Source organism: Methanohalophilus profundi (genome assembly GCF_004137855.1).
GTDB classification, from domain to species: domain Archaea; phylum Halobacteriota; class Methanosarcinia; order Methanosarcinales; family Methanosarcinaceae; genus Methanohalophilus; species Methanohalophilus profundi.
The window spans coordinates 548,998-606,376 of sequence record NZ_QBKB01000002.1 but is presented as its reverse complement, the minus strand read 5'-3'; the positions used below and the strand labels follow the sequence as shown (position 1 = coordinate 606,376).

The following is a 57,379-nucleotide window of genomic DNA, read 5'->3' as shown; positions in this document are numbered from 1 at the left end:
AACTGCCTTTTCCGGAGAAAAGGAAGATGACCTGCGTTCAGGTTTACAGAAACATGGTTTTTCACACACCGGTAAAGAAGTCTTTTACGATGGTGTGACCGGTAAAAAGGTCCAGGCCGATATCTTTGTTGGTGTTATTCTTTATCAGAAACTGCACCACATGGTAGCATCCAAGATGCATGCAAGGTCCCGTGGTCCAGTTCAGGTTCTCACACGCCAGCCAACCGAAGGACGTGCCCGTGAAGGTGGTCTGCGATTTGGTGAAATGGAAAGGGATGTACTTATTGGTCATGGTGCAGCGATGACCCTTAAGGAAAGATTGCTTGATGAATCTGATAAGGTTGAAGAGCTTGTCTGTAGTAATTGTGGCATGATCGCGACCTTTGACCGCAGGCGTAATGTGAGGTACTGTTCAAACTGTGGATCAGAAACGGACATCCACCGTGTAGAAATGAGCTATGCATTCAAGCTTTTGCTGGATGAAATCAAATCCCTTGGAGTAGCTCCGAGGCTCAGACTTGATGATGCTGTGTGATGGTGATATCAATGGATAATACTATACCCTCTATTCCCCAGAGAATCGGTGCAATCAGATTCGGTCTCCTGTCTCCACGGGAAATCCGTAAAATGAGTGTTACTTCAATTATTACTGCTGACACATATGACGACGATGGTTATCCTATTGACATGGGTTTAATGGACCTTAGACTGGGTGTTATAGATCCGGGTTTGAGGTGTAAGACCTGTGGAGGCAGGGCCGGTGAATGTCCGGGCCACTTCGGTCATATTGAACTTGTGGCACCGGTACTACACGTAGGATTTAATAAGATAATAAGAAAAGTACTACGTTCGACCTGTCGTAACTGCAGCCATCTTCTTCTTGAGGATAAACAGAAGAAGGCCTATCTTAATCAGTTTGCCAAACTGAATGTAATGAGTCATCTGCCTGATGATTTGATTAATAATGTATTCAAAGAAGCACGAAAGACCAAGATTTGCCCTTATTGTGGTGAAGAGCAACTTGAGATAAAATTCGAAAAACCCTCGGATTACATAGAGAATGATTACAAGTTGACACCTACTGAAATCCGTGATCGTCTTGAACATATCCCGGATGATGACCTAAAGGTCATGGGTATGGATCCTGTTTCTGCAAGACCTGAATGGATGGTTCTTACAGTGCTAGCAGTTCCTCCTGTAACAGTTCGTCCTTCTATCACTCTGGAATCAGGTCAGCGTAGTGAAGATGATCTAACTCACAAACTTGTGGATATTATTCGTATAAATCAGCGTTTTCAGGAAAATCGTGATGCAGGTGCACCACAACTTATTATAGAGGATCTCTGGGAACTGTTGCAGTATCACCTTACTACGTTCTTTGACAACGAAGTTTCAGGCGTTCCTCCGGCAAGGCATAGGTCTGGCCGTCCTCTAAAGACTCTTACACAGCGTCTTAAAGGAAAAGAGGGACGTTTCAGGGGAAGTCTTTCCGGTAAACGTGTGAATTTCTCTGCACGTACGGTTATATCTCCAGATCCCAACCTTAGTATCAATGAGGTGGGTGTACCCTATGCAATTGCCAGGCGAATGACAATTCCTGTAAGGGTTATCTCCAGAAACCTTGAAATGATGCGTGCATATGTTGCAAGAGGGGGAGAAACTCATCCTGGTGCTAATTATGTATTCCGTGAAGATGGGCGCAGACTCAAGATCACTGAAGACAACAAGGAAGAACTTGCTGAAAAACTTGAACCTGGCTGGACAGTTGAAAGGCAGATGCAGGATGGGGACATTGTTCTCTTTAACAGGCAGCCTTCTCTTCATAAAATGAGTATAATGGCACATAAGGTCAAGGTTTTGCCAAATAAGACGTTCAAACTTAATCCATCTGTCTGTCCTCCTTACAATGCGGACTTTGACGGTGATGAAATGAATATGCATGTTCTGCAGACGGAAGAATCCCGTGCAGAAGCAAGCATTTTGATGCAGGTTCAGGAAAACATCCTGTCTCCTCGTTTTGGCGGTCCTATTATAGGTGGTATTCATGACCATATTTCAGGTATGTTCCTGCTGACGCGTAATGAAAAGATGATCAGTAAGAACGATGCTCTGGAACTTTTACGTAAATCAGAAGTACGTGAGCTTCCGGAGCCTGCAGGTTATAATGATGCAGGAGATCCTTTCTGGACGGGTAAACAGATTTTCAGCCAGATTCTTCCAAATGATCTCAATCTTGAATTTAAAGCCAATGTATGTTTCAAGTGTGATGTATGCAAGGGTAGGGATTGTGAGTATGATTCTTATGTGGTGGTTGAAAATGGTGAACTGGTGGCCGGAACTATCGATGAGAAAGCAATCGGTGCTTTTAAGGGCAAGATACTTGACTCCATTGTGAAAAGATATGGTTCAACTGAGGCTGCTCAGTTTGTGGACGATGTGACTAGGCTTGCGATTCGTGGTGTGATGCGTACTGGCCTTAGTTTTGGTATCAGTGATGAGGATATTCCCCGTGAAGCAAGACTGAATATCGATGAGGAACTTGAACGTGCTGAAAACGAAGTTGCAGAACTTATTCAAGCTTATGAGGCAAAAGAACTTGAACCCCTCCCGGGTAGAACTCTCGCTGAAACCATCGAGCTTAAGATCATGCAGTCTCTGGGTAAGGCAAGGGACCATGCCGGTACCATTGCAGGAAACCACCTGGGTCTGGAAAATTCTGCTGTGATTATGGCAAAATCCGGTGCACGTGGTTCTATGCTGAACCTGACACAAATGGCAGGCTGTGTGGGTCAGCAGGCTGTACGTGGTGAACGTATAAGGAGGGGCTATGAAGGCCGTACACTGCCACACTTTGATAGAGGTGACCTTGGTGCTGATGCACATGGTTTCGTAAAGTCCAGCTATAAGAGTGGCTTAAACCCTACGGAATACTTCTTCCATGCAGTGGGAGGTAGGGAAGGTCTTGTTGATACTGCGGTGCGTACATCCCAGTCCGGTTATCTTCAACGTCGTCTTGTAAATGCTCTTCAGGATCTCGAAGTACAATATGATCGATCGGTACGTGAAACACGTGGTGTTATCGTGCAGTTCAAGTACGGAGAGGATGGTATAGATTCCACCAAGAGCGATTATAACAGTGAGGATACGGTACATAACATAGTAAGTTCTGTTACTGGTAAGGAGGTGAAATAAATGGTACTTCAAGAAGCAACAATTGAAGGTATGGTCAAAGACTTACCTCTTCCCAGTGATGTAAAGCAGACTCTTATCAGTGATTCGGTTAAAGCGAGTGTAAATAAGAAACAGATGGAGGAGATTATTGAAAAACTCCTGGAAACTTATGATAAATCCTGCGTGGAACCCTGTGAAGCTGTAGGTGTTATTTCTGCACAATCGATTGGTGAGCCAGGTACACAGATGACAATGCGTACTTTCCACTATGCTGGTGTGGCTGAGATCAATGTTACACTGGGTTTGCCCAGGTTGATTGAGATTGTTGATGCACGTAAACGTCCCAGTACACCAATGATGACCCTCCATCTTGACAAAGAGTATCTCGAAGACAGGGATTTTGCAAATAAGATTGCCTGGATGATTGAAGCTACACATGTTGAGCATCTTGCTGATGTCACTACTGATCTTTCTAACATGCAGCTTGTTATTGATTTGAATGAAAAGGCCATGAATAAAAGGGAAGTAGCTATTGAATCGGTAATGGAGAAACTTGAGCACGGCCTTGGTGTTTCCGTTGTTCAGGCCAGTGAAGTTTCCAACCAGCTTCTCATAAAACTGAAAGAACCTTCCTATCGTGAGTTATTACAGCTTGCAAAGAAGATCAATACCATCACATTGAAGGGCATTGATGGCATCAAGAGAGTAGTTGTCAGAAAAGAGGATGGTGAATACAGGCTCTATACAGAAGGTTCCGAACTCAAGAAAGTCCTTGAAATTGATGGTATAGATCCCACAAGGACAAGCACCAATAACATCGGGGAAATCTATGAGGTATTTGGAATCGAAGCTGCAAGAAATGCAATAATCAAAGAGGCTACAGATACCCTGCGTGAACAGGGTCTTGAAGTTGATGTGAGGCATATTATGCTGGTGGCGGATATAATGTCCTGTGACGGCGAAGTAAAACAGATAGGTCGACATGGAATATCCGGTGAAAAAGCCAGTGTGTTTGCACGTGCGGCTTTCGAAGTAACTGTAAATCATTTGCTTGATGCAGGTTTGCGTGGAGAGGTCGATGAATTGAATGGTGTTACTGAGAATATTATTGTCGGCCAGCCAATCAAACTCGGAACAGGAGATGTTCATCTCGTTTCCAGAAATCCTCTGCAGGGATGAAACTGTAACCAGAAACTAGATATAAGGAATCAGGTATTAAAGTACCAATCTTAAATTCAAAAGGGTTGATCTATATGGATATTAATGTTGATAAGGCATTGCTGAAAGTCATTAGGACAGGAGATGTTGTGGTCGGGGCAAACAGGACCATTGATGTAGCTACAAACGGAGATGCAAAAATGGTAGTAGTTTCTGCAAACTGCCCGGCATACATCAGGGAAAAGATCGAGGAAACAGATTTACCAGTACTTAAATACGCAGGCTCAAGTATGGATCTTGGAACTGTTTGTGGTAAACCGTATACTATCACCACCATGGCAATCGTTGATGCTGGTGAATCTGATATTATAGGATTAGTTTAAAATAGAGGGTGTTTTATTTTTGAGTGATATCAAACTTTCAACAGACGCTATCAGGTATATAGCCCTGTTTGAAAGTATGACCGGGGCACCTATCAAGGATTGTCTTATAGGCGATGATCGAATTATCTGCGTGGTCAACAATGGCGATATGGGTGCTGCAATCGGGAAGCATGGAGATAATATTAACCGCTTCAAAAAAGCAGTCGACAAACACGTGGATTTAATAGAGTATTCCGATGATCCGGTAACCTTCATCAAGAACGCATTTGGCACGATTCCTACAAAATCTGTAGAAATCAGCGATAAAAACGACAAAAAGGTTGCCTATGTTGAGGTTTCCAGTATGAATAAAGGTCTGGCCATCGGGAAAAGCGGTCGAAATATTGATAAGATAAAAAGGATTGTAAACCGTCATCATGATATCGAAGATTTGATATTACAATAATCCGGGTTTCAAATATTTAACTCATCTATTGGAGGATACTATATGACAAATGGAAAATATGCAGCTCATAGACTTAAAGCGGCACGTAAAAATGCAAGGTGGAAAGATACTCGTTACAGCAGGCGAACCCTTGGACTTAATGTAAAGTCTGATCCTTTATCAGGAGCTCCCCAGGGGCGCGGTATTGTGCTGGAAAAGGTAGGTATTGAAGCCAAACAGCCCAACTCTGCAATCAGGAAATGTGTAAGGATTCAATTAATCAAGAACGGTAGACAGGCAACTGCTTTCTGTCCCGGAGACGGTGCCATCAATTTCATTGATGAACATGACGAAATAACAGTGGAAAGAATTGGTGGACGCATGGGTGGTGCAAAGGGTGATATTCCCGGTGTGCGCTTTAAGGTCACAGCTGTTAATAACGTCAGTTTGAATGAGATGGTCATCGGCAAAAAGGAGAAGCCAAGGAGATAATTCTTATGAATAAATTATTCGGTAAATGGGATATGACTGAGGTTGAGGTGCCAGACCCAGGTCTCAGAAGGTATGTGAATGTCGATCCAATTGCAATTCCCAACACAGGGGGCAGGCACGCAAGACAGCAGTTCAATAAGTCCGATCTTTCAATTGTTGAAAGACTTATTACCAGTCTGATGCGCGGAGAGGAGAATACAGGTCAGAAGCAGTGCACAATGACTGCTGTAAAAGATGCTTTTGATATTATCCATTCCAAAACGGACAAAAATCCTGTTCAGGTACTTGTTGAGGCAATTTCCCATACTGGTCCAAGGGAAGAGGTAGTACGTCTTAAATACGGTGGAATCTCTGTACCAAAAGCTGTGGACACCGCACCTCAGAGAAGAGTAGACTCTGCACTGAGGTATATTGCTATGGGTACCAAACAGACATCTTTCAAATCCAAACGTTCATTTGCCAGCTGCCTTGCAACAGAACTTATAGCAGCATCCAATGGGGATGCAAAGTGCTTCTCTGTGAACAGGAAAGATGCAAAAGAAAGGGTTGCAAAGGCTGCACGTTAATCTAATATTATAATTACTGCGTAGGTTGTAGTTATGGGACGAAGGAAAAAAATGGTAGAGCGTGTAAAAGCGCTTATGAGTGATCCCGATATGATAAGAAATATCGGTATTGTAGCACACATCGATCATGGTAAAACCACTTTATCAGATAATCTGCTGGCAGGCGCAGGGATGATTTCCCAGGACCTTGCCGGAAGGCAACTTTTCATGGACTCTGATGAGGAAGAACAGGAAAGAGGTATTACCATTGATTCAGCTAACGTTTCAATGGTGCACGAATATGACGATAATGAATACCTCATTAACCTCATAGACACCCCGGGCCACGTTGATTTCGGTGGCGATGTTACACGTGCCATGCGTGCAGTGGATGGTGCTGTTGTTGTAATAGATGCTGTTGAAGGCACAATGCCACAGACTGAGACTGTTCTGAGACAGGCACTTAAGGAACACGTAAGACCTGTACTTTTCATAAACAAAGTTGACCGCCTGATTAATGAACTTCAGGAAGGCGGACAGGAGATGCAGATGCGTCTCGGGAAGCTTATTGATCTTGTTAACAAACTCATTAAAGGTATGAATGAGGAACGTTATAAGGCCGGCTGGAAAGTCGATGCTGCAGGCGGTACTGTTGCATTTGGTTCTGCTCTTTATAACTGGGCAATCAGTGTTCCAATGATGCAGAAGACTGGTGTAAGTTTCAATGACGTTTATGAATACTGCCGCAATGAAGATATGAAGACACTTGCTGAAAAATGTCCTCTCCATGAAGCAGTTAATGATATGGTAATCAGGCATCTTCCAAGTCCGATCGAGGCACAGGAAGGACGTGTCGGTGCCATCTGGCATGGCGATAAGACCTCTGAAATAGGCAAGTCAATGAAGGATGCCGATGCAAATGGAGATCTTGCTTTCATGGTTACCGATATTGCAATGGATCCACATGCAGGTGAAGTTGCTACAGGAAGGCTCTTCAGTGGCTCTTTATCCAGAGGTATGGAGGTTAATATTTCAGGAATAACCGCTAAAAACAGAATCCAGCAGGTTGGTGTGTTTATGGGTCCTGAAAGGCTGGAAGTGGAAACGATTCCCGCAGGCAACATTGCTGCTGTAACTGGTCTCAAAGATGCTATCGTAGGTTCTACTGTCACAACCCTGGAAGATATGATGCCATTTGAAAGCATCCAGCATGCAAGTGAACCTGTAGTAACAGTGGCTGTTGAAGCCAAACATATGAAGGATCTTCCAAAATTGGTAGAGGTCTTGCGTCAGGTAGCTAAAGAGGATCCAACTCTTCAAATAAAACTTGATGAAGAAACCGGTGAGCATCTTCTTGCAGGAATGGGTGAGTTACACCTTGAAGTCATAGGTCACAGGATTGAACGTGATAAGGGTGTAGAAATCACTACCACCCCTCCAATCGTTGTTTACCGTGAATCTGTAAAATCTCATGCAGGTCCTGTTGAAGGAAAATCCCCTAACAGGCATAACAGGTTCTATATCGAGATTGAGCCACTTGACCCTGAAATAATCAAGCTTATCAAGGACGGCGAAATCAACATGAGGATGCCCGAGCTTGAAAGAAGGGAACTGCTTATGAATGCCGGTATGAGCAAGGAAGAGGCTAAAGGTCTTGTTGACATCTATGAGAGTAATATCTTCCTTGACATGACCAAGGGTATTCAGTACCTCAACGAAACAATGGAATTAATTCTTGAAGGTTTCACAGAGGTTATGAAAGAAGGTCCTCTTGCCAGGGAGCCATGCATGGGTGTAAAAGTCAAACTCATGGATGCCAAACTTCACGAAGATGCTGTTCACCGTGGTCCTGCACAGGTAATTCCTGCATCAAGACAGGCCATCCAGGCAGCAATGCTTCTGGCAGGAGATGTTCTCTTTGAACCGTACCAGAAAGTATTTATCCAGGTGCCACAGGAACAGATGGGCGGCGCAACCAAAGAAATACAGGGTCGTCGTGGAATCATATTGAACATGACATCTGAAGGTGACACTACAGTGATCGAATCCAAGGCTCCGGTATCAGAACTTTTCGGCTTTGCAGGTGATATACGTTCTGCAACCGAAGGACGTGCCATGTGGAGTACTGAATTTGCAGGATTTGAGTCTCTGCCTGCCAATATGGTTGCAGAGATAGTTAATGAGATAAGAGAAAGGAAAGGTCTCAAGGCAGGCGTCCCGCAGCCTGAAGATTTCCTTAGTATGTGAGGGGGGAATTCCCTTCTTACTTTATAATGTCGTTAGAAAGATTTAAACCTATTAACGACTATTACAGACAAAAAACCCTATAATTACATCAAATTAGAAGGAGAATCGATATATGGCAAACAAACCACATATGAATTTAGCAGTTATCGGTCACATCGACCACGGAAAGTCCACCCTTGTCGGTAGGCTTATGTACGAAACCGGTGCTATTCCACCGCACGTTATCGACAAATTCAAGGAAGAAGCAAAAGAGAAAGGAAAAGAATCCTTTGCCTTCGCATGGGTAATGGACTCTCTCAAAGAAGAACGTGAGAGGGGTATCACTATTGATATCGCCTACAAGAGGTTTGACACCGACAAGTACTACTTTACAATCGTGGATTGTCCAGGTCACCGTGACTTCGTTAAGAACATGATCACCGGTGCATCCCAGGCAGATGCCGCAATCCTTGTGGTAGCAGCAACAGACGGTGTAATGGCACAGACAAAGGAACACGTTTTCCTTTCCAGGACCCTCGGTATCAATCAGCTCATTATCGCTGTCAATAAGATGGATGCAACTGACTACAGTGAGGACAAGTACAACCAGGTCAAAAAGGACGTATCCGAACTTTTGGGTATGGTTGGTTTCAAGGCTGCAGATGTCCCATTCATTCCAACCTCTGCCTTTGAAGGTGACAATATATCTAAGAACAGTTCCAACACTCCATGGTACAACGGTCCAACTATCCTTGAGTGCCTGAATAGTCTGAAACTTCCAGAAGCTCCAGACGATTTGCCTCTCCGTGTACCTGTACAGGATGCATACACAATTTCCGGAATCGGTACAGTACCTGTAGGTCGTGTAGAAACCGGTGTAATGAAGAAAGGCCAGATGGTCACTTTCATGCCAAGTGGAGCAAGCGGTGAAGTAAAGTCTATTGAAATGCACCACGAAGAAGCAAACGAAGCCAGACCTGGTGACAATATCGGATGGAGCGTCAGAGGTGTCGGTAAAGCCGATGTCAGGCGTGGGGATGTCTGTGGTGAATCCAAGAATCCACCAACAGTCGCTGATGAATTCACAGGTCAGGTTGTTGTGCTCCAGCACCCGTCCGCAATCACAATCGGGTACACACCTGTATTCCACTGCCACACAACCCAGACTGCCTGTACACTGATGTCCATTGACAAGAAACTGGATCCAAAATCCGGTCAGGTCAAAGAAGAAAACCCAACCTTCATCAAGGCTGGTGACGCAGCAATCATAACAGTCAAGCCAACAAGGCCAATGGTCATTGAACCTGTCAAGGAAATCCCACAGCTCGGAAGGTTCGCTATCCGTGATATGGGTATGACCATCGCTGCCGGTATGTGCATGAGTGTTAAAGAGAAACAGTAAACACTCAATTTACCCTTTTTAGGGGGAAAATGAATAATGGCACAGAAAGCAAGAATAAGACTGTCGGGAATTGATCCGGTAAATCTGGACGGTGTCTGCGATCAGGTAAAATCCATCGCTGACCGCACAGGTGTAAGTATAGCCGGGCCTGTCCCGCTGCCCACCAAAAAAATGGTGGTACCAGCACGCAAAGCCCAAGTGGTGACGGAACCGCTTCCTGGGATCGCTGGGAAATGCGTGTTCACAAACGCCTGATCGACATAGCTGCAGATGAGCGTGCTCTCAGGCAGCTAATGCGCATTCAGGTGCCTAAGGACATCAATATTGAAATCGTTCTTCAGAATTGAGGGGGGTTTCCCTCTCCTTTTTTTGTTTTTAATTAATTGTTAATTCTCGATTCCTGTACATTTTCACACTGTTTATTAAATTTACTTCTTACCCTGGGTGATCTATATGTCAGAAAAAATAGAGGATGAAACTGAAAGTAAGGTCTATAATGCATTAAAAGAAAGCGGCAAACCACTGCGATCAGGTGAAGTTGCCGAAGCTGCAGACATTGATAAGAAAGTAGTCAGCAAGACAATAACCAAACTTAAAAAAAAAGGACTTGTATGTTCCCCTAAAAGGTGTTATTACTCTGTGTCTGAGGAATGATTGCTTTCCCAAGCATAAGTTCAGGCCATGTGCCCTTGTACTGTCCGAACAGAAATCTCACTTATTTATCAGGACAAACTTTATATCCATCTTTACTCAATAAAAGCAAATCTGTTGGACCTGTAGTGTAGAGGATATCACTTTAGCCTCCGGAGCTTAGGACCCGGGTTCGATTCCCGGCAGGTCCTTAAAAAATGATGCTTGTAATTTTTCACAGGCTGTAGAGTTTACAGAGATGATTTTTCATTTTATTGAAAAGGTGTATCCTGTAGACATCCGTATTCTTGATGTCGAATATGACCACTCCCTGGGTATGCCATGATACGTTTTCAATCAGACCCAGATCATCCATTTCATCCACAAAGAATCTGGCCTTGCTGTAATTGAGGTTATTTCTCCAGTCCCCAACCTGCATCTTAGATTCGCCACTTTTTTCAAGTTCGAGTTCTTCCAGACCAAACTTGTATATTTCAAACCATTGAATATCTTCCTTGGTGGCTTTTATCCTTCCCTTCTTGGTATCTTCTTTGAGCATTTTGATAACCAGATCTATATCAGAAGGAGTTATCGTGCAATCATTGATTTTATTCAGATAAAGGTCAATTTCTTCCATATTGTTCCCTCGTTCTTCTTTTTCTTTATATGAGGTTTGTGTTTTATGCAGTATAAGTATTTCTTAACTCAATCAGGGAAAAGCACATAAATCTTACTGTTTTGAAGCCCGATTTGGCTTCTGGGTGACAAACCGCCTTTTTACTTTAGTTGTTCATATTATAAATGCAGAATATATCGTTTTCCAGAGAAAAGTTTCAATAATAGTCATAACAGGGAAGAAACAACTTATGATTTCTTAACCATACGTCCAAATAGAATAGGCCTATTATTAATAAAAAATATATTTTATTCATTTTCATCTAATTCTTCGTCAGCCAAGTAACTTTTAGATCTGAGTATACGGTATGTGCCATAAATCACCTTTGTACAAAGAATGGTGACAATTATTGTTGAAATTATTACTACAATTAAATATATATCCACATTTCATCCCTACTACTTAAACACAATTAAGCTGATTAGTAGCCTGGTTCCTTTTAATTATGTATAGAAGATCAAATGGAAGTCTTTAGGGAAACTCAAAATAAACGTGTCTATATAGGGTATTTAAATATTGATTTTGTGTAAGTTGAACTTTGCTATAGACGAAAGTCTCCTTGAACCCTCATTTTTTATATTTCCGGTTTCAACATTATTACAACGACTTTTTGATTAATGGTATTATTTAAGGGGGAATAATTATCGTTGATATAAACATAAAAATAGGTGGAGAAGCCGGTCAGGGCATACAAACCATAGGATCGGTTCTTTCAAGAACATTGGTAAGGGATGGTTTCTATGTTTATGGAAATCAATTCTATCTTTCCAGAGTACGGGGTGGACATAATTATTTCCAGATAAGGGTGAGTGATCATCCTGTATATGCACTGGATGAAAAGATAGATATATTGGTGGCCCTTGACACCCAGACAATTCCTGAGCATATTGATGAGGTCAAAGAAGGCTTTGTGCTTGCCGATGAATCCATTGTAGGGGACAATGTAGATGAAAAGATCATATCTGTTCCTTTCACAGAAATATCAAAGGATGTAAGTGGTAAAAAATTATTTTCAAATACCGTTGCTGTAGGAGCTGTATTTGGCCTGCTTTGCTATGATCTTGCAACACTTAAAAGGTTCCTTTCCGAGACTTTCAAAAGGAAAGGGGATGAGGTTGTAGAGAAAAACATAAAGGCAGCACAAGCAGGTTATGATTATGTAAAAAATGGTAAATTTGAAGGGATTTGTAACTATAATCTCAGCCCACAACCGACTAACAGGCGGATTTTGATAAATGGCAATGACAGTGTGGGAGTGGGTGCCCTTGCTGCAGGAGTGCAATTCCTTTCGGCATATCCCATGACCCCTTCAACTGGTGTCATGACCCGTGTGGCAGCACATGCAGATGATTTCAATGCTGTTGTGGAGCAGGCCGAGGATGAGATCGCTGCCATAAATATGGCCATCGGAGCATCCTTTGCAGGGGTGCGTGCCATGACCACTACCTCAGGTGGAGGTTTCTGCCTGATGACAGAAGGACTGGGTCTCGCTGGCATCACTGAGACACCGGTTGTCATCTTTCTGGGCCAGCGTCCCGGGCCCGCTACCGGCCTTCCCACAATGACTGAACAGGGGGACCTTAATTTTGTGCTTCATGCTGCACAGGGGGAATTTCCCCGTTGTGTACTTGCCCCTCGTACGGCAAAGGATGCCTTCAACCAGACAATACGGGCATTTGACATAGCTGACAAATACCAGATCCCGGTCCTGATATTGAGTGACCAGCATCTTGCAGATGGTCTTTTTACCTATGAGAGGTTCGATACATCCGACCTGAAGATTAACAGGCATCTTCTGGAAGACCGGTTTGTGGGAAGTGACTACCAGAGATATACAATTACCGAATCAGGTATATCACCGAGGGCTATACCCGGCCAGAACGGTGCACTGGTGGTTGCAGACAGTGATGAACACAACGAAGCAGGTCATATCGATCAGACTACTGGTAACCGCATTCGTATGAATGAAAAACGTCTGCGCAAGGTAGATGGACTTACGGATGAAATGCAGATGCCAGCTATTCATGGTATAGACGGAGCAGATATTTCCCTGATAGGCTGGGGATCTACCTATGGTCCCCTTGCAGAGGCAGTTGACATCCTGAATCGTGATGAAGTATCCATAAATTTGATTCATTTTAGTGATATTTATCCATTTTCTCATGATACTGTCAGTTTACTGGATGGGTTGAACACCACTATATGCGTGGAAAATAATGCAACAGGCCAATTTGCACGCCTGCTGCGGGCTGAATTAGGATTTGAAGTTTCAAAAAAGATGTTAAGATATGATGGCTTGCCCTTTACACCACAATCGGTTATCAGGGAGCTTAAAGGAATGGGGGTGATCTGAAATGGTAACAATGGACGATTATAAAGACGGTGAAACGGAATGGTGTCCCGGGTGTGGTAATTTCAACATACTTGAGGCTGTGAAACGCTCTCTTGTGGGCCTCGGTAAAAAGCCCCACGAAGTTTTGATGGTATCAGGAATCGGCCAGTCGGGTAAATTACCACATTACCTGAAATGCAATACATTCAACAGCCTTCATGGCAGGACCCTGCCTCCGGCTACTGGAGCAAAGGTTGCCAATCCTGAACTCACTGTGATTGCAGTAGGTGGTGACGGGGATTCCTATGGTGAGGGAGGAAACCACTTCATACATGCCATACGCCGCAATCCCGATATTACCCTGATAGCACATGACAACCAGATATACGGTTTGACCAAAGGCCAGGCTTCCCCTACAAGTGAATTGGGCATGAAGACCAAGGTGCAGACGCATGGTGTTCTCCATACCCCTTTCAATCCTCTTGCAGTTGCCATATCCCTGGATTGCCCCTTCGTGGCCAGAGGTTTTGCCGGGGATGTCGAGCACCTTTCATCGCTGATCACACAGGCGATTTCCCACAAGGGATTTTCCCTTGTGGATGTTCTTCAGCCCTGTGTTACCTTCAATAAACTCAATACATACAAGTGGTACCGGGACAGAGTTTATAAAATGGAATACAATGGGCATGATCCTGCAAACAGGATGGCAGCCTTTGAAAAAGCTCTTGAATGGGGTGACCGGATACCCACAGGTGTGTTCTATAAACGGGATTCAGAAACATTCGAGTCCAAACTGGATATACTGAAAAAGGGACCACTTATAAAAGATCAATACGATTCCGCAAAGATGGACAGTGTTTTTGAGAATTTTTCCTGAGGGCATCATGAATTCCAAAACCAACAGGCTTACCCGGCAAAGCAGTCCCTACCTGAGACAGCATTCCACAAATCCTGTTGATTGGTATCCATGGTCAGAAGAAGCTTTTGAAGATGTCCACATTGCCAATCTTTTGGTGGAATGCTGAAGCGTTCTCCACCGGCCTATAGCTATATGTTAACCGGTCTTATGCTTGGAGTAGAGGTGACTCTTGTCGTAACCGTTACAGATTCTGATAAAATCGGGCTTAAGGAAATGATGGGTGTTGTAAGGAAAAATTATCTTCCCAAAACAATATTGTTATTGAAAAATCCCGAATCTGCCAGAGATCTGGCCAGGATTGCTCCTTATACACTTGATATGGATGTAAAAGAAGGGAGAACTACAAGCTTATGTCTGCAAGGGACAAAGCTGCACTCCTCCGGTCAACGACCCCCGGGAATTGGAAAGCCTGTTGTTTTGATTGCTTAAAAGTACAGGGCATCTTTTGGACAGGCTTCTACACACCGGCCACATTTTATGCAGTCGGGATTATTGCCTATATCCCTGACCGTCAGTTCCATAGGGCAAACTTTTTCGCATTTCTTGCAATCTATACAAAGTTCATGTGCCATTTTAAGATGGTAGCGGTCTCCTCCGATTATTCTTTGTGCAGTTCCCATCGGGCATACCGTACACCAGGCCCTGGAATTGTAAAATCCTCCCAGCATGATTGCCAGTGTAGTTGTTACAATACACATTGACACTAGTACGACTCCGATTTTTTCGAACATATTCTGTGTGGCAAATATCACTGATATCCTGTATATCATTACTGTCATCATAAGTACCAAGAGAGGGATTCTCAGCCAGAAACTTTTGAGAATATCCGGTATGTCCTGTTTTCTTGATACTTTACTGAGTACGAAATCATACAGGCTTCCACGCGGACATAGGTTGCCGCAGAACCAGCGTCCTCTTAATACAGATGTAGCCAACAGGGTGATCATTACAACTGCCATCAGATATCCAAGATAAGGATACCACAATCCACCCAATGAGACTACCAGGACGAGCAGCCACAAATAACGTGTTATATTCAACATTTCACCATGCCTCCAGTTCTTTATCGACTTTGTTTACCCACTTATGTACAATTTGCATAATAATTTCCTTTATTTCGTTTTTTTCCTTCAGTTTATAGATATAGGTGTATCCTCCACGATCCAGGTTTGTTTGGGATTTGGTAAGGATTTCTTTTTCATGTAATTTTTTAACGGATCTCTGGACAGTCGATAGGTCAAGCCCGGTATCATTTGCAATATCTTCGGTATTTACCCATTTTTCCGGAGTATCAAAGAATAACTCAATAACCTTCATATCGGCTCTTGTAAGGTCCAGGGCACATTTGATGACATCGTTTAAACGGAATTCTTTGCAGGCAAAGTCTATCATTTCAATACCTCTCATTAGATGCAGTACTGTTTATTAGTCACAGCATATTTATATGCTTTTAACAACTGCCATCCATTGCCAAAAAACAGCAGTACTCATAATATTACGAGATATATTTATCAATAATGTATATTATGAATTAGCAGGCGATTACCATGAGCGGTCGTGAATATATGCTAGGCAACGTTGCCATTGCCCGCGGTATTGTAGAAGGGGCTGTGGACGTTGTGTCCGGTTACCCAGGGACCCCTTCTTCTGAAATAGTGGATACTCTGGCTTCTATGAAAGAAAGGGACTTCTATATTGAGTGGTCCGTAAATGAAAAGGTTGCAATGGAAGTGGCTTCCGGTGCCTCTATGGCAGGAGCTCGTTCCGTGGTTACCATGAAACACGTAGGTCTGAATGTAGCTGCTGACCCTCTGATGACTCTGGCATACATGGGTGTCAAAGGAGGCATGGTTATTATTGTGGCTGATGACCCTTCCTGCCATTCTTCCCAGAATGAGCAGGATACCCGCAGGTATTCCGTGTTCTCACAGATTCCCTGCCTTGAGCCATCAACTCCCCAGCAGGCCAAGGATATGATTCCTTATGCCTTTGAATTATCTGAAAAATATGAAATACCGGTAATCTTTCGCTCCACAACACGTATATCCCATGGCAAGTCGGATATCGAACTTGCTCCTGTCAGGCAAAAGACAGGTGAAATTAAATTTGAAAAAAATCCTGACCGCTGGGTAATGGTTCCTAAAAATGCAAGGGTACGACATCCTCATCTGCTTTCGATACAGCAGGATATTCGCGGCGAGTTTGAAGTTTCCGGCTGGAATGAACTTACCATAGAAGCAGAAAGTACTGTTGGTATCATTGCTTGTGGAACAGCTGCAGTTTATGCAAAAGAAGCGCTTGACAGGCTTGGTATTACCGCTTCTTTTTGGAGATAGGGACGTATCCAATTCCAGAAGACAGTGTTCGTCAATTTCTCGCGAAAACAGAACAGGTAATTGTGATAGAGGAACTTGAACCTGTTATTGAGGACCAGTGCAAGGTAATTGCAAGAGATGTAGGGTTTGAAACTGAAATCTTCGGCAAAGCAGATGGCTTTCTACCCCGTACAGGGGAATTCAATGTTGATATTTGCATTGAGGGTATAGCTAAAGCCTTTGGAATTGATTCATGTGAATGTAAACCTGCAAAGCAGGATATGGAACTGCCTGTAAGGCCGCCTGCTATGTGTCCGGGTTGTTCCCACAGGGGTACTTTCCATATCATGAAAAAAGTATTTGGTGAAGATGCGGTATTTCCCAGTGACATCGGTTGTTATACTCTCGGTATCCAGCACGGGACGGTGGATACCACTCTCTGCATGGGGGCCAGTATCAGTGTTGCTTCGGGAATCTATGATGCCGGTGAGAAAAAACCCATATGCTGTACAATCGGTGATTCTACCTTTTTCCACACCGGGATTAACAGTTTAATGAATGCTATCTACAATAAATCCGATATCACTGTACTTATACTTGATAACAGGACTACGGCAATGACCGGTCATCAACCCAATCCGGGTATGGGTAAGACAGCAACCCGTGAACCAACCGTGGAGGTTGCGTTTGATAAATTGTGCAGTGCAATGGGTGCTGAATTCGTGGAAGTGGTTGACCCCTACGACATGGCCGCCACAGAGGATGTACTTGAGAGAGCAAAAGCACATGAAGGGGTTTCAGTTGTGATAGCCAAACGTGCCTGTGTTATTTCCGCGGCAAGGGAAGGTATAAGGTACACTCCGTTTATGGTTGATACAGATCTCTGTAAAGGTTGCCGGAAATGCTTGAAATTTGGCTGCCCTGCAATTGAATTTGATGAGGTGTCCAAAAAAGCCTCCATAAATTCAATGTGCAGTGGTTGTGGATTGTGTGTTGAAATATGCACTTTCAATGCTATCATGGAGGTGAAAAAATGACTTCCGATTCATCAAATTTTGATCTTGTGATAGTCGGTGTGGGAGGTCAGGGTGCTGTCAAGGTTTCAGATATAATAGGCAAGGCAGCGGTTTCTGAAGGGATGAATGTCCGGGCAGCAGAGACCCACGGGATGGCCCAGCGTGGCGGTTCTGTTGTGAACTATGTAAGACTTGGTTGCGATCTTGGTTCTCTTATACCCTGCGGCAGTGCCCACGGTATGCTGGCACTGGAGCCGGTAGAAGCAATGCGCTACATTCATGATGTTGCAAAGGACAAAATAGTGGTGATGAATACCTCCCCGATTTATCCGGTAACCGTTACATCGGGACAATGCACCTACCCTGACCCGCAGGAAATTGTTGCCAGACTTGAGAAGGATTACAGGGTTGTGGCCTTTGATGCTGTGGCCCTTGCCAGGCAGGCCGGGAATATGAAAACCCTGAATGTCGTGATGCTGGGGGCAATATCCTCTTATCTTCCAATCCCCGAGGAAACACTGGTGGAATGTATAAGGAATATGGTACCTTCAAATACCATTGATACCAACCTGAAGGCATTCAGGCTGGGCAGGGAAACAACAAGACAGTAACAACATTACCATGTACAGTATACCGGTTTCATGTTTTGATCTTGACTACACTCTGGATTGTGGTCAGGTATTTCGCTGGTCAAAAGAAGATGACTGGTGGCACGGTGTGGTACAGGGAGATTATGTACATGCCTTCTATGAACAGGAGCCCGGGACTCTTTACATTGATTCCCGTCTCCCTGTTGAGTTTTTTGTTAAGTACTTCAGGCTGGATGATGACCTGCCCTATATCTTTTCCTCAATCGATCATGACCTTTACGTACATGAAGCAATATCAAAATACAGTGGATTGCGCCTGATTAGGCAGGATCCCTGGGAATGCCTTGTATCTTATATGATAGCAACTGCTTCGAATATTCCCCGTATAATGAAATCCATCGAGAAACTGTCCCGGTTGCTGGGGGAGGAAATTGTTGATGGGATTTACGCTTTTCCTGAAGTATCTGCCCTTGCAGCTTGCTGTGGTGAGGATCTTTGTGACTGCAGTCTGGGTTTCAGGGCACGCCGGCTGGTCAAAGCTGCCAGGATGATAGAATCAGGGGAGTTAGACCTGTACGGGCTGTATGCTATGGATTATTTTCAGGCCAAACAGCAATTGATGAACATAGAAGGAATCGGGGATAAGGTGGCTGATTGTATCCTCCTTTTCTCCTATGGGAAAATGGAAGCTTTTCCTGTAGATACCCATGTTGACAAGGTCATCCGAAATTATTATTCCGATAGTTTTGAAGGACCTTATACCAAACCTAAAATGGCTGAGTGGGCAAGATCCTATTTTGGACCTTACTGTGGTTATGCCCAGCAGTATCTTTTCTATCAGCACAGGCTTGAAGGTAAACTGGGTAGTGGAATGGATTAAAGGAATTCATTGAGGAAAGCTCTGTAGTCGGGATCCTTTATTTGCAGGATATTTTTCCCGGACAGGATTTCATATTCGTTTTTAAGGCTCTTTGAAACCTGTTTTCCCAGGGAACAGTTGTGAATTTCATTTTCAATTAATGAAGAGGCAGTTGTATATTTGCGCGGGACTTCAGCTACATATTTCCCGTCTTCTATGTAGAATGCAAACACATCTGTTCTGTCGGTGTATTTCTCCCTGAACATTTCAGCATGTTGCTTAACCCATACCGGTGGACCTCTGTGTTTTTTGACCGTTGCAATTTGGGCATTTTCAAGTTCAATGATAAGTACGACGTCCTTGCCTACCCATATACCACTTTTTATGGGGTGAAAATCCTGTTTTTCAAGTAATGCTTCCACTGACTTTTGCATTTTGAAAAGCTGGGGATACAATATATCTTCTACAACTTCAGGAGTATGGAACTTCAGCGCAATAATGGAGCTTGTTCTTTTATTCATTCTCTGGATTATTTCACCATCAGATAGCGGGGGTGCAATCTTCTTTGAAAAGTAGGATTCCTTTGGCTCTTCGAGGTATTGGCGGCAGAGATTAATGAAAAGGCAAAACTTGTCAAGTGATAGAGCAGCGGCTACGTTTCTTCCTGCATCTGTGGGGTCAATCACCTGAAGAGGCTCGCTAAATTCCTTTGCAGGCTTCAGGAACTCAATTTTCTGATACGGCTCCCATTCTGCTGCGGCTTCAAGTACGTTTTTGAAAGAGCCGTAATGGATTATGAGCAGTTCAGTGAGATAGCCTGAGAAACCCCGGGTTTTCAGTTCTGAGCCATATGTTCCTCCGGCTTTCATGAACTGTTTGAGTAAAAGCACGTCATCCTCGAGACCTTCGATTCTTTCTTTTATGAAGCGGTTGTGAAAAGGTGTCCTGTCAACAGCTGAGATTATTCTGGAAGCATCGGTTATACGGTAGCAGGGAACAATATCTACATCAAATCCGGCATAGTTTAGTTTGGTGTAGGGGTGTTCTGCATAACCTTCCTCCCAGGATCGGCCTTCTTTTGCAAGTTCGTGGCCTATGAACAAACCATACTCTTCAAGTTTTTCCCGTGGAAGGGATGGGTCAAAACTTATGAATATATCAAGATCATGTGTTCCGGTGATCCATGTATTGCGAGCAGCTGAGCCTACCAGCTGGACCTTCACATCGGTAATACGTTCTTTTTTGGCTATCTGGATTGCTCTTCTCATCAGATAACCGGCAGTTTTTTCCAGTTTTTCTTTTTCTTCCAATGAAGGTTTGATACGTTCCAGTACCTTTTGTTCAAGAGCCAGCATGTAAATCCTTTTGAGTTCTGTGTTTTTTAGTTATGTTATGTATGGCTTTTTCAGCTGTTTTTTACTATATATCCTTTGAAGCTATATACTGTTTCTTTTATCGTTCTTTTATAATATAACTAAAACATAAAACTGTCTAACGATAAAATTTATAGTTATCGATCTTCTCTTCTATGGATAACGGGAGTTTTACAGATGGAGAACAGGTGGGTGCAGTTTTAACTGTCGTTGTCTTTTTTGAGTTGATATTTGGAGGAAAATATGTTAAGTGAAAAGATGACCGATGCGCTGAACGAGCAAATAAACAGGGAAATGTATTCTGCCTATCTTTATATGGCAATGTCAGCTGCAAGTTCCTATAAAGGACTTGACGGCTTTTCGAACTGGTTCATGGTGCAGTATCAGGAAGAAATGACTCATGCCATACGCATATATGATTACTTGAATGGACAGGGAGCACAGATCCAGCTTAAGGCAATAGAGCAGCCACCAAAGGAATTTGGTACTCCTCTTGAGATGTTCAAGGCTACCCTTGAACATGAGCAGTTCATCACAAGATCGATCAATGAACTTGTCACTCTTGCAAATGATGAGAAGGATTATGCAACAAATATCTTCCTCCAGTGGTTTGTCACCGAACAGGTCGAAGAAGAGAGCAATGATAATGAAATAATCAGCAAACTCCAGCTTGCAGGTGAAGAGGGCAATGGCCTGTTCATGATTGACAAGGAACTCGGTGCAAGGGTGTTCACCCCGCCGGCACAGGAAGGACAGTAATCAGTTAAAGGAGGATTTGATATGGATATTGAAGAATTAATCAAAGGAAAAGTATCGGAAGGCAAAGAGAAACATGTACCTGACATTTCAATCGGCAAGTCCCATGGTTCAGATGTGGAAGACCTTGTGACGGTTCATGTGGGAAAGGAAGTTGCCCATCCCAATACGATTGAACATCATATTGTATGGCTTGAGTTGTATGGTGTGAAAAAGGGAGAACATGCCGCAGGTTCCAACTACGGCGGGGATAAATATGGTCAGATCGTGGATCTGGGCCGTGCAGAATTTGGCCCTTCATTCACCGAACCTCTTGCAAGGTTTAAGGTAAATGTTGCAGATTTCAGTGCTTTGTTTGCGATTTCCTACTGCAATATACATGGTCTGTGGCAAAACATCACCGAACTTTAAGGTCTGATGAATCCATGGGTACAAATGCAGATAAGGTGAAGGAAGTAAAAGGTTTCCTGCCGCGTTCCATTAAGTATGCACAGGATATCGATGAAGGGTTTTCCGAGGCCCTTGCATCCTTTTACACTGCTGTGTGGGAGGACAGGGACAACGGTCTCTCCATGAAGGAAAAACACCTTCTTGTATTTTCCATAGCATGTTCCAACAATAACAGTGAAAGTGCTGTAAAGATTCTTGAAAGACTCAAGAAATTTGGAGCGACCCGCACTGAGATTACGGATTGCATGATGATAGCTGCCTGGACGGGTGGTATCCAGAATTTCACTGATTTCAGCAGGCAGGTATTAAAGCAGATGGATAAATTGGAATTTTGAAATAAAGTGAGGGTTAATTATGGAAGAAACAGAACCAATAAGAATGCCTTTGATAGGCGATGAAGCACCGAGTTTTAAAGCAACAACCACACAGGGAGAAATAAACTTCCCAAAGGATTACAAAGGCAAATGGGTAGTCCTGTTCAGCCATCCTGCGGATTTCACACCCGTCTGTACCACCGAGTTCATGACCTTTGCTACAATGGAGGATGAATTCAGGGAATTGAATACCGAACTCATTGGACTTTCCATTGATGGTATTCATGCCCATATTGCCTGGCTGCGGACCATTAAAGAGAAAATCGAGTACAAGGGAATGAAAGATGTAGAGGTCAATTTCCCTGTAATTGCGGATATCAAGATGGAAGTAGCAAAGAAATTCGGTATGGTCCAACTGGGTGCATCGGATACTCAGGCGGTACGTGCCGTGTTTATCATCGACCCCAAGAACAAGGTACGTGCAATCCTCTACTATCCGCTCAGCAACGGTCGTAACATGCAGGAAATCAAACGGATGGTAATTGCCATGCAGAAATCGGATGCCGAACAGATAGCAACTCCTGCAAACTGGCAACCCGGGGATGACGTTATAATACCGCCACCCGGTTCATGCGGTATGGCAAAGGAGCGGGTTGAGGCGAAAGAAGAGGGCAAGTATTGTCTCGACTGGTTCATGTGTTTCAAGAAAGGAGAGAAATAAGCAGGCACAGCCCTGCTTTCTTTTCTAGGTGGCCTATGACTTTCAAAGACATATTGCTCGAGGAAAATGTTGGCGGATTTGATCTGGTTTTCAGGGCCCTTATAGGTTCGATGGCAATGATTGCCCTGGCCATGGATCTGGTGGAAACTTCTCCCTGGAACTGGCTGGTTGCACTCGTGGCTTTGGCTGGATTATTTACGGCAATGACAAGGCACTGTACGCCCTACCATTATCTGGGCATCAATACCGCAAAAAAATAATTATTCCAGGCCGATCTCTTCATCTGTAAGATAACAGGCCGGGTCATCTGCCCAGATATTGCCATAAACAGCTTCTGCACGGACACGGAAATTTCCGTTACAGATGTCCAGCCACTTGCATTGGCCACATCTTTTTGCATGTTCCTTCAAGAGGGGTTTGCGATCTTTCAGGCCTGCAAGTAAATCGTCACTGAGATCTGTCCAGATCTCGCTGAAAGGTCTTTCCCTGATATTCCCGATGGTGTAGTGGCGCCAGAACTGGTCCGGGTGCACTGTTCCGTCCCAGGACACACAACCAATTCCTACACCGGTGGAATTGCCTCCGTTCATTTTCATAAGATCGAGTACCTCAGCCGCACGTTCGGGTTCTTCGTCCTTCAATTTCATGTAGAGGTAGGGGGCATCACAATGATTGTCCACGGTGAGTACCTCCGGTTTAATTCCCTTCTCATAAAGCTGTTTTGTACGATCCAGAATCAAATCTACGGTTTCCCGGCTTTCTTCATGTGTGAGGTCCTGTTTTATGAGGTCGCTGCCTCTGCCTGCATACACAAGATGATAGAAACAAATCCGTGGAATTCCTTCTTCTTCCAGCAGGTCGAATATTGCAGAGATTTCCCGGAAATTACTTTTATTGATTGTAAAACGCAGTCCAACCTTGATTCCTGCTTTCATGCAGTTGTGGACACCTTCAAGTGCTTTTTTGAAAGCCCCCTGTTGTCCTCGGAACCTGTCATTTGTCTCTTCTGTGCCATCAATGGATATTCCAACGTAGGACAGGCCGATTTCCTTTAGTTTTTTTGCCATGTCCATATCTATTAGTGTTCCATTTGTGGAAATTACTGCTCTTAGGCCCTTTGAGACTGCATATTCGGCCAATTCGGGCAGATCTTTCCTGACAAGAGGCTCCCCTCCGGAAAAAGTATGACAGGCGTTTTGAATTCTGCCAGGTCATCGATGAGTCTTTTTCCTTCTTCTGTGGACAGTTCTCCCTCAAAATCCTTATCGTCTGCCTGGGCATAACAGTGAATGCATTTGAGGTTACATTTGCGGGTGACATTCCATACTACAACAGGTTTCTTGTCCTTTGAGAACTGGAGTAGGTGGGAAGGTAATCTGGAGGAATGTCGTCCATATCTCAGGGCATCCGATGGTTCGACAGTTCCGCAATAAAGCTTTGAAATACCGATCATTTCTAAACCTTCTTCAGTCAAGGTATTCTTCTTTAATGGTCTTTAGCATTTCATCGAAGGTGTACTTGCAGGGTTTTATAGTTGTTTCCACACCATATTCCTGAATGGTATTTGCCGTAGGAGTACCAATTGCAGCCACGATAGACTTTTTCATCACTTCCTTTAGATCATCGGTTTTTCCCATCTCTTCTGCCAGGCTGAAGAAATTGCGTACCATCATGGAACTTGTGAAGGCAAAAATTGTAATATCCCCTGCTGCCGCCCTTTTAATAAGTTCTCTCTGTTTGTCTCCTTCGGGCCGCACGAGTGTATATACCTGTGTTTCCAGAACTGATGCACCACACTTTTCAAGCCCTTCTATAAGCAGGATTGAACCATAGGCACTGCGCGCGGTATCCACTATCTTTCCCTTAACATCAGGGCAGAGATATTCAACCAGTCCTTCTGAGCTGTAGACGCCCGGCATTCCAAGGACTCCAATATCAAGTTCTTCAAGCCTCTTTTTTGTATTTGGGCCGATGGCTATTACTTTTGTCCTGTTCAGGGCATTGGTGAATTCATTCCTGTCATCTACCTTGTCCAGGGTATAGTCGATACCATTGGCACTGGTAAATATCACATAGTCGCTTTTTCCAGAAAGGACATGGTCTTTGAATGTATCGAACATGTCATCTTTCATATCCGTCAGCTCGATCATTGGGGCCTCGAACACCTCATATCCCATGGATTGTGCCATCTCACGGGATTTTGCAAGGTAATTGCGAGGTCTCATTATTGCTATGGTATTATTTTTTTTATCCATATTATCCCCATAAGACCTTTTGCATACCCAGGATATCATGTACGGAAACCACATCACCCACAATTGTTATTGCAGGGGCCTTTACACCGGCCTTTTTTTGCTTTTTCTGCTATGTTCTCAATATTTCCTGTGGTGATCCTCTGATCGGGTCGGGTCCCTTTTTCGATAATTGCTACCGGAGTTGATGGCGATTTGCCGTATTTTTTCAGTGCATTCATATTCTCCTCCAGCCTTTTCACTCCCATAAAAATGACCAGGGTGCCGGGGAATCGAGCCAGGTTTTCCCAATCAAGGCCCGTTTCCTTTTTGGTCGGGTCTTCATGGCCGGTGATGAATGTAACCATTGAAGCATGGTCCCTGTGGGTTACAGGGATTCCGGCATAAGCAGGTGCTGCAATTGCAGAGGTGATACCGGGTACAACCTCAAAACAGATCCCTGCCTGTACAAGTTTTTCAGCCTCTTCACCTCCCCTGCCGAACATATAGGGGTCTCCGCCCTTTAATCGAACGACGCTTTTTCCTTCTTCTGCCTTTTTCACTATCAGGTCGTTGATTTCTGCCTGGGTTAGTTTATGATTACCTGCATATTTTCCTGCATCTATTTTTTCTGCCGTTTCGGGCATGCTCTGCAGGATTGCTTCTCCTGGCAACTGGTCATAGACTATGACCTCTGCATTGTCTATTAAATTTCTTGCTTTTATTGTGAGCAGTTCCGGATCTCCGGGGCCGGACCCAACAAGATATACTTTCCCGTATCCACTATTCATGATATTAATCCTCGATTGACGTGTTTGGGGAACTAAGGAATTGATTGGTTAAAAAGGTTATATGTACTGGATAGGAATTGGAGGGAAGAAAAAAGTGAAAAATATACTCATTGATTATCGAGTATATATAATAAAATGTCCTTGTTGAGTTTTCCTTCTCTTTCTATTTTTCTGGCAATTTCTTCGTCTGACATGCCCTCAGATTTCAATTCCTTTATCCTTTCATTAACAGAAGGTGAGATGCTGTAATACTCATTTATGTCTTTCCGGTGGCCCCACACATCTCCCTCTATAAGTCTGATTCCTTCCATCTCAAGGAACATTTCAATCGATTTTGATACAGTTTTCCTGTAAGATGAAGGTATCTGGATCACTTCCACATTCCTACATCTTTTAACGAGATCAAATATGTCCTTGTTGGACGGACGGAAAGCCAGATGAATCACCCTTTCCCCTTCATCGAGTGTTTCAATTTCTTTCCTTTTACTGACAACTCTGATTTTCATGATTCCACTCCTGATGTTAAGCTCGATGTATAACTCAATAAATTATTATTAATTCTAACCTCTTAAATAATTATCGAGTGAGGACTCATTCATTTTTCTTCAAACGCAACCTTACGGCATCAGCATGAGCGTACAACCCTTCTTCTTCTGCAAGTGTGATTATTGTATCACTCAGGGATTGCAAGCCTTTCCTGTCCAGCTGCTGTATTGTGGAATATTTCAGGAAATGATTGATGTTTAATCCTGAGTAGAGTCTTGTATATCCTGCTGTAGGGAGAACATGATTTGTTCCTGAAGCATAATCGCCGGTTGAAACGGGAGCATATTTTCCCATAAAAATCGATCCGGCACTATCAATTCTGTCCAGGACTGTCTCATCATCTGCTGTCATTATCTCAAGATGTTCGGGTCCGAAACGATTGGATAATTCAATACACTCATCAAGGGAAGCACCTATAAGGATGGCCGCATTTTGAAGGGCTTCTTTCACTATTTCTGACCTGGGTGTAGTATCTGCAAGTTCCCCTAAGCGTTGTTGTGTATTCGCTGCAATTTCCTCAGAGTTAGTGGTTAATACACAGATTGAATTGGGGTCATGTTCGGCCTGTGCCAGCATGTCAGATGCGATAAAATCCGGGTTTGCAGTTTCATCTGCAATTATCAGGATCTCACTGGGCCCTGCCGGGAAATCTATCTCTGCATGTGTGCGGATAAGCATCTTTGCCGTAGTCACAAATACATTTCCCGGCCCCACAATCTTGTCTACGGGCTTAACGCTTTCAGTTCCATAGGCAAGAGCTGCGACAGCCTGCACACCGCCCAGTCTGTATATCCTGTCAGCACCAGCGACCTTTGCAGCTGCAAGTGTCAGGGGATTTACCTTTCCATCGGGCCCGGGAGGAGTACACATGGCTACGTCCTTCACTCCTGCAACTTTGGCCGGGATTATTGTCATAAGGGCTGTTGAAGGGTATGATGCTCTTCCTCCGGGCACATAAGCACCTACGGATCTTAAGGGTACTGTTTTCTGTCCGGCTTTAACTCCCGGGGAAATTTCTATAAACCATTTGTCCCGGGGTAATTGCGCTTCATGGAATTTCCTGATGTTAGATGCAGCTTTATCCAGATGTTTCAGCAAAGATGGATCTATTTTTGTCATTGCTTCATTAATTTCGTCTTCAGTTACTTCGATAGCACCAATTAGGGCTTTGTCAAATTTTTCAGTATAATGACGCAGGGCATTATCCCCATCCTTTTTTACATCCTCAAGGATTGTTTCAACTGCATCCCTTACAGCCATCAGGTCTGATGCCCTTTCCATAAGATTCTCCAATTCACCATTGGCGAGGTCTTTAATTTTCTTATAAAGCATGGGGTAAGTCTCCGTATTTTTGTTTATGTATTAGATAGTTATCTCAGATGAAGTCCTGAAATGTTTTCTGTTGTTCCTTATTTTCCAATGTTTCCGGCTCTACATAACTATTGCTGTCAGTTTCCCTGCCCAGGTAAGAAAGGATTTTTTGGGCTATCTTTGGCCCGACTATCCCTGCAAGTTGCTTTTCATTTGCTGTTGCAAGTTTCTGACGGCTGCTATATCCTTTCTTGAAAAGTTTGCGTGCTCTTGCCCTGCCTACATCTGGAATTTCCACCAATTCCATTAGTTCACTTCCTGCGCCATAATGTATCCTTTTTTCAAGTTTAGCACATTCTTTTTCAAGTTGTGGATTTATCCTGGATGCAATCCTTAAAGTGGCATGCATCAGCCACTCGGCAATATCAGAGATGGCATAAATGTCGCCTTCTGAGACCTGATAGTTATCAACAATTTTTTCCAGGCTCTTTTCATTGATCCATTCCAGAAGTAACAAAGCGGTCTTGACCTCTGAAAGAAACCATTCATATTCTATTTGTTTGAATGGACTGGGCACTTCTATGAAATCTTCGGTATGATTCATCACATAATCATTTATTATTTCATAATCCCTGTTGCGCAAGTAAAGCAGGCGCATATCCGGTGTACTGCAAATCAGTTGCAACAAAGTCATATCTGTGACATGTGTGGTTTTTTCCAGTCCGCGGATGAGTTTTGAAGCCGAAAGGGGATCAATATATAGCGAGGATATCATTTTTCCCAGTTCTGTTGGCCGGATGATCTCATTATCCTGTTCAAGCATTCCCTCGTTTTTGAGGAATATCAGGCAGTCTTCCAGCAGTTCTTCGAAATTCCAGCTCTCTTGCTGGTGGGCAAAAAAAGTTGAACCCAGAAAGGTAAGCATCTCCTTGTGGCAATGTGCAAAACCGCTTGCAATAGTGGAAAGGATGTGGGTGCGCAGTGCATTCTCGGTACCCAGTTTGGACCAGATATCTTCTGCAGAAGCGTTGATATATCTCTCCAGCACGTCGGCTAGTTCTTCATATGTTTTCACTATGACTACAGCTTCTCCATAGGGGTCCAGATGTGGCCTGCCTGCCCTGCCGGCCATCTGTTTGTAGTCAAGCACAGGAATGGGTTGCATTCCTGCATTGGGGTCATAGCGTTTGTAGCTGCGGATAATCACACGTCGGGCAGGCAGGTTCAACCCGGCTGCCAGTGTTGGTGTGCTACAGATCATCTTTATTAAATTGTTCCGGAAAGCATCTTCTACGATCCTGCGATGGGCGGAATTAAGTCCTGCATGATGAAAAGCAACCCCTTTTTTAATACAGTATGCAAGAGTTTCAGTAAGCTTAGTCTCCCCGTTTTCCAGAACTTCTTTTGCAACTTCTTCCAGTTCATTGCGATTTTGCCTGGCGAGAAGTTCTCCTGCAACAGGAGCACACTTCTTTGCAAATCCGACACAATTTCGTCGGCTGCTGTCAAAAACAAGACATTGTCCTTCTTCGATAATAGTGTCCAGTACAAGATTTACAGTATCTTCCTTGTGGCGTCTTTCGATAAACTTCTGGTCTTCATAGAAATTGATGGCATCCCCGAAAAAAATCCCCTCATGTAAGTCAGTGGGTCTCCATTCACTTAGTACGAGTTTTGCTTCCAGCCACTGAGCAATTTCCATCGCATTACCAACTGTAGCTGAAAGAGCAACCACCTGTGCCTCAGGGTTGAGTCTTTTGAGTTTTGCCAGGGTTACTTCCAGTGTGGGTCCTCTGTTTGCCGAATCCAGCAGATGGACCTCATCAACGATCACAGCGGTGATATCTTTCATCCAGGGTGTGGAATTACGCAAAAGAGAATCCGTTTTCTCGGAGGTAGCAACTATTATGTCATTGGAACCGAGCCATTCATCCCTTGAATCAAAATCTCCTGTTGATATGGCTGTTTTAATTCCCATACTTTCAAATCGTTTAAAGTCCCTGAATTTTTCAGAAGCCAATGCGCGCAGCGGTACAATGTAGAGGGCCTTGCCTCCCTTTTTGATAGCTTTTAGCATAGCCATTTCTGCAAGCAGGGTTTTACCGGATGCTGTGGGAATTGCTGCAAGTAGGTTTTCTCCTTTCAGCAATCCTTTTTCTACAGCATCTGCCTGGGGCGGATAGAGTTCTTCTATACCGGCCTGAAGATATAGGTTAATGGCTTCTGAAGGTAGGTCCAGTTCTTCTATTTTCATGAAATTTCACATCTAAAGGCGAGTTTGGATAACACTTTTGTTGATGAAAGTTACAAATACAATTAATAGCATTTATTATTAAGGGAATAAATATTATTTTGAAAATAGATATTCTGCTTCAAAGTAAAAGCATCGTCTAAATCTCGCTCTGGACATTTAATAGTAAAAACTAAATTATAAGCACGATTATTTATTGGATGTTTTAGTAAGAGTATATATGGTAGGTCCAATGGCAAACACATCAGATGTACTTTCTGACACTTCCTGGTATTTCTGGAATTCCTGGAATGGACTGGATGTTCTATTCGTACTTTTTGTTATCGTACTTACTTTTGTTGCATCAAAATTAGTTGACAGGATAATTCAGCATCAATTTGAAATGGCCAGCCGCAGGATGGATGTCGATGAAACGGCTTATCGAATTATCAGGCATACATCCGTAGCCTTTGTTTATGTATTTGGCTTAGTTTTGATAATAATGCGTTTTCCGACGCTGCAAAACCTTTCTTTTGCTATCTTTGCAGGTGCAGGGTTTTTGGGTATAGTTGTTGGTCTTGCTGCCCAGAGCACAATGTCAAATATTATTTCAGGTGTATCCCTTGCCATATTTCGTCCCTTCAGAGTAGGAGATCGTGTTAATATCAGGGATGATTACGGCAAGATTACGGACATTACTTTGCGTCATACGGTCGTTAAAACCTGGGATAACCGCAGGCTTATCATCCCCAATCATGTAATCAGTGACGAAGCGATTATAAATTGGACTATAGAGGACCCAACGGTATGCTGGCCGATTGATATCGGTATAAGCTATGATTCAGATATTGATCTTGCCCGTAAGATAATGATCGAAGAAGGGCGCAAAAATAGTAATACTATGACTTTTTCTGAACTCCGTACATATGATAAAAAGTTCAGTGATGATGATGTTCTTGTCCTTCTAACAGAACTCGGGGACTTTGCCGTTAACCTAAAATTACTTGTTTGGGTACGGGATAGAGGTTTTGCCTATCTTACAGGATGTGACATCAGGGAATCGATTAAAAAGCGTTTCGACAAAGAAGGAATCGAGATTCCGTTCCCATACAGGACACTGGTATACAAAAAAAGACCTGATTGCAGAACACGAAAATAGGTATGTCGGGCAAAAAGAAGGAGAAGAGATATTTTAATATTCTCTTCTTTTTTCACTCGTTTCCAAGTTCCCCGTTGAAATACTTATCATAAGAGCTCATATCAAAATGACCATGGCCACTCAGATTGAACAGGATTGTCTTTTCTTCCCCTGTTTCCTTGCACTTCATTGCCTCATCGATAGCACATTTGATTGCATGGGATGATTCGGGAGCTGGGACAAATCCTTCTGTTCGGGCAAAGGTCACGCCTGCTTTGAATACTTCGATCTGGTGGTAGTTTGTGGCTTCCAGGAGCCCTTCATTGACAAGTTGACTTATTATTGGTGAACAACCGTGATAGCGCAGTCCGCCGGCATGAATTGCAGGCGGGATAAAATCGTATCCTAGAGTATGCATTTTCAACAACGGTGTCATTTTTGCAGTATCACCGTAATCATACCTGAATTCCCCGGCGCTTAAAGTAGGACATGCGGATGGTTCTACACCGATTACTCTCAAATCCTTGCCATCCATTTTATCTTTGATGAATGGAAGGCCGATTCCAGCAAGGTTACTACCGCCACCACAGCAGCCGATAACGACATCAGGGTAATCCTCGGCCATTTTCATCTGTTCCTGGGTTTCCAGTCCTATTATTGTCTGGTGATGCATAACATGGTTAAGCACACTTCCCAATGCATACTTGGTATTATCATTGAGAGCAGCATCTTCCACAGCTTCACTGATGGCTATACCCAGACTTCCGCTTGTATCGGGGAAATCTTCCTGGATCTTCCTGCCAAACTGGGTTTCATTGCTCGGGGATGGAATTACATTTGCTCCCCAGAGGTTGATCAGGGACTTCCTGTAAGGTTTCTGGTAGAAACTTGATTGTACCATGTATACTTTACATTCAATATCAAAATAGTTGCATGCAAGAGAAAGAGCACTTCCCCACTGTCCTGCTCCCGTTTCAGTAGTAATCCTTTCAGTTCCCTCTTTCATGTTGTAGTAAGCCTGGGCAATTGAGGTGTTAGGTTTGTGGCTGCCAGCAGGGCTCACACCTTCGTGTTTGTAGTAGATTTTTGCAGGTGTGTCAAGTTCCTTTTCAAGTCTTGAGGCACGGTAAAGGGGTGATGGTCTCCAGAGCTTGTAGATATCTTTTATTTCATCGGGGATATCGATGTAAGGTTTATCAGACATTTCCTGTTTGATAAGTTCCCTGGCAAAAAGAGGTTCTAGCTCCTCCGGTTTGATTGGTTCATTTGTTGCAGGATTCAATGGAGGCTCAAGGGGGGTGGGCATGTCAGGTAAAATATTATACCATTTCTTTGGCATATCATTTTCATCGAGTATATATTTTGTATATTCCATGATAAGTCCCTCATATTTAATGTACACTTTAGTACTATTTTGTACGGACAGTTGTTTATTTAAGACTATCGGGAAACCATACCAGAAAAGGTTGCAAAAGAAAAGATATATTTGTGAATTTTTAGGGTTTGCAACCCAGCTCCACTCTTTCTTCTGGTGAGAGGGATAAATAAAAGTCGATTATTTCAAGATCATTATAGTGTTTGCTATGCAACACTTCTAAAAAACGGTCAAGTTTCTGGATAGTTTCCTGGTGCATGGGCTTTAAAGATAGGAATTCTTTTGATTCTTTTTCCAAACCCACCTTGGCAAGATTATCTGCCAGCACTTTAACCGTTTCTCGATCCTGTTTCAGAAATTGTTGTCTTATATAATCTATGTCATCCCTGGAATCATCAATTCCCTCTTTGTTTTCCCTGAATTCTTTTGCAGTAATATCATCATAAAGATGCATGTACCTTTGATGCAATTTTGCACTTTTTTTCCATGTACCAGTACCAGAAGCCATTGTCCATATCAGGATTACTTTCTCTTGTACCATGGCTACTTCTTTCCTTTGCCTTTTTGACCAGCCATTCCCTTCTCCATTTATTGAATTCTGAATCGGGATTTTGGCTGGTCTCGGGGGCTTCGTTTGGGCTATCCCCACTCTTCATTAGCTCATACCACCACGTCTGCTATAAAGGTAGAGAAGCACAACAGATAGCCTAACCTATCGCTATTAATGTAAGCTTTCTTGTTGTACCACCTGCTATACCACTAGCAACTTTAAATTATATTTATTCTTATTTAACGTTATCCACATCGTTTTGTATAGTAATCATTAGTATGAGGAAGTATGTTTTAAGATTTTAATTTCTAAAGATTATTATGCGTGAAATACTTGTAACAATATGTGCTAATTATACATATTCACAAAATCATTAGTGATCACAATGAATCCAGAAAATCAACTTTCTATGGAAGAAGAGAAATTATTGGGCCAACTTGTCAGTGGCGACCTTTCAATGCATCGTTTGGACAAACATGTAGAAAAAGATAGGGCTGTGCTCCTTCGCAGAATGGCCCTGGAAAGAATCAGAGATGTACAATTGGAACATATTGGTAGTTTCAGTATAAATGCAAATGAAGCAAGTAAGCGCAATATTGAAAATATGATTGGAGCGGTGCAGGTTCCTCTGGGAATTGCCGGTCCCGTTGAAATAGGTGGGGAATTTGCGCAAGGGGAATATTATCTTCCTCTTGCCACTACAGAAGGAGCTCTGGTTGCCAGTGTGAATCGTGGTTGTTCAGCTATTTCTGTTTCAGGTGGCACTGTAGTGAGGGTCTTCAATGAAGTGATGACCAGGGCGCCTGTGTTCAGGATGAATGATATTAATCACGCAAAAGAATTTGTTGACTGGATAAAAGACGGGGACGTTTTTGACCAACTTCAAAATAAAGCTTCTGAAACAACACGTTTTGGTAAACTTACCGATGTTGAACCATATGTACTGGGTAACAATGTTTACCTGCGTTTTGAATTTGACACTAAGGACGCCATGGGAATGAATATGGTAACCATTGCTACCCAGGCGATTGTGGACCTGATCAGTGATGAGTTCGGTGTTTATCCGGTGTCACTTTCCGGAAACATGTGCTCCGACAAAAAACCCGCAGCTATCAATAACATCAAGGGCCGGGGTAAAACTGTGGTTGTTGAAGCTGAGTTAACTGCTGAAGTCGTAGAAAAGAAATTAAAGACCACTCCGCAAGCAATGGAAGAGGTGAATTACAGGAAAAATCTTCTGGGTTCTGCCCGCGCGCAGTCCCTGGGATTCAATGCCCATGCGGCCAATATAATCGCTGCCATGTATATTGCCTGTGGCCAGGACCCCGCTCATGTTGTTGAGGGTAGCAGTGCGATAACTACAATGGATGTCACAAAATATGGTTCCCTTTATTGTACTGTGACCCTGCCGGCATTACAGCTGGGTACTGTAGGAGGAGGCACTAAAATAGGTACGCAGGCAGAATGCCTGGCTTTGCTGGGAGTTGCCGGTGGAAGTGATGTGCCCGGTGCCAATTCAAAAAAACTGGCTGAAATAATAGCATCAGCGGTACTTGCAGGAGAAATCTCTCTTGTAGGCGCACAGGCAGCCGGCCATCTGGCACGCGCCCATGCTGAATTGGGAAGATAATCAGGATCTCTGGGAGTGATATATCTCCCCTATCCTTTCCAGGCTCTCTGCTTCTTCAGGGGATTTATCATCCCTTACATTGACAAGCCTGGGGAAACGCAGGGCATATCCTGATTCATAATTGGGACTCTTTTGTATCTCTTCAAAAGCAATCTCAAAGACAATTTCGGGTTTTAATTCTATTTTTCTGCCCGCTTCATAAACAATCAAATCAGAAAAAAGAGTGGTAAGCTCTGCCAGCTTTTCGTCTGTAATCCCGGTGGCTACCTTTCCAATGGCAGGAAATTTCCCGGTGTCTGGATCATAACAACCAAGTGCATAGGAACCAATCAGGTTTGCCCGTCGTCCATATCCCCACTCGGCACCGATAACTACAAGGTCCAGGGTTTCCATGAGTGGTTTTTTCTTGAGCCAGTTCTTACCTCTTTTACCTGGAGAATAAGGTGCATCGGGCTTTTTAATCATTATTCCTTCATGGCCTGCACTGAGGGCATCTGCATAAATTTCCTGTATTTCTTCCTCATTATCAGTAATTATTTGCCTGTCTACGAGTATCCTGTCACTGCTCTGCACATTCTGGTACAATAACTCTCTTCTTTTCCTGAGGGGATTGTCTATCAGGCTTTCCCCGTTAAGATAGAGCACGTCAAAGAGGTTTAGTTTGAGAGGAATTGCTTTGGCAATTGCTTCAACGTCATATTTTCTTCTGAAACGCTTTAGTATATCCTGGAATGCCCGGGGTTTACCATCTTCTCCGATTGCCACGGCTTCTCCTTCCAGAATAGCCGTGTCTGCGTTCACATTTTCCTGCACTGTTTTTACTACATCGGGCAGGGAGGATGTTACATTTTCAAGTCTGCGGGAGAATATGTGTATGTTATCTCCTTTTTTATGTATCTGCACTCTTGCCCCATCAAACTTCCATTCCACATCAACTTCCCCAAGGTCATTCAGGGCTGACTGAATACTGGGTGTTACCTGGGCCAGCATCATTTTGACAGGGCGATTCAGCTGAATGTCAAGTTTCTGTACTTCTTCATTGCCACCATTGCAGGCCGCAACGGCTACAAGCCCCAGGTCGTTTGTCAGCATGAATGCTCGCTCGACTACGTTCACATCAGTTTCAAAAGCTTTGGATATCGCGTCCCTGACAATTCCTTCTCCCACACCGATACGCAGTTGCTCGATAGCAAGCCGGGCCAGGTAACGTGCCTCTATCGGGGTTGCCGAATTGAAAAGGTACTGTAGATTTTTTATTTTAGTACCCTGGGAACGTTTCCCTGCAGTATCTGCGATATGGGTAAACCTCTCATAGACTTCTTTGATTTCCATGCCAGGTCTTTCTTCAATAAATGCTGAGAATGTGGACTGCCCGGCAGGATTGGAGGACAGGGCCTGCACTGCTGTTTCCCCTATATCCCCGGTTTTACGGATGATATTTTCAATTTCATCCTCTGGAACCCCTGAAGATTTTGAGAGAGCAGTATATAGGAGTCTGTTCCCGACACCCATCTGCCTGTCACTCCAGGCAGGAAAAACCGAACCCATTACAAAGTGGGTCACGACAGGAAGTTCTTCAATGGTAACCTCTTTTAGGAGTTTTGCAATCACATCGGTCATTTCCAGTGAACCTGGGATCTGTTCGATACTCGCACATGTATTTGCAAAATATTCAAAAGAAGTCACTTATGAACACCTGTTCTCAATCTTCCCTGTAAATGGATATAATGTCACTCAGGATTGCACTTGCAGTCTCGATAGAACCCGCACCTCTGCCAGTTGAGGTGACTGTGCCTGCAAGATCGGTCTGCACCGACACAACATTGAGAGTTCCTCCAACAGCAAGTGGATGGCTTTCAGGAACGAGACGTGGTGATGTTTGGATGCATCCGTCCTTGACTTCCCCAATCTGCTTGATAACATATCCTTCGGATTGTGCCAGGGAGAGAGCTTCGGGAGTAATGCTGGTAATTCCTTTTACATCCACATCATGGTATGTTGCTTTCATTCCGAATACATAGTTTGCAAGAATTACAAGTTTACAGGCAGCATCGATTCCTTCCACATCATAGGTTGGGTCGGTTTCAGCAATCCCCAACTCCTGGGATTCTGCAAGCATCTGTTCATATGATGCGTGCTCTTCCATCATCCTTGTTAAGATGTAATTGCAGGTTCCATTCAGGACTCCTTCAATACTGATAATTGAGTTGCCTGCGATAGTATCACGTATCAGGTTTATTGCCGGCATGGCACCACCCACAGTTGCCTCAAACCTGAATTTAGCATTGTTTTTCCGGGCAGTTTCTGCAAGTTCCCCGTATTTGAGGGCCAGAGGACCTTTGTTGGATGTGACTACATCCATTCCCTTTTCAAAAGCTGTCAACATGTTGTCAAGTCCCACTCCTCCGGTTTCAATGTCTGTAGGGGTGGTTTCAATGACAACTTCATGTTCTACATTCCTGATAACTTCCAGACCGCTAAGGGTTTCGGGTCCTACCCGGCCGTTTTCCTTTTTACTCTTGAGAACCTTTTCAAGATCAAGGCCTTTTTCATCGATAGCAGCGCTTCTGGAATCAGCCACAGCAACAACTTTCAGGTCAAAACCCTTTTTTTGGATCTCCTCTTTTTTCTGGAGTAATACCTGAGCTACTCCCTGTCCAACAGAACCAAAACCGATTATTGATGCACGAATAATTTTCATATGTATAACTCCTCAGGAAAATTCTGCCCGAATGGGCTCAACAACAAGCAGGTCTTTTTTCTTTGCAACATTCTTTAGTATGCTGATTGCTTCATGCAGTTCTTTTATTCCAACAGCACAGATCTTCAGGGAAGCAGATGAAGTGGTGTTTATGTGGGGCATGGAAAGGGAAATGTCCACAACTTCTGCATATCCGGTCCTGTCAATGCTGTCTATAGTGTCCTGGATATCGGTATGGACAATGTGACCTATCAGGATGACTGCTCCTTCCTCGATCAATCTTTTTTCATCTACTCTGCTGATTCCTATGCCATTTTTTTTAAGTTTATCTATAATTGCATCGAGATTATCAGGTTCGGCTTCAAAAACGAGCTGTACTGGAATGGTGCCTCTTGGTGTCCTTTCTTCATGGTGATGGACAATTGATTTCAGGTTCCCGCGTAATTCTGATATGGGTGTCAGAGCGCAAAGGAGCTGACCTGGCGTGTCTTTCAGTTCTATATCCATTGAAACTCTCATAGGTAACCTCCTTTTGGTATAATTCGGATTATCTGTTTTTCATTCTTAACGGGTAATAGACAATTATAGGTTTTGGTAGTCGGGAACTTTTTAATCTTTCAATACCAGTATATTTCCTCTTCCCTTTTTGAACTTGTCAATGAGTCCTCTTCTCTGCAGATCTGCGATCATCAGGCTTGCCCTTGCCTCTGAACAATTAAGTTTCTGCCTGAGGTCTTTCTGGGTGATTCTTCCTCCGGATTTTTTTATTATTGTCAGGATTTCCTTCAGGTCTGCGGGTAGTTCCTCTTCTTTTTTGTCCTCTTCTTCTGGCTTTACTTCATGAGGTATTTCATCCGGTGGTGCTACATCAGGAGTCTGTTCAACATCAGACAAATCTGGAATAGTTGTAACAGGTTTTTGATTATAATCTTCCCTGTTGTGCCGATAAAAATAGATTGCAACGATAAGTAGTGGAATTATTAGTATTAAGAGATAGGAGTAGTTACCTTTATCATCAGACGTTTCTTCAACGATTTTAGTACCTTCCTCTACAGAGGCTGTCAGGTTGTTTAATTCGGTATCGTTGAGGTATTCAATATCTTCTTCATAGGCCGGATAAAGCAGGATGTCGATTACGTAATATCCTTGCCTTTTAATTGTAATTTCTTCTTCCGAGTAAGCTGTGAGTGTACCGTTTTCATACCCTCTGGCTTCTATAAGATATGATCCTGGCTCCAGGTTGAATGCATATATCCCATTGCTGGTCACTATTGTTTGTGCAGGAGTTGTGTTTATTTTGAGTATTACATCTTCCTGTGGTTCTAAAGTGTACCAGTTATATAATGAGCCATGAACTGTTGCAGTTTCTTCGGCGGCTGCACAGCTGCTCAATACCAGAATGCACAGAAGAACAATTGTGGCTATTTGAAGATGTTTGCTACTCATATCCCTACTTTAATACTGTATTGCATATATTGTTTGTTGAAAATATTCTGCAGGAATGGAATAAAAATAATTTTGTGCAGAAAGCATAAATATCCTATACTCATTGTATGAAATTATTTGGATTTTCATGTCTTCTGCGGTGTCTGAATTTCATTCGTATCTTAATGCATCCGCAGGCCTCATTTTCGATGCCTTGTATGCAGGTATTGCTCCAGAGATCATTCCTATTGCTACGGCTATAATTAGGCCATATAGCATTAGTGTAGGTGAAAGGACGACTCCTGAGGTGCCACTGCGTCTCATGATAGTTACTCCTAGCATTGGGAAAATTGAAGTAGCTATTGAACCTAAAATCACTCCCAAAGTACCTCCTACAAATCCCACAAGAGCGGAATTGATGATAAATATCATCAAAATATCACGATTTTTTGCACCTATTGCTTTCATTGTACCTATCTCCTTGGTACGCTCAATTACTGATGTAAACATTGTATTTGCGATACCCACAGCACCCACAAGTAATGATATTGCTGCTATTCCACTCAGGAAGAATGTCATGGATTCCATCATCTCGGAAGCACTTTCTGCATTTGATGCGGAAGAAGTAAGACTGAAATCCCTGTCATCTTCATTGTAGATACCTCTTGAAAGCATCAGTTTTTCTTCCATCTCTTCCATTACTGGATCTACCATGTCACTATTTTCAGTTTTGGCAACAATCGAGTCGAATTCATCAGATTCAGCATCTTCAATAACTTCAACTGCTGCATCTATGGGCATTACAATTTCGCTATCTGATCTATCTCCTTCAGACTCAAGGATTCCGACCACACGAATGGATTTACCATTAATTGAAACTACCTGGTTTACACCTATTTCCCTGTCGAAGATTGTTGTAGCAACACTATTGCCAATAACGGCCACATATTTGTCAGCAGGTTCAAGTAATCTGCCAGTCTCCAAATCTGAAGTGGTCATGTACTGCCATACCTGAGAATCAACACCATTGATAGAAAGGGTTGCTGATTCTCCTGTATAGTTTATTGCTTCATTGCCTGAAACCTGGCCTGATATGTATAGTATACCTTCGATATTCTTCAGGGCGTCCTCATCATCATCTGTAAGTTCTGTGTCGTCTGCTATCGAACTGGTTATGGACCCACCACCTTCTCCACGTGCTCCTCCACGTGCTCCTGGCATTGTTGATGTCGCTTTTGTGTAACCAGGAGTGACCGTTATACTTGTCAGGTCCATCTCATTCATTTGAGACTGGACATCCTGTTCCATACTGTCACCAAGGGAAATAATACTGACAACCGCCGCAATTCCGATGACGATTCCTATAATGGTTAACCAACTGCGAAGTTTACTGTGCAACAGGATATTAACTGCCATCTTCAAGTATGCACGGTTTTTCATGTGAATTCTCCTACGATTGGTTCACTCATTTCCATTTTGATGTGCCGTTTTCTTTTTCTTCCAGTAGTAAAATGCCCCTACAAGGACTACCAGTAAAATAGACCCGATCAGATAAGGGTTTGTAAATACATTGCTACCAGATTTATTGTCCGGTAAATTTCCATTGGGCATTGTTCCGGTACCAGTAGAGTAAGATTGTATTGGAACTTCTTTTGTTACAGAATGTCTCGTACCCAGAGAATCTGTGTATTCTATCATGACCTGTAGGTCATTGTTTTGTGTATTATTGTTTACCGATAAGATATTGAAGGAAGCAATGGTGTAATCACCTTTCTCTAGGTTACCCACAATTGAGGATGAACTACCTGTAGTCTTGTAATTCTGCTGTTCAGGAATCGAGACCTTTACGGAGTACGCTTCATTATTTCCTATGTTGGCCAGAGATAATGATATGGTTCCACTGTCACTTTCCGAAAACGAAACATCAAAATCAGTTCCTCCACCTACGAAAATACCGGCTGTAGTTTCGATGGAATCAGATGTTGATTCATAATCATCGAATTCAAGGGTTATGTTCAGAGTATATAATCCGGGGTCTGCATTCACATCAGCCATTACCGAGTACGCCACATTAATAGATTCGCCTGCATCAAGATAGTTTATATATCTCGTATTGTCAGAATATATAGGAAGGATCACTCCTTCTTGATCTACCCATGAAACAACCATATTCTTCAATGGTGAGTTTCCGACATTTGTGATTATGAACTCCAAACCCTCTTCTGAACCAGGGCTGATACTTGCCTTGTTTATGGTTACAATCTGCGCGTATTCCTTTCCACGTACCTCAAGTTCCACTGTTTGAGTGATGGTGTATGGATCATCGTCTTCAGATTGTAGTGAGGTCTTGATGTCGATTTCATATACTCCTTCTGCAGCATCTGGATCTGTCATTAGTTTAAACTTGAGGGTTGCTGCATCTTCATCACCCTGTCTTGCATCAAGGTATGCAACTTCTCTTGTTAGTGATTCTCCCTCTATTTTGCTGAATGGGTACTCAGGTTCAACTTCCACAATAACATCTTCAATGTCTGAGTTTCCGACATTCTGTGCACTCAGCACAATTTCCACCGGTTCTCCCGGACGGGCGGTATCAGGGTTCAGGTTAGTAAGATTGATTTCGATTGCTGCTGTGCTAATATAAGCAGTCGCACTGCTCATAAATATAAGAATCAAAAAAACAGCTGTCAGGTATTTGTAATTCATAAATTTCTTTCTCCTTATTGTTGCTTTTCTATGTGTTCGATTTTTTCGAGTATCCCATCTTTTATGTGTACCACCTGTGTTGCATATTTTACAGGCTCCCGATCATGTGTCACAATTATGATTGTCTTACCTTCTTCGCGATGCAGTTTATCAAGAAATTCCAGTATGTAGGATCCTGTTTTAGTATCAAGGTTACCGGTCGGTTCATCGGCTAGAACTATCTGGGGATTGACTGCAAGGGAACGGGCAATTGCTACTCTCTGTCGTTGTCCCCCGGAAAGCTGGGATGGTAGGTTATGTAGTTTATCTGCTAATCCTACGATGTCAAGCAATTTTTTTGCCCTCTCTCTTGCTTTTGAAGGATCAGTTTCCTGAAATTCCAGAGGCAAAAGGACGTTTTCTAGGACGTTTAGTGTGGGTAAGAGATTAAAACTTTGAAAAATAAACCCAATAGTCTTTCCTCTTATGTTTGAAAGTTCAGATTCGTCCATTGTGGAAATATTTTCTCCATTGAGGCAAACGATACCTTTTGAAGGCACGTCCAGGCATCCTATGAGATTCATAAGTGTACTTTTTCCACTTCCACTGGGGCCAAGAATTACTATGAATTCTCCTTCGTTGATTTTTAGGTTGATTGCCTTCAGGGCTGCGAATTCTACTTCTCCCATTTGGTAGATCTTCCATGCATCATGAATTTTTATAACAGGATTTGTTTCGATGGTGGGCATATTTTTGTCTCATATGAGGCATCCAAAAAAGGATGCCTCTTTTGGTGGTGGTATGAGTTGGAGTGTTTGGTACTCCAGCAATGACAGTGTAAGCAAATGTGATAATTTAAACATGCTTATATTTTTGAGCGCCAAAAGCAGTTTAATAAAAAAAATAAACTTTATAAGACTTTATTTTCGAGCATAATACTTCATTAATACTTTTATTTTATATTAAGTTATTATTAAGGTCTTATTTTTGTTAGATTCTAAATGGTTTCTATATGAAAGTATATTTATATTCTCATCTATCCTATGTGGCTTTACTAATTATGCTAAATACAAGGAGGATTGAGATGGATTTCAGAAAGATATTGACTTTTGTTCTGGTCATTGCAATGTGTGCAAGTATGTTTACAGCGGTTGCAGTTGCAAAGCCAGATAATAGAATGAATGTGGATTGGGACAATATGCGTCCTAATAATACTTCAGTTCCTGATGATGTCCCGGGACAAATGGAGCGGATGAAGATTAATTATGACAATTCCAGGCAACATCTCCTGAATGTTACGGACAGGGTCCAAATGGGGCAAATCTCTGCTAATTCCGAAGTTGTATGCAATGTGTCCAGTGTGTATCTCAATGATACGATCAACTACATGGTAACCCGTCTGTCCGATACAAAAGAAGATTTCGAGGATAACGAGGATTCCATCGAAAGAATCGATGAATACATCGGCCAACTTGAAGAGCAGCAGGAAAAACTCGAAAGCGCTGAAGACCAGGAAGAGCTTGCAGAAATTGCACGGGATGTACGTACGGTCTGGCATGACGTTTCAAAGGACCTATACAAATTCAGGTTTCTGAACGGTGTTGGCGGTGTTGGAAATTATATTGATAAAGCCGATTCCATTTCCGAGCGTCTCGAGTCCGAAATAGAGCGTCTCAATGAGAGTGGAGTGGATACCACAGAAGTCGAACTAATGCTTGAGGAGTATAATGCGCTGATTGGAAATGCATCAGAATATCGTGAACTGGCCCTTGATGCAGAGCAAGGCAGCAGTGAATCCCTTGCCTACATGCAACAGTCAGTGAATGCTACACGTCAGGCCAACGATGTACTCCGTGACAGCCTGACATTCCTGAAAGATTACAGGCAGGGATTTGCTAACTTTTCAGAAGATACAAATGTCAGTGCCAATGGCAATGGTACAGCCGTGATTTCCGGTAATTTCGATATAAACCTCTCGGCAACAGATGCAAAACTTGTTGTGAAGGACCTGACGGGTGATGCAACCATAGAGATGGACGGGGAATATGAGCGGTTCACTCCCGAAGAATCCATGGGTAGAGGCACTCCTGCAGCAGTATATCTTGACTTCACAGGAGATGCTCATATCAATGGCAGCCGTCTTACTATGATGGTTTCAGGGGAGAATATCTCCATTGATGCCACAGGTACAGGTAGCACGGTGTTCACCGGGGAAGGAACCTATACCACGGATTCTGAAACCATGGAATGGGCAGGAACCTATTCTGCGGAGGAATGAATCTCATGAAAAAGTCCATGTCATTACTGCTTGTCTTGCTCATGCTATCATCCCTGATGGTTTCGGGTTGTACAGACCAGAGTGATTCAGAAGTAGAAAATGAAACTGCATCCGAAGATGTTGCGGAAGATGCGGAAGATATACTCGCACAGGAAGGAGCAGCTCTTACCGATGAGGAAATATCGTCATTGGATGATGATCTCGCAGAACTTGAATCGATGCTAGATACCGATGAGGAAATATCGTCATTGGATGATGATCTCGCAGAACTTGAATCGATGCTAGAAAGTGTTGATAATGAATCCGATATTATTGTAGAGGATATCTGACTATCCTCTTTCTTTTTTAGGGGTTATTTATTAATAGAATGATTTATATACTGACATATGATCAACATCAGGAGATGATTATACAACACAGTAAATTTTACGAAGAAGAAGGTGCACAATACAATCCAGGTAGTGTACTCTTTATCTTTGCTCTTGTAATTATGTTCCTGTTGGCCCTGCTTTTGGTAGGTATTGTAGGAGTAACCTGAGTTGTCCGCAACGTTTTTATAGAATTACAAATAATCCTTATTTACTAATATGAGCTTATTTTGACATAATCCGAAGTATGCTCGAGGTATATCATGAAGAACATGCTTAAAACTACAGTATTACTTGCAACACTAACGGGTCTGCTGGTAATGGTTGGTTCATACTGGGGTACAGGGGGAATGCTGATTGCTTTTGCCTTTGCTATCCTCATGAATTTCGGTACCTACTGGTATAGTGACAAGATTGTGCTTAAAATGTACAAGGCAAAAGAAGTTACAGAAGCGCAAGCTCCACAGTTGTACCGGATAGTGCATAACCTTGCATATAATGCCGGTCTGCCAATGCCGCGGGTTTATATTGTGGAGACATCCATGCCCAATGCTTTTGCTACAGGCAGGAATCCTGAGCATGCTGCTGTGGCAGTAACTACAGGTATTATGGATATACTGAATTCAGAGGAAATCGAAGGTGTTCTGGCTCATGAACTTGCCCATGTCAGAAACAGGGATACACTTATCAGTGCAATAGCTGCAACAATTGCTGGTGTAATCACCATGGTTGCCACATGGGCCCAGTGGGCAGCAATATTTGGAGGTCTAGGCGGACGTGATGGTGAAGGCAATAATATCATAGGCTTCCTGGCCCTTGTAATAGTTGCTCCCCTTGCAGCCACTATTATACGCCTTGCAATTTCCCGCTCCCGTGAATTTGCAGCGGATTCAGAAGGTGCCCGTATTTCCAGAAACCCCCGGGCTCTTGCAAGTGCTCTTTCTAAACTTGAGAAGGGTGCAAGCAATTACGAGCAAAATCCAAAGGATGTGAAGGCATCTGAAAGTACTGCTCACATGTTTATTGTAAATCCGATAAGGAAAAGTACGCTTGCAAACCTTTTCCGCACGCATCCCACAACAGAAGAGCGTATTAAACGTCTGGAAAACATGCATTAAAAGGTGAGGGATGCCTGCCCGGGTTCGGTCAGGTGTATCACCTTTATCCCCTCTTTTTCAAGTTTTTCTGCAATATGCCTGCGATGGCAGTTGCGTGGATTCTTTTCTGCACACATAAGAGCGATCTTTGTACCGTTCTCTGCATTCCTGTCTATATGATATAATAGGTCTGCAAACCCTTTCCTGAAGTCTGCGCTTTTCATATATTCTATATAAGAACGCTTACCCATCCCACCAAGTAAAGGGTAGTGGCAATAGATAATTTCATTCTCCGGCAGTTTAACTTTCAGGCTTTCTGCATTGAATTCCGGACGCTGTGATTGCGGATAACTACGCACGTCCACAACGATTTTTATGGAGTTGTCCAGTAACCTATTCAGGAATTCATTAAAAATGCTATTTCCATAACCAATAGTATAGCATATCCGCCGGTCTTCCATAAACACTCTATTTGCTACCTGATTTTATTAGGATTTCGATGGATTGTTATATATGGGTCTATTCAGGTAAAGATTATATATTCAGGAAATTCTATTCCCTTGCAGCTTGAGAGGATTTGACATGGTTCACAATACGCCCATAGGACGAATAATTAAGGCCGATACAATTAGCGATGCATGGTATCGCGGACTCAATATAATATGGAATCACGGGGAAAATGTAACTGATGAAAGGGGCAGCAAAATCAGGGAATTCATGAATCTTATGGTTGTTATCGATGATCCTTATACAAATGAGATACCTGCTGACATTGCCTGGAACCAGGAGCGTCTGGACGAATATGCAAAACAGCTGATTACAGGGGATAATCCCCAGGATTTCGAATATACTTATGGGCAGCGATTACGCAACTGGGATGAGCGAGTGGATCAGATCTCCTATGTAATTGACAAACTCAAAACCAGTAAAAGTACCCGCAGAGCAACTGCGGTAACATGGATACCATACATTGATACTGAAGTTGATGAAGTGCCATGTATGATTCTCGATGATTTCAAAGTCCGGAACAATCGGCTTCATATGACCACTCTTTTCCGCAGTCATGATTTCGCAGGAGCCTATCCTGCAAATCTTTACGGTCTTTCACAGCTTCTAAAATATGTGGCACAGAATACCGGTTATGAAACAGGTACGATTACAACTATCAGTGTATCTGCACATATTTATGAACATGACTGGGATCGCATTGAAAAGATTGTAACAGGAGTGTGCTAAATGAGGGTAAAAATCAGTCGTACCAGTGTGGAGGGTGAAGTTTTTGCACCCCCATCAAAAAGTTACACGCACAGGGCAATCACTATTGGTTCCCTGTCTGAGAAGTGTGTTGTTCGCAGGCCACTTATTTCGGAAGACACCAAGGCTACGATCCGTGCATGTAAAATGCTTGGTGCACAGATTAACGAGGAGAAAGGGGATCTTTTTATCGAGGGAGTGAAAGGCAAACCTCACATTCCTGAAGATGTAATTGACGTGGGTAATTCGGGTACAACACTGCGTTTCATGACCGCTGTGGCATCCCTTGTAGACGGTGTATCGATTCTTACGGGTGACAATTCCCTGAGAACCAGGCCAAACGGTCCCCTTATTGAAGTTTTGCATGACCTGGGTGTGGAAGTAATATCCACTCTGAATAACGGTTGCGCTCCCCTTGTAGTTAAAGGAGGATTGAAGGGAGCAATAGCCAAGATAGATGGGTCCATCAGTTCCCAGTTCATATCTGCACTTTTGATAGCCTGTCCGCTCACAAGCCAGAGTACTACTCTTTCAATAAAGGGTGAGCTTCGTTCAAAACCCTATGTCAATGTCACTCTCGAAATACTGCGTGAGGCTGGAGCTGAAATATTTGAAGATAGTAACCATAATATCAAATTCATAATTCCTCCCAATCAGGATTACAATTTAAGGGATTACCTGGTCCCGGGAGACTTTTCATCTGCATCATATTTACTGGCCGCCGCCGCAATGACCGGCTCCAGGGTAGTTGTGAAGAACATGTTCCCTTCCCAACAGGGGGATATGGCTATAATTGACCTACTCAAGCAAATGGGTGCGGGAGTATCCTGGGATAAAGAAAACGGTGTGGTAACGGTTAATGGACGTGATCTTAAAGGTGTACGGGTGGATGCTGCAGCAACGCCGGACCTTGTGCCAACCATAGCCGTCTTGGGTGCTGTTGCTGAAGGACAAACCGTGATAGAGAATGCCGAGCATGTCAGGTATAAGGAAACTGACAGGCTACATGCCATGGCTGTGGAACTCAAGAAGATGGGTGTTTCTGTGAAGGAGGACCAGGATCAACTGACAATAAAAGGGGGTAAACTTAAAGGAGGCGACCTGCACGGTTGGCATGATCATCGTATCGTAATGGCACTTACGATTGCCGGTATGGTTGCGGGTGATACAACCGTGGATACGGCAGAATCGATATTCATCTCCTATCCCAATTTCTTTGATGATGTCAGGTCTTTGGGCGCTGATGTTGTTGTGAATAAACAGTGATTGTGAACCATGAAATACGATGTTGCCGTAGTGGGAGCCGGCCCTGTGGGTTCGGTTGCTGCAAGGTATGCTGCGCTGTACGGGGCAAAGGTTGCTCTTTTTGAGGAACATGCAACTGTGGGAAGTCCGGTCCAGTGTGCGGGCCTTTTGAGTGTTCGGGCTATGGATGAGTGTGGGATAAGTACCAATGACTCTTCGGTTATTAACAGTGTCAGGGGTGCTTTTGTGCATTCTCCGGAGGGGACCTGTCTTCCTGTAAATGGCGGGCACACCCGTGCCTTTGTAGTCTCACGCAAGATGTTTGACAGGAAACTGGCATCCATGGCAACTTCTGAAGGTGTGGATATTTTCCTGAACTCAAAGGTTGTTGCAATAAATAATAATTCTGGTTTTAAAAGTTTACATGTCCAAAGAGCAGGTAAACCTGAAGTTATCGAAGCCTCTGTGGTTATAGGTGCAGATGGTGTACGTCATGGTGTGGCTTCCATGGTGGGACTGCCGGCTCCTTCACGTATTATGTCCGGAATCCAGTTTGAAGTTCAAATGCAATCAATTCGCCAGGATTTTGTGGAACTTTTCGTAGGTACTGTGCGCCTGGTTTTTTTGCATGGGTAATTCCATTGTCAGACGGTACTGCAAGGTTTGGACTTGCAACCGATAATATGGGCAGTCGGGATTCTTTATCATATCTCTGTGAACTTAAAGACAAACTTTCCAAAACAGAGCGGGAAGTAGATGGTATGCTGGATTTTGTAGTGGGAGGAATTCCTATAGGTGTTGCAGCCAGGACTTTTTCTGATGGTGTATTAATTTGCGGTGACGCAGCAGGTCAGGTAAAACCAACATCCGGGGGTGGTGTTTATACAGGGGCTGTCTGTGCAAAGATAGCAGGTGAAGTTGCTGCAAAAGCAGCATTTGAAAACGATACTTCCAAATCCCGGCTGGAAGAATATGAAATTCGCTGGAAACAGGCTATGGGAAAAGAATTAAATCTTGGACTGAAGGCACATGATTTTGTGGGTAGTTTATCAGATGAACAACTCAATGAATTATTTTCATCCCTGGCAGAACCGAATGTACTTTCATTAATTGAAAAGTATGGGGATATGGATCATCCTTCCATATTATTGCGTAAATTCCTGAATCCATTAAATTCCAGACATCTAAAAGGTTTTTTTGTAGCTTTTTTGAAAACCCTGCTGTGAATTCAGTATATACTGACCCCTTTTACACTTTTTATGTTAAGGATTTCATTTACAGTATCTCCTGATATCTTTGAATCAGTGATAATAGTCATTTTAGCCTGATCGGTAAAGTACGGATCATCTGAAACTGCCTGTCTGATACTGATACTGTGGGCGGCGATCACTCCTGATACTTCTGAAAGAATACCTACTGTAGCCGCATCTTCAGGTGTAATTATTATTACTCCAAGTCCCAGTGCAGGAGCCACATCCCTTAAGAAAGGAATTGAACGCACATTCTGGAATATGTTTCTAAGGGTTTCATCTTCAAGTATTGTGTCGGTAGTTGCATCTACTACCCGGCGGTCCACGCCTGCCTCTTTTGCAAGCTGGGTATGTGCAATCTCTATCTTACCGGAGGTCACTTTCCCGTCCTCACTTACCTGAAATCCCCTTTCGAATAATATTTTGAGTACCTTTTGTTGGGCAGGATGTTTTTCAAACTTTTCAAGTAACATTTTCCACATGCAAATCACTATTCATTCAAATTATAAATAGAATTAAGTTCTTTGGTATTTTGTTGTCTCTTGCAATGTTTATATGGTTACTTCTTATTTTGTTTTTATATGTAGGAAGAAAGACATTTTAAGGATAAAGTCCATCATAATACAATCTGATTTGATTGGTTAAATGTGCTTTTTACGAATAAAAAAAATCCCTTTCAGGGGTTATACACAAATCTTTTACAATGTGTTATTGTTAAAAATACGGGATTAGGATTATCATATTTGTGTGAAAGGAGGTATTTTGTGAAGGTATACAAAGATTATGAAGACCTGCCAAAAATCAAGCTTCCGCTTGATCAGGAGGTTTGTATCAGTGATAGTACCATCAGGGATGGAGCCCAAATGCCGGGGATTGTCTTAAAAAGCGGCCACAAGGTTCGAATTTATGACTATCTGCACGAGATCGGCATTGAAAAACTGGAAACGTTCGTTTATAATGAACGAGATCGCAAAGCCATTGATCTCATGCTTGACAGGGGATATGAAGTACCCGAGGTAACGGGCTGGGCACGTGCAAAAACAGAAGACATAGATAAGGTACTGCAGATTGGCGGTCTCAATGAAACCGGTATATTGATGTCTGTCTCAGATGTCCACATTCTGGAAAAGATGGGATTGCCCAGCAGAGAAGCTGCCGAGGACAGGTACCTTGAAGCCCTTCAGTATGCAGTAGATCATGGCCTTGCTACCCGTGCTCATGTGGAAGACATGACCCGTGCTGATAATTATGGTTTTGTCTATCCAATGATTGAAAAGATAATGGAAATTGACCCGGAATGTACCATAAGGGTGTGTGACACCATCGGCTATGGAATACCTTTTGATGGAGTGGACGAACCCTATGGTATTCCCTCAATTACCAAATATCTCAAAGATGAGATTGGTGTCAAGAACATTGAAAGCCATTGTCATGACGATTTTGGTTTCGCATTTACAAATTCTATGGCTGCTTACTGGTATGGTGCAAACTGGTCCAATGTAACATTTATGGGTATAGGTGAAAGGGCCGGAAATGCTGAAATGGAAAAATTGCTTTTGTTCCTGGGCCAAAGGGTAGAAGGTTTCGATAAATACAATCTTGATGTCATAACTGAATTCTCTGAATTCATGCAAAAAGAAATCGGTATACGTGTACCTCGTAATAAAGCCGTGGTCGGTAAGAATGTATTCTCCCACGAGTCAGGTATACATGCTGCCGGTGCTATTAAGAATCCTTTCACATACGAACCATATCCCCCCGAGGTTGTGGGTGGAGAACGCATATTCCTTATCGGTGATTCTTCAGGTACCGAGGTCTTAAGGTATAAGATTCAGGAAACTCTGAGGGAATTGATCGATGTACAGATCACTGTGGAGAAGAAGGATCCCAGGCTTAAATCCATACAGAAGGATATCCAGGCACTCTATGACAATGAAAAGCGTGTATCCTGCATCTCTGATGAAGAAATCCAGGGTTACGTTGAGAAATATTTCCTGTTTGAACCAGTTGTAGAAAAGAACATGAGCAGGGAAAGTGCCTATTCTGGTGAATTTGTACCAGATCCCCTTTCACGAAAAAATAATGATGTATAAGGTAATTATTCACCTTATACATTTTTACTACTTTTACTGAAGTTTACTGATGATAGCGTCTGTCATTTCACTGAGTTTTGCACTGCCTCCCATATCGTAAGTTACATACTCGCCTTGGGAAATGACTTCTTCGGTTGCTTTGAAAATAGCATTTGCATTGTCTTTTTCTCCGAGGTAGTCAAGCATCCAGGCGCCTGCAAGAATTGTTGCAACGGGATTTACTTTGTCTTCTCCTGCGTATTTAGGTGCTGAACCGTGGGCAGGTTCAAACATTGCATAATTGTCCCCGATGTTTGCAGAATATATCAGGCCGATACTTCCTATAAGAGCGGAGCATTCCTCACTGATAACATCCATGAACAGGTTTGTGGAAAGCAATACTTTCTTGTTGAAAAGCTGTGGGTTCTTGATAAGTTGCTGAGCAATATTGTCGATGTGGTATTCCCAGATGTCAATATGAGGATATTCTTTTCCTATATTCTCGACCTCTTCCAGGAAAGTTCCACATGTCTGTTTGAGGATGTTGCTCTTGTGGATTGGAACGACCGTATCATACCCACGTTTCTTTGCTTCTTCAAAGGCATACCTTGCAATGCTACGGCAGGCCGGTCGGGTGATCTTACGCAGTGCTATATACACATCATCCGTCAGTTTTACTTCTTCACCTATGTACATTCCTTCCGTTCCTTCACGTACGCAGATAAAGTCAACATCACCAAGGGGAGTGTTTGTGTTGGGGAATGTTTTTGTAGGTCGGACATTTGCGTAAAGATTGTATTTCTGTCTGATTGATACTGCGACACTTTTTGGAGAACCCGCACCTCCGGGGGTGGTAGTTGGTCCTTTGAAACAGGCATCGGAGTTTTCCAGTATTTCCCATGTCTCATCGGGAATAAGGGTATTTCCTCCGTTTTCCTCCCACCAGGCGGCACCGGCTTCACAGGGTACAAACTCCACATTCGTACCTGCTGCCTCTGCTACTTTAAGCATGGCATCGACAAGTTCCGGCCCGACTCCATCTCCTTTAATAACTGCTGCAGTTTTACTCATTTTAATCACTTCTATAATTAATTGTATTAATACGGCTATTGTGCCCCTTTAATGCCTCCATCATATATATGCTATCTGCCCAGTTGATTGCAATAATTATGGTTTATATATTTTTGATTATATCTGGGGCTTATTAGATTAATTTCGTTTCCTGAGTATTTTTATATCACAGGGAATCATACTTTCTCTCATGCCCCCAAATATTCCTATTACCGATGAGCATATACATATTGACCCCCGGGCAAAGGGTATTGATGCTGTAAAGCAATTCCAGAATGCAGGGGGGACTCATATGATGGTGGTCTCCAAACCTACATGGACTCTTGGGGTCGAAGTTGTAAAACCCGATGACTATCGTGCTGTATTTGATGAAACTGTGGATATTGTCCGCCAGATCAATGAAATCGGGGTTGGTGCTTTTCCGGTGCTTGGCGTACATCCGGCAGAAATCACCAGACTCTGTGAAAAAATGGAGATCAAAAAAGCTGTTTCTCTTATGAAGTCAGGTCTGGAAATTGCATCTGAATATGTAAACGAGGGCATTGCCGTGGGGTTGAAAAGCGGACGTCCTCATTATCCTGTTTCGGATGAGGTATGGGAAGCCTCCAACTCAATAATGTCTCATGCTTTTTGCCTGGGCAAGGATCTGGGATGTGCTGTCCAGCTGCATACCGAAAGTGTAGGAGAAGCTGAGCTGGAGGACATTGCCAGCAGGGCAAAGAGTGTTGGTATTCCCCCCGGGAAGGTTGTGAAACATTATGCACCTCCGCTTGTTGATGTCTGTGAAAGGATAGGCCTTTATCCTGGTGTACTTGCCGGCAAAGGAGCAATTGAAGAAGCCCTTAAGCAGGGTAGTCGTTTCATGATGGAGACGGATTATATTGATGATCCGCAACGTCCCGGTGCAGTACTGGGGCCAAAAACTATTCCCAGGCGAACCCTAAAACTTGTTGAAACCTATGGGGAAGAAGTTTTCTGGAAGGTTCATAAGAAGAATGTTGAAGAAGTGTATGAGGTGGATATTGAAATTTAAAGAGCTGGAAACATACTTGTATTAATTACAGTAGCAATAATTATCTATATTCTTGTTCGTTATATCCTATCAGGAGATAATTAATGAAATTTCTTATCGATAAATTACCGGAAACTGCAAACGCATTTGCAGACATGCGTGCATCACTTTTCAAGGACAGCGCCCTGGATACAAAGACAAAAGAATTGATCGCTGTTTCCTCATCGGTCCTGATGAGGTGTGAAAAATGTGTAGAAATTCATGCATCGCGTGCAAAAGATAATGGTGCAACTGAAGATGAGATAGCAGAAGCAATTGCAGTCTCAATGTTTATTGCCGGGGGTTCGCAGTTACACTGGACCCAAAAGTATAACCAGATTTTTAAAAGTTAAAACCGATATAAACCAGACTGCAGACTCTTGTGTTTTTCAGACACCGAAAGCTTTTTGCAGACATATCTCTCTGTGACACTGGACTGTTAACCTGAGTTGTTTCCTGATTTCGATGCAGTTTTGTCACAATCCATGAACATTGCAGTATACAAGGGTACAGAACTCCCTGTACTTATCGAAGTAAACCCATGCATAGAGTTTCTGGCACGGTTTCAGGGCAAATATAACTCTTTCAGTCTCATCAGACTTCAAAAAATCTTTATCGTGAATTATCTCCCCTATCCTCTGTTTTTGATAGGTGGATCAAAAAACCGTTCAGAATGTAGTCTCCACCCGTCTTACAACCCCTCTAAGTAGCCTGGCAAGGATATCTGAACCTGTCATGATCCTTTTATCATCAGCTGTCCAGTAGATTATGACATCCAGATCAATTACTTCCCCTTTATCTTGGTCAGGATACAGCCGAAGTTTCGGGATAATCTCTTCGAGTCTGGTTTTTGGTGACGTGACAATAACAGGTCTGTGGCAATAATCTTCGGGATAGATGGTGTTACCGTAGGCTAGATCTCTGAAAAGATCATCACTGTTAAGGGTTCGTATAGGTTCCCCTTCCAGATTGGTGATAATAATCCATTTTCTGCCGGCTTCACTGACTTTCTTAAGAAACGGATCTTCAAGGGTCTGTTTAACTTCCGGAAAAACCGGTTTCCTGTTTTTTGTAGGAAGTGCAATTATACTCTTTGGGTCGATTGGGTTACCTTCCTTTGTGATTTTGGTATCATCCAGAGTCAAGAAATTAAGAGCTCCCTGTCCTTCCACACTTCCGATATCGGACCGTTCCGACTGTATATGCCTCTGGAGAACTTTTTTCAACGAGCGTTCCCTGAAAAATGTTATCTCCTCTTTCCCAAGCCACCAGTCAAGCATTATTGCCGAAGATTTTGCAACCGGGAACAGGAGCAACTGATATACTCTGACAATTGGTACAAGGGATGCGCCGGCTTTCAGGGCTTTCCTTGTAAAATATGCCTGGGGCATAATTTCCCCAAAACAGGTAATAATTACTGTAGAGAAAAGGAAGGCAGCTGTTCCGCCCATTAGAGAATCTGTTAACAGGGTTATAAGGACGTTTGCAGCTACATTCCCCCACAGTAAGGTTGTTAAAAGATAGTTCGAATCGTGCCTGATGTCCAGCACTTTTTTTGCAGCTAAATTGCCTGATTCAGCTTCAGTTTCCAGCCCCATTCTGCTCAGTCCGAAAAGGCCGATAGTAAGACCGGAAAACATTGCTGATTGGCTTATAAAAAACGCAAGTAGAATCCAGATGATTATTTCCATTTTTACTTCCTGCATATTCGGCTTACAATATATTTAAAGTTACTTCGTCATTTACAGAATCTATTATTGTTCTGCTTTATTAGTGAGATAATAAGATTGCATCTTATAGTTTTTCGTTGTTGTTTATGAAATATATAACATGGACATTTTTGAATTCGGTTTTATATTCTAACTTTTATTCTTTATATGACCAAAAGTTATAATAGTTTTCACAGTAATGTTAATTTGCCTATCAAGATAGGTTTTTGAGTGAGGGTAAAATATGACCGAGAAAACAGCATTGGACTGGATAGCAATTGCTCTTGTAGTAATTGGAGGTTTGAACTGGGGATTGTTTGGTATATCGCAGGATTATGACTTGATAGCCCGAATCTTCGGTTATAGTGCAATAGGTAGGGCTCTTTACATCCTTGTAGGTTTGTCGGGTCTGTATATGATATACTTTGCAAGTAAAGACTACCGTTAATTTCGTAATCTTAATCCCTCTTCATTTTTCTAAACAGCAAACCTTTAATCCTCCCAGACAATATTCTCCTCCCCAAATCAACCTAAAACAATCTTTTTAGACTTACAGGACCCATGTCTCTCAAAAACATAATGATAAAGGGTGCCAAAGAGCACAACTTAAAAAATATTGATGTAGTGTTGCCCAGGGATAAACTAATCGTGATCACGGGTTTAAGTGGCTCGGGCAAGTCATCTCTTGCTTTTGATACGATCTATGCCGAGGGACAGCGTCGCTATGTTGAATCACTTTCATCATATGCCCGGCAATTCCTGGGCCAGATGGAAAAACCCGATGTGGAATACATTGAAGGGCTTTCTCCTGCTATTTCAATCGAACAGAAAACCACCAGCAAGAATCCCCGCTCCACCGTGGGTACTGTTACCGAGATATACGATTACCTGAGATTGCTGTTTGCTCGTATAGGGGCTCGCCACTGCCCGGATTGTGGGCGTGCCATCGAACCCCAGAGTGTTGACCAGATTGTGGACAACATAATGAAATTCCCTGCAAAAAGCAAACTTCATATCCTGGCGCCTGTTGTCCGGGAGCGTAAAGGTGAATACAGGAAACTGCTTGCTGATATCAGGTCTGATGGTTATTCCCGTGCACGTGTGGATGGGGAGATTATCCGTCTCGATGAAGCTGATTCCCTTGAACTGGGGCGCTACAATAAACATAATATTGAAATTGTGGTGGACAGGCTTTCCATCAAAGAAGGAATAGAAGAACGTCTCTCTGATTCTGTGGAACAGGCCCTTGCCAGGAGTGGCGGGATTGTTATAGCTGATGTTGTGGATGGCGATGAATTCGTATTCAGCGAAAAACTTGCCTGTCCACACTGTGGAACTGGATTTGAAGAACTGGAACCTGCCATGTTTTCCTTTAACAGCCCACAGGGAGCATGTGATGTATGTCATGGCCTGGGTACTTCAATGGAATTCGATCCGGACCTGATAATTCCTGACAGGTCTCTGTCTCTCAATGAAGGAGCAGTTGAACCGTGGGGTACGAGAAAAGATGGCTATTACATGCAGTCTCTCCAGTCTCTTGCTGATCATTTCGGATTTTCTATGGATGCTCCTTTTGAAGATCTGGAGCCACAGTACCAGAATATGATTCTCTATGGCACGGCCACCAAAGTCCCGATGGTCCATACCGGTAAAGGTGGAGGGATCTGGAAACGCAACAGTCGTTTTAAAGGTGTTATTGCTGCCATTTCCAAGATATACAATCGTACAGATTCAGAAAATACCAAAGACCGGCTAAAACGGTATATAAGCACCAAACCATGTCCGGCCTGTGAAGGTGAAAGGCTCAAACCAGCCAGTCTGTCTGTTTTCATAGACGGGTTCAATATAATCCAGACAACTCATATGTCAATTGAGGATTGTCTCCACTTCTTCGAGAAACTGGAACTTCATTTGGACCAGCGGGTATTTACCATAGCCCGCCTGATATTGAAAGAAATTAAATCCAGACTGGGCTTTTTGGTTGATGTGGGTCTGGATTATCTTACTTTGAGTCGTTCAGCATCCACTCTTTCCGGAGGGGAGGCCCAGCGTATCCGTCTTGCCACCCAGATAGGCTCCAGTTTGATGGGGGTACTGTACATTCTGGATGAACCGAGTATTGGTTTGCATCAGCGGGATAACCTCAGGCTTATCAACACTCTCAAACACTTACGTGATATCGGTAACACTGTGATTGTTGTGGAGCATGATGAAGAAACAATAATGAGTGCCGATCATGTTGTGGATATGGGGCCCGGCGCCGGTATCCATGGGGGTGACCTGGTAGCGGAGGGAACTCCTGTGGAAATTATGCAAAACCCGGATTCTCTCACAGGGAAATACCTTGAGAGGAAATTAAAGATTCCGGTTCCGTCGCAAAGGCGTACTCCTGAGGGTTTCATAAAACTGATAGGAGCTGCTGAAAACAATCTCAAGGAAATTGATGTGGAATTTCCTCTTTCTGTAATGATATGTGTAACCGGGGTTTCAGGATCAGGTAAAAGTACACTTATCAATGAAACCCTGAATAAAGTGTTAGCCCGCAAACTCAATCGTGCCAGGGAGAGAACCGGAAAATATTCCGCTATCGAAGGTCTTGAAAATGTTGACAAGGTAATT

58 protein-coding genes, 1 tRNA gene and 4 pseudogenes (2 of these 63 running past the window's edge) are annotated in these 57,379 nt (G+C 43.0%); 39 read left to right on the top strand and 24 right to left on the bottom strand.

Annotation, left to right across the window (positions count from 1 at the left end):
• From rpoB to C9889_RS03080, 12 genes and pseudogenes are all read left to right on the top strand, one after another.
• A protein-coding gene (rpoB, locus tag C9889_RS03135; protein WP_129597114.1) for a DNA-directed RNA polymerase subunit B crosses the window boundary here: on the top strand, window positions 1–535 show its final stretch. Its footprint begins 1,280 nt before the window's first position; 535 of the gene's 1,815 nt are visible here — the last part of the coding sequence; its start codon lies off the left edge, out of view; its stop codon occupies window positions 533–535.
• An 11-nt stretch (window positions 536–546) separates the two neighbouring features.
• On the top strand, window positions 547–3,192 hold the full coding sequence (locus C9889_RS03130; protein WP_129597112.1) for a DNA-directed RNA polymerase subunit A': 2,646 nt from the start codon (window positions 547–549) through the stop codon (window positions 3,190–3,192).
• The gene (gene rpoA2 / locus C9889_RS03125) at window positions 3,193–4,350 is read left to right on the top strand and encodes a DNA-directed RNA polymerase subunit A'' (protein ID WP_129597111.1); all 1,158 of its coding nucleotides are present in this window, start codon (window positions 3,193–3,195) and stop codon (window positions 4,348–4,350) included.
• Window positions 4,351–4,424: 74 nt separating this feature from the next.
• On the top strand, window positions 4,425–4,712 hold the full coding sequence (locus C9889_RS03120) for a 50S ribosomal protein L30e (protein ID WP_105460699.1): 288 nt from the start codon (window positions 4,425–4,427) through the stop codon (window positions 4,710–4,712).
• Window positions 4,713–4,731: 19 nt separating this feature from the next.
• The gene (locus tag C9889_RS03115; protein WP_129597109.1) at window positions 4,732–5,157 is read left to right on the top strand and encodes a NusA-like transcription termination signal-binding factor; all 426 of its coding nucleotides are present in this window, start codon (window positions 4,732–4,734) and stop codon (window positions 5,155–5,157) included.
• 42 nt (window positions 5,158–5,199) lie between these two features.
• A complete protein-coding gene (locus C9889_RS03110; RefSeq protein WP_129597106.1) occupies window positions 5,200–5,628 on the top strand; it encodes a 30S ribosomal protein S12 in 429 nt (142 codons plus the stop codon).
• Between the two features lie 5 nt (window positions 5,629–5,633).
• On the top strand, window positions 5,634–6,194 hold the full coding sequence (locus C9889_RS03105; protein WP_394342227.1) for a 30S ribosomal protein S7: 561 nt from the start codon (window positions 5,634–5,636) through the stop codon (window positions 6,192–6,194).
• A 33-nt stretch (window positions 6,195–6,227) separates the two neighbouring features.
• Window positions 6,228–8,420, top strand: a complete 2,193-nt coding sequence (locus tag C9889_RS03100) for an elongation factor EF-2 (RefSeq protein WP_129597102.1) — start codon at window positions 6,228–6,230, stop codon at window positions 8,418–8,420.
• A gap of 112 nt (window positions 8,421–8,532) precedes the next feature.
• Window positions 8,533–9,801 (top strand): translation elongation factor EF-1 subunit alpha, encoded by a 1,269-nt coding sequence (gene tuf / locus C9889_RS03095; protein ID WP_129597101.1) that lies wholly within the window; start codon window positions 8,533–8,535, stop codon window positions 9,799–9,801.
• 36 nt (window positions 9,802–9,837) lie between these two features.
• Window positions 9,838–10,148 (top strand): annotated as a pseudogene (gene rpsJ / locus C9889_RS03090) (30S ribosomal protein S10).
• 106 nt (window positions 10,149–10,254) lie between these two features.
• Window positions 10,255–10,455: a helix-turn-helix domain-containing protein gene (locus C9889_RS03085; RefSeq protein ID WP_129597100.1), complete on the top strand. Its 201-nt coding sequence runs from the start codon at window positions 10,255–10,257 to the stop codon at window positions 10,453–10,455.
• Between the two features lie 116 nt (window positions 10,456–10,571).
• Window positions 10,572–10,643: transfer RNA gene (locus C9889_RS03080), tRNA-Arg, on the top strand.
• A 23-nt stretch (window positions 10,644–10,666) separates the two neighbouring features.
• Here the strand turns inward: C9889_RS03080 and C9889_RS03075 are convergent.
• Entirely contained in the window at window positions 10,667–11,068 is a 402-nt protein-coding gene (locus tag C9889_RS03075; RefSeq protein ID WP_129597099.1) for a hypothetical protein, read from the bottom strand.
• Window positions 11,069–11,747: 679 nt separating this feature from the next.
• Between C9889_RS03075 and C9889_RS03070 the strand changes: the two genes are divergently transcribed.
• From C9889_RS03070 to C9889_RS03055, 4 genes are read left to right on the top strand one after another with little or no spacing between them, the layout of a single operon-like run.
• Window positions 11,748–13,460, top strand: coding sequence for a 2-oxoacid:acceptor oxidoreductase subunit alpha (locus C9889_RS03070; RefSeq protein WP_129597098.1), 1,713 nt, complete (start codon window positions 11,748–11,750; stop codon window positions 13,458–13,460).
• Window position 13,461: 1 nt separating this feature from the next.
• A complete protein-coding gene (locus C9889_RS03065) occupies window positions 13,462–14,316 on the top strand; it encodes a 2-oxoacid:ferredoxin oxidoreductase subunit beta (protein WP_129597097.1) in 855 nt (284 codons plus the stop codon).
• Between the two features lie 7 nt (window positions 14,317–14,323).
• Window positions 14,324–14,464, top strand: a complete 141-nt coding sequence (locus C9889_RS03060) for a DUF255 domain-containing protein (protein ID WP_129597096.1) — start codon at window positions 14,324–14,326, stop codon at window positions 14,462–14,464.
• Window positions 14,458–14,787: a hypothetical protein gene (locus C9889_RS03055; protein ID WP_129597095.1), complete on the top strand. Its 330-nt coding sequence runs from the start codon at window positions 14,458–14,460 to the stop codon at window positions 14,785–14,787. Before C9889_RS03060 ends, C9889_RS03055 begins: the two co-directional genes overlap by 7 nt.
• Here the strand turns inward: C9889_RS03055 and C9889_RS03050 are convergent.
• Window positions 14,784–15,401, bottom strand: a complete 618-nt coding sequence (locus C9889_RS03050; protein ID WP_129597094.1) for a 4Fe-4S binding protein — start codon at window positions 15,399–15,401, stop codon at window positions 14,784–14,786. The genes C9889_RS03055 and C9889_RS03050 overlap by 4 nt on opposite strands.
• A gap of 1 nt (window position 15,402) precedes the next feature.
• On the bottom strand, window positions 15,403–15,750 hold the full coding sequence (locus C9889_RS03045) for a MarR family transcriptional regulator (RefSeq protein ID WP_129597093.1): 348 nt from the start codon (window positions 15,748–15,750) through the stop codon (window positions 15,403–15,405).
• A 155-nt stretch (window positions 15,751–15,905) separates the two neighbouring features.
• Between C9889_RS03045 and iorA the strand changes: the two are divergent.
• The 3 genes and pseudogenes from iorA (at window position 15,906) to C9889_RS03030 (ending at window position 19,159) form a co-directional block, all read left to right on the top strand.
• A pseudogene (gene iorA, locus C9889_RS03040) lies at window positions 15,906–17,710 on the top strand (indolepyruvate ferredoxin oxidoreductase subunit alpha).
• Entirely contained in the window at window positions 17,707–18,300 is a 594-nt protein-coding gene (locus tag C9889_RS03035) for an indolepyruvate oxidoreductase subunit beta (RefSeq protein WP_129597091.1), read from the top strand. Before iorA ends, C9889_RS03035 begins: the two are co-directional and overlap by 4 nt.
• A gap of 10 nt (window positions 18,301–18,310) precedes the next feature.
• A complete protein-coding gene (locus C9889_RS03030) occupies window positions 18,311–19,159 on the top strand; it encodes a DNA-3-methyladenine glycosylase family protein (RefSeq protein ID WP_129597089.1) in 849 nt (282 codons plus the stop codon).
• Here the strand turns inward: C9889_RS03030 and cca are convergent.
• A complete protein-coding gene (gene cca / locus C9889_RS03025; protein WP_129597087.1) occupies window positions 19,156–20,493 on the bottom strand; it encodes a CCA tRNA nucleotidyltransferase in 1,338 nt (445 codons plus the stop codon). The two genes, C9889_RS03030 and cca, sit on opposite strands and share 4 nt — an antisense overlap.
• A 261-nt stretch (window positions 20,494–20,754) precedes the next feature.
• Between cca and C9889_RS03020 the strand changes: the two genes are divergently transcribed.
• From C9889_RS03020 to C9889_RS03000, 5 genes are read left to right on the top strand one after another with little or no spacing between them, the layout of a single operon-like run.
• On the top strand, window positions 20,755–21,270 hold the full coding sequence (locus C9889_RS03020) for a ferritin (RefSeq protein ID WP_129597085.1): 516 nt from the start codon (window positions 20,755–20,757) through the stop codon (window positions 21,268–21,270).
• Between the two features lie 21 nt (window positions 21,271–21,291).
• Entirely contained in the window at window positions 21,292–21,678 is a 387-nt protein-coding gene (locus tag C9889_RS03015; RefSeq protein ID WP_129597083.1) for a desulfoferrodoxin family protein, read from the top strand.
• A 14-nt stretch (window positions 21,679–21,692) separates the two neighbouring features.
• Window positions 21,693–22,052, top strand: a complete 360-nt coding sequence (locus C9889_RS03010; protein WP_129597081.1) for a carboxymuconolactone decarboxylase family protein — start codon at window positions 21,693–21,695, stop codon at window positions 22,050–22,052.
• Between the two features lie 19 nt (window positions 22,053–22,071).
• Window positions 22,072–22,752, top strand: a complete 681-nt coding sequence (locus C9889_RS03005; protein ID WP_129597079.1) for a peroxiredoxin — start codon at window positions 22,072–22,074, stop codon at window positions 22,750–22,752.
• Between the two features lie 35 nt (window positions 22,753–22,787).
• Window positions 22,788–23,012: a YgaP family membrane protein gene (locus tag C9889_RS03000; protein WP_129597077.1), complete on the top strand. Its 225-nt coding sequence runs from the start codon at window positions 22,788–22,790 to the stop codon at window positions 23,010–23,012.
• On the opposite strand, the pseudogene ahbC reads toward C9889_RS03000, so the two are convergent.
• The 6 genes and pseudogenes from ahbC to C9889_RS02970 all read right to left on the bottom strand — a co-directional run bounded on the left by ahbC (window position 23,013) and on the right by C9889_RS02970 (window position 29,885).
• Window positions 23,013–24,205: pseudogene (ahbC, locus tag C9889_RS02995) on the bottom strand (12,18-didecarboxysiroheme deacetylase).
• Between the two features lie 13 nt (window positions 24,206–24,218).
• Window positions 24,219–25,007, bottom strand: a complete 789-nt coding sequence (locus C9889_RS02990) for a uroporphyrinogen-III synthase (RefSeq protein ID WP_129597075.1) — start codon at window positions 25,005–25,007, stop codon at window positions 24,219–24,221.
• A gap of 1 nt (window position 25,008) precedes the next feature.
• Window positions 25,009–25,774: pseudogene (gene cobA, locus C9889_RS02985) on the bottom strand (uroporphyrinogen-III C-methyltransferase).
• A 107-nt stretch (window positions 25,775–25,881) separates the two neighbouring features.
• Window positions 25,882–26,280, bottom strand: a complete 399-nt coding sequence (locus tag C9889_RS02980; protein WP_129597073.1) for a DUF1699 family protein — start codon at window positions 26,278–26,280, stop codon at window positions 25,882–25,884.
• A gap of 85 nt (window positions 26,281–26,365) precedes the next feature.
• Window positions 26,366–27,652 (bottom strand): histidinol dehydrogenase, encoded by a 1,287-nt coding sequence (gene hisD, locus C9889_RS02975; RefSeq protein WP_129597071.1) that lies wholly within the window; start codon window positions 27,650–27,652, stop codon window positions 26,366–26,368.
• Window positions 27,653–27,695: 43 nt separating this feature from the next.
• The gene (locus tag C9889_RS02970; RefSeq protein ID WP_129597069.1) at window positions 27,696–29,885 is read right to left on the bottom strand and encodes an ATP-dependent DNA helicase; all 2,190 of its coding nucleotides are present in this window, start codon (window positions 29,883–29,885) and stop codon (window positions 27,696–27,698) included.
• A gap of 217 nt (window positions 29,886–30,102) precedes the next feature.
• Between C9889_RS02970 and C9889_RS02965 the strand changes: the two genes are divergently transcribed.
• Complete coding sequence (locus tag C9889_RS02965; RefSeq protein ID WP_225419959.1) at window positions 30,103–31,020, top strand: mechanosensitive ion channel family protein; 918 nt, start codon at window positions 30,103–30,105, stop codon at window positions 31,018–31,020.
• Between the two features lie 52 nt (window positions 31,021–31,072).
• On the opposite strand, the gene C9889_RS02960 is transcribed toward C9889_RS02965, so the two are convergent.
• From C9889_RS02960 to C9889_RS02950, 3 genes are all read right to left on the bottom strand, one after another.
• Complete coding sequence (locus C9889_RS02960) at window positions 31,073–32,374, bottom strand: TrpB-like pyridoxal phosphate-dependent enzyme (protein WP_129597067.1); 1,302 nt, start codon at window positions 32,372–32,374, stop codon at window positions 31,073–31,075.
• A gap of 121 nt (window positions 32,375–32,495) precedes the next feature.
• Window positions 32,496–32,828 (bottom strand): hypothetical protein, encoded by a 333-nt coding sequence (locus C9889_RS02955; RefSeq protein WP_129597065.1) that lies wholly within the window; start codon window positions 32,826–32,828, stop codon window positions 32,496–32,498.
• Window positions 32,815–33,030, bottom strand: a complete 216-nt coding sequence (locus tag C9889_RS02950) for a hypothetical protein (protein ID WP_129597063.1) — start codon at window positions 33,028–33,030, stop codon at window positions 32,815–32,817. The genes C9889_RS02955 and C9889_RS02950 overlap by 14 nt, the downstream gene beginning before the upstream one ends.
• Window positions 33,031–33,309: 279 nt before the next feature.
• Here C9889_RS02950 and hmgA point away from each other — a divergent pair, with 279 nt between their 5' ends.
• Entirely contained in the window at window positions 33,310–34,554 is a 1,245-nt protein-coding gene (hmgA, locus tag C9889_RS02945) for a hydroxymethylglutaryl-CoA reductase (NADPH) (RefSeq protein ID WP_129597061.1), read from the top strand.
• Here hmgA and C9889_RS02940 read toward each other — a convergent pair whose 3' ends face one another.
• The 7 genes from C9889_RS02940 to C9889_RS02910 form a co-directional block, all read right to left on the bottom strand.
• Entirely contained in the window at window positions 34,555–36,240 is a 1,686-nt protein-coding gene (locus tag C9889_RS02940; protein WP_129597059.1) for an ATP-dependent DNA ligase, read from the bottom strand.
• A 16-nt stretch (window positions 36,241–36,256) separates the two neighbouring features.
• Window positions 36,257–37,255, bottom strand: a complete 999-nt coding sequence (locus C9889_RS02935; RefSeq protein ID WP_129597058.1) for a homoserine dehydrogenase — start codon at window positions 37,253–37,255, stop codon at window positions 36,257–36,259.
• 12 nt (window positions 37,256–37,267) lie between these two features.
• Window positions 37,268–37,774: an amino acid-binding protein gene (locus C9889_RS02930; RefSeq protein ID WP_129597055.1), complete on the bottom strand. Its 507-nt coding sequence runs from the start codon at window positions 37,772–37,774 to the stop codon at window positions 37,268–37,270.
• Window positions 37,775–37,864: 90 nt separating this feature from the next.
• Complete coding sequence (locus C9889_RS02925) at window positions 37,865–38,701, bottom strand: helix-turn-helix transcriptional regulator (RefSeq protein WP_129597053.1); 837 nt, start codon at window positions 38,699–38,701, stop codon at window positions 37,865–37,867.
• A 150-nt stretch (window positions 38,702–38,851) separates the two neighbouring features.
• Window positions 38,852–40,120 (bottom strand): ABC transporter permease, encoded by a 1,269-nt coding sequence (locus tag C9889_RS02920; RefSeq protein ID WP_129597051.1) that lies wholly within the window; start codon window positions 40,118–40,120, stop codon window positions 38,852–38,854.
• A gap of 21 nt (window positions 40,121–40,141) precedes the next feature.
• The gene (locus tag C9889_RS02915) at window positions 40,142–41,386 is read right to left on the bottom strand and encodes a COG1361 S-layer family protein (RefSeq protein WP_129597049.1); all 1,245 of its coding nucleotides are present in this window, start codon (window positions 41,384–41,386) and stop codon (window positions 40,142–40,144) included.
• Window positions 41,387–41,400: 14 nt separating this feature from the next.
• Window positions 41,401–42,114, bottom strand: coding sequence for an ABC transporter ATP-binding protein (locus C9889_RS02910; protein ID WP_129597047.1), 714 nt, complete (start codon window positions 42,112–42,114; stop codon window positions 41,401–41,403).
• A 335-nt stretch (window positions 42,115–42,449) separates the two neighbouring features.
• On the opposite strand from C9889_RS02910, the gene C9889_RS02905 reads away from it, so the two are divergent.
• The 4 genes from C9889_RS02905 (at window position 42,450) to htpX (ending at window position 45,129) form a co-directional block, all read left to right on the top strand.
• Entirely contained in the window at window positions 42,450–43,643 is a 1,194-nt protein-coding gene (locus C9889_RS02905; protein ID WP_129597045.1) for a hypothetical protein, read from the top strand.
• Between the two features lie 5 nt (window positions 43,644–43,648).
• Window positions 43,649–43,972: a hypothetical protein gene (locus tag C9889_RS02900; protein WP_129597043.1), complete on the top strand. Its 324-nt coding sequence runs from the start codon at window positions 43,649–43,651 to the stop codon at window positions 43,970–43,972.
• 74 nt (window positions 43,973–44,046) lie between these two features.
• Window positions 44,047–44,181, top strand: a complete 135-nt coding sequence (locus C9889_RS10730) for a hypothetical protein (RefSeq protein WP_263853969.1) — start codon at window positions 44,047–44,049, stop codon at window positions 44,179–44,181.
• 93 nt (window positions 44,182–44,274) lie between these two features.
• Window positions 44,275–45,129, top strand: a complete 855-nt coding sequence (htpX, locus tag C9889_RS02895) for a zinc metalloprotease HtpX (RefSeq protein ID WP_129597041.1) — start codon at window positions 44,275–44,277, stop codon at window positions 45,127–45,129.
• Here the strand turns inward: htpX and C9889_RS02890 are convergent.
• A complete protein-coding gene (locus tag C9889_RS02890) occupies window positions 45,126–45,569 on the bottom strand; it encodes a DUF488 domain-containing protein (protein ID WP_129597039.1) in 444 nt (147 codons plus the stop codon). The genes htpX and C9889_RS02890 overlap by 4 nt on opposite strands.
• A gap of 121 nt (window positions 45,570–45,690) precedes the next feature.
• Between C9889_RS02890 and C9889_RS02885 the strand changes: the two genes are divergently transcribed.
• Genes C9889_RS02885 through C9889_RS10285 form a run of 4 tightly spaced genes read left to right on the top strand, consistent with a single transcriptional unit; the run spans window position 45,691 to window position 48,833 of the window.
• Window positions 45,691–46,344: a thymidylate synthase gene (locus C9889_RS02885; RefSeq protein WP_129597037.1), complete on the top strand. Its 654-nt coding sequence runs from the start codon at window positions 45,691–45,693 to the stop codon at window positions 46,342–46,344.
• Window positions 46,345–47,628 carry a 3-phosphoshikimate 1-carboxyvinyltransferase gene (gene aroA, locus C9889_RS02880; protein ID WP_129597035.1) on the top strand — a complete coding sequence of 428 codons (1,284 nt, stop codon included), beginning with the start codon at window positions 46,345–46,347 and terminating at the stop codon, window positions 47,626–47,628. It abuts the gene before it with no gap.
• Between the two features lie 9 nt (window positions 47,629–47,637).
• Entirely contained in the window at window positions 47,638–48,243 is a 606-nt protein-coding gene (locus C9889_RS10290) for an NAD(P)/FAD-dependent oxidoreductase (protein WP_225419958.1), read from the top strand.
• Between the two features lie 5 nt (window positions 48,244–48,248).
• Window positions 48,249–48,833: an NAD(P)/FAD-dependent oxidoreductase gene (locus C9889_RS10285; RefSeq protein WP_225419957.1), complete on the top strand. Its 585-nt coding sequence runs from the start codon at window positions 48,249–48,251 to the stop codon at window positions 48,831–48,833.
• Window positions 48,834–48,835: 2 nt separating this feature from the next.
• On the opposite strand, the gene C9889_RS02870 is transcribed toward C9889_RS10285, so the two are convergent.
• A complete protein-coding gene (locus C9889_RS02870) occupies window positions 48,836–49,339 on the bottom strand; it encodes an amino acid-binding protein (protein WP_129597033.1) in 504 nt (167 codons plus the stop codon).
• 282 nt (window positions 49,340–49,621) lie between these two features.
• Between C9889_RS02870 and C9889_RS02865 the strand changes: the two genes are divergently transcribed.
• On the top strand, window positions 49,622–50,950 hold the full coding sequence (locus tag C9889_RS02865) for a homocitrate synthase/isopropylmalate synthase family protein (RefSeq protein ID WP_129597031.1): 1,329 nt from the start codon (window positions 49,622–49,624) through the stop codon (window positions 50,948–50,950).
• A gap of 33 nt (window positions 50,951–50,983) precedes the next feature.
• On the opposite strand, the gene C9889_RS02860 is transcribed toward C9889_RS02865, so the two are convergent.
• Complete coding sequence (locus C9889_RS02860) at window positions 50,984–52,000, bottom strand: isocitrate/isopropylmalate dehydrogenase family protein (protein WP_129597029.1); 1,017 nt, start codon at window positions 51,998–52,000, stop codon at window positions 50,984–50,986.
• A 190-nt stretch (window positions 52,001–52,190) separates the two neighbouring features.
• On the opposite strand from C9889_RS02860, the gene C9889_RS02855 reads away from it, so the two are divergent.
• Both C9889_RS02855 and C9889_RS02850 read left to right on the top strand, forming a co-directional pair.
• Window positions 52,191–53,033, top strand: coding sequence for a TatD family hydrolase (locus C9889_RS02855; protein WP_129597027.1), 843 nt, complete (start codon window positions 52,191–52,193; stop codon window positions 53,031–53,033).
• An 83-nt stretch (window positions 53,034–53,116) separates the two neighbouring features.
• Complete coding sequence (locus C9889_RS02850) at window positions 53,117–53,404, top strand: carboxymuconolactone decarboxylase family protein (protein WP_129597025.1); 288 nt, start codon at window positions 53,117–53,119, stop codon at window positions 53,402–53,404.
• Between the two features lie 315 nt (window positions 53,405–53,719).
• Here the strand turns inward: C9889_RS02850 and C9889_RS02845 are convergent, their stop codons facing one another.
• Window positions 53,720–54,757 carry a DUF21 domain-containing protein gene (locus C9889_RS02845; RefSeq protein ID WP_225419956.1) on the bottom strand — a complete coding sequence of 346 codons (1,038 nt, stop codon included), beginning with the start codon at window positions 54,755–54,757 and terminating at the stop codon, window positions 53,720–53,722.
• 247 nt (window positions 54,758–55,004) lie between these two features.
• On the opposite strand from C9889_RS02845, the gene C9889_RS02840 reads away from it, so the two are divergent.
• Together C9889_RS02840 and uvrA are read left to right on the top strand one after the other, a co-directional pair.
• Entirely contained in the window at window positions 55,005–55,208 is a 204-nt protein-coding gene (locus tag C9889_RS02840) for a DUF378 domain-containing protein (protein WP_129597023.1), read from the top strand.
• A gap of 113 nt (window positions 55,209–55,321) precedes the next feature.
• Window positions 55,322–57,379 carry the 5' portion of an excinuclease ABC subunit UvrA gene (gene uvrA / locus C9889_RS02835; protein WP_129597021.1) on the top strand. Its footprint extends 768 nt past the window's final position, so only the first 2,058 of its 2,826 coding nucleotides appear in the window; it begins with the start codon at window positions 55,322–55,324; the stop codon falls past the right edge of the window.

Excerpts from the sequence above, each read along its gene's own strand:
- C9889_RS02980 (WP_129597073.1), bottom strand. The coding sequence starts at position 26,280 with ATGAAAATCAGAGTTGTCAGTAAAAGGAAAGAAATTGAAACACTCGAT.
- C9889_RS02905 (WP_129597045.1), top strand. The coding sequence starts at position 42,450 with ATGGATTTCAGAAAGATATTGACTTTTGTTCTGGTCATTGCAATGTGT.
- C9889_RS10290 (WP_225419958.1), top strand. The coding sequence starts at position 47,638 with ATGAAATACGATGTTGCCGTAGTGGGAGCCGGCCCTGTGGGTTCGGTT.
- C9889_RS10730 (WP_263853969.1), top strand. The coding sequence starts at position 44,047 with ATGATTATACAACACAGTAAATTTTACGAAGAAGAAGGTGCACAATAC.
- C9889_RS03065 (WP_129597097.1), top strand. The coding sequence starts at position 13,462 with ATGGTAACAATGGACGATTATAAAGACGGTGAAACGGAATGGTGTCCC.
- C9889_RS03105 (WP_394342227.1), top strand. The coding sequence starts at position 5,634 with ATGAATAAATTATTCGGTAAATGGGATATGACTGAGGTTGAGGTGCCA.
- C9889_RS02935 (WP_129597058.1), bottom strand. The coding sequence starts at position 37,255 with ATGAAAATTATTCGTGCATCAATAATCGGTTTTGGTTCTGTTGGACAG.
- C9889_RS03050 (WP_129597094.1), bottom strand. The coding sequence starts at position 15,401 with ATGTTGAATATAACACGTTATTTGTGGCTGCTCGTCCTGGTAGTCTCA.
- htpX (WP_129597041.1), top strand. The coding sequence starts at position 44,275 with ATGAAGAACATGCTTAAAACTACAGTATTACTTGCAACACTAACGGGT.
- C9889_RS03000 (WP_129597077.1), top strand. The coding sequence starts at position 22,788 with ATGACTTTCAAAGACATATTGCTCGAGGAAAATGTTGGCGGATTTGAT.
- C9889_RS02925 (WP_129597053.1), bottom strand. The coding sequence starts at position 38,701 with ATGAGTAGCAAACATCTTCAAATAGCCACAATTGTTCTTCTGTGCATT.
- C9889_RS02990 (WP_129597075.1), bottom strand. The coding sequence starts at position 25,007 with ATGGATAAAAAAAATAATACCATAGCAATAATGAGACCTCGCAATTAC.
- tuf (WP_129597101.1), top strand. The coding sequence starts at position 8,533 with ATGGCAAACAAACCACATATGAATTTAGCAGTTATCGGTCACATCGAC.
- C9889_RS03055 (WP_129597095.1), top strand. The coding sequence starts at position 14,458 with ATGCTGAAGCGTTCTCCACCGGCCTATAGCTATATGTTAACCGGTCTT.
- C9889_RS02845 (WP_225419956.1), bottom strand. The coding sequence starts at position 54,757 with ATGCAGGAAGTAAAAATGGAAATAATCATCTGGATTCTACTTGCGTTT.
- C9889_RS03020 (WP_129597085.1), top strand. The coding sequence starts at position 20,755 with ATGTTAAGTGAAAAGATGACCGATGCGCTGAACGAGCAAATAAACAGG.
- C9889_RS02960 (WP_129597067.1), bottom strand. The coding sequence starts at position 32,374 with ATGGAATATACAAAATATATACTCGATGAAAATGATATGCCAAAGAAA.
- C9889_RS03005 (WP_129597079.1), top strand. The coding sequence starts at position 22,072 with ATGGAAGAAACAGAACCAATAAGAATGCCTTTGATAGGCGATGAAGCA.
- C9889_RS02900 (WP_129597043.1), top strand. The coding sequence starts at position 43,649 with ATGAAAAAGTCCATGTCATTACTGCTTGTCTTGCTCATGCTATCATCC.
- C9889_RS03130 (WP_129597112.1), top strand. The coding sequence starts at position 547 with ATGGATAATACTATACCCTCTATTCCCCAGAGAATCGGTGCAATCAGA.
- aroA (WP_129597035.1), top strand. The coding sequence starts at position 46,345 with ATGAGGGTAAAAATCAGTCGTACCAGTGTGGAGGGTGAAGTTTTTGCA.
- hmgA (WP_129597061.1), top strand. The coding sequence starts at position 33,310 with ATGAATCCAGAAAATCAACTTTCTATGGAAGAAGAGAAATTATTGGGC.
- C9889_RS03110 (WP_129597106.1), top strand. The coding sequence starts at position 5,200 with ATGACAAATGGAAAATATGCAGCTCATAGACTTAAAGCGGCACGTAAA.
- C9889_RS02920 (WP_129597051.1), bottom strand. The coding sequence starts at position 40,120 with ATGAAAAACCGTGCATACTTGAAGATGGCAGTTAATATCCTGTTGCAC.
- C9889_RS02890 (WP_129597039.1), bottom strand. The coding sequence starts at position 45,569 with ATGGAAGACCGGCGGATATGCTATACTATTGGTTATGGAAATAGCATT.
- C9889_RS03085 (WP_129597100.1), top strand. The coding sequence starts at position 10,255 with ATGTCAGAAAAAATAGAGGATGAAACTGAAAGTAAGGTCTATAATGCA.
- C9889_RS02955 (WP_129597065.1), bottom strand. The coding sequence starts at position 32,828 with ATGCATCTTTATGATGATATTACTGCAAAAGAATTCAGGGAAAACAAA.
- rpoA2 (WP_129597111.1), top strand. The coding sequence starts at position 3,193 with ATGGTACTTCAAGAAGCAACAATTGAAGGTATGGTCAAAGACTTACCT.
- C9889_RS03030 (WP_129597089.1), top strand. The coding sequence starts at position 18,311 with ATGTACAGTATACCGGTTTCATGTTTTGATCTTGACTACACTCTGGAT.
- cca (WP_129597087.1), bottom strand. The coding sequence starts at position 20,493 with ATGCTGGCTCTTGAACAAAAGGTACTGGAACGTATCAAACCTTCATTG.
- C9889_RS03075 (WP_129597099.1), bottom strand. The coding sequence starts at position 11,068 with ATGGAAGAAATTGACCTTTATCTGAATAAAATCAATGATTGCACGATA.
- C9889_RS02870 (WP_129597033.1), bottom strand. The coding sequence starts at position 49,339 with ATGTGGAAAATGTTACTTGAAAAGTTTGAAAAACATCCTGCCCAACAA.
- C9889_RS02915 (WP_129597049.1), bottom strand. The coding sequence starts at position 41,386 with ATGAATTACAAATACCTGACAGCTGTTTTTTTGATTCTTATATTTATG.
- C9889_RS02910 (WP_129597047.1), bottom strand. The coding sequence starts at position 42,114 with ATGCCCACCATCGAAACAAATCCTGTTATAAAAATTCATGATGCATGG.
- C9889_RS02855 (WP_129597027.1), top strand. The coding sequence starts at position 52,191 with ATGCCCCCAAATATTCCTATTACCGATGAGCATATACATATTGACCCC.
- C9889_RS03015 (WP_129597083.1), top strand. The coding sequence starts at position 21,292 with ATGGATATTGAAGAATTAATCAAAGGAAAAGTATCGGAAGGCAAAGAG.
- C9889_RS03035 (WP_129597091.1), top strand. The coding sequence starts at position 17,707 with ATGACTTCCGATTCATCAAATTTTGATCTTGTGATAGTCGGTGTGGGA.
- C9889_RS02885 (WP_129597037.1), top strand. The coding sequence starts at position 45,691 with ATGGTTCACAATACGCCCATAGGACGAATAATTAAGGCCGATACAATT.
- C9889_RS02965 (WP_225419959.1), top strand. The coding sequence starts at position 30,103 with ATGGTAGGTCCAATGGCAAACACATCAGATGTACTTTCTGACACTTCC.
- C9889_RS03060 (WP_129597096.1), top strand. The coding sequence starts at position 14,324 with ATGAATTCCAAAACCAACAGGCTTACCCGGCAAAGCAGTCCCTACCTG.
- C9889_RS03100 (WP_129597102.1), top strand. The coding sequence starts at position 6,228 with ATGGGACGAAGGAAAAAAATGGTAGAGCGTGTAAAAGCGCTTATGAGT.
- C9889_RS03045 (WP_129597093.1), bottom strand. The coding sequence starts at position 15,750 with ATGATAGACTTTGCCTGCAAAGAATTCCGTTTAAACGATGTCATCAAA.
- hisD (WP_129597071.1), bottom strand. The coding sequence starts at position 27,652 with ATGCTTTATAAGAAAATTAAAGACCTCGCCAATGGTGAATTGGAGAAT.
- C9889_RS02840 (WP_129597023.1), top strand. The coding sequence starts at position 55,005 with ATGACCGAGAAAACAGCATTGGACTGGATAGCAATTGCTCTTGTAGTA.
- C9889_RS02930 (WP_129597055.1), bottom strand. The coding sequence starts at position 37,774 with ATGAGAGTTTCAATGGATATAGAACTGAAAGACACGCCAGGTCAGCTC.
- C9889_RS02950 (WP_129597063.1), bottom strand. The coding sequence starts at position 33,030 with ATGAAGAGTGGGGATAGCCCAAACGAAGCCCCCGAGACCAGCCAAAAT.
- C9889_RS02850 (WP_129597025.1), top strand. The coding sequence starts at position 53,117 with ATGAAATTTCTTATCGATAAATTACCGGAAACTGCAAACGCATTTGCA.
- C9889_RS02970 (WP_129597069.1), bottom strand. The coding sequence starts at position 29,885 with ATGAAAATAGAAGAACTGGACCTACCTTCAGAAGCCATTAACCTATAT.
- C9889_RS03010 (WP_129597081.1), top strand. The coding sequence starts at position 21,693 with ATGGGTACAAATGCAGATAAGGTGAAGGAAGTAAAAGGTTTCCTGCCG.
- C9889_RS02860 (WP_129597029.1), bottom strand. The coding sequence starts at position 52,000 with ATGAGTAAAACTGCAGCAGTTATTAAAGGAGATGGAGTCGGGCCGGAA.
- C9889_RS03120 (WP_105460699.1), top strand. The coding sequence starts at position 4,425 with ATGGATATTAATGTTGATAAGGCATTGCTGAAAGTCATTAGGACAGGA.